The organism is Francisella sp. LA112445 (assembly GCF_012224145.1).
Lineage (GTDB): Bacteria > Pseudomonadota > Gammaproteobacteria > Francisellales > Francisellaceae > Francisella.
This window is the reverse complement of record NZ_CP041030.1, coordinates 1,498,775-1,556,445: the sequence shown is the minus strand read 5'-3', so window position 1 is coordinate 1,556,445 and position 57,671 is coordinate 1,498,775. Positions and strand designations below refer to the sequence as shown.

Below are 57,671 nucleotides of genomic sequence, written 5' to 3'. Positions count from 1 at the left end.
CAACCAGCTTCTTCTAGCTGCTTTGCCTCATTTAGTAGTTTTATAGCAGCAGCTTCAGTTTTACCTTGGACTTTAAATCCACCTAAACCATTTATGAATTGTGGAGTTAAGCCAATATGACCCATTACAGGAACACCAGAATCAACAATATGTCTTATAGTATCTAAATTACCAGTCGCACCCTCTAATTTGACTGCTTGAGCACCAGCTTGTATAAGGGTCGCTACAGATTGCATTGTTGTTTCAAGTGATTGGCGATAGCTTAAGAAAGGTAAATCAGCAATTATTAATTTATCTTTTGCTCCTTGAGCTACTGCTTTTGTCATAAACTGCATGTCAGCTAAAGTGGCATGAGTTGTATTTTCTTTACCGAGTAAGACCATACTGCCACTATCACCAACAAGAATACAATCAACATCAGTATTGTTGATAATATTCGCAAAAGTATAGTCATAGCATGTAAGCATAGATATTTTTTGCTGATTAGCTTTGGCTTTTTTGAAGTCTAAAATTGATTTCATATTTTATCCTTAGTTGTAAATTGATTAACAATAGCGTTAAAAAAGTTATAAAAATCATCGTTTGATAAAGCTTCAAGATCTTTTTGTAAAGTTACATTATCTCCTCTTGAAATTGGTCCAGATATGGCATGATGATCCTGCTTGATGTTTTTAAATGTGTTATCTAAGTAAGGAATTAGATGAGTTTTGTTAATGTTGAAGCGAGACTCCATTTCAGTACAAAACTTTTTCCAGATTAAAGCTGTAACATTATTCGCTAGAACACACATTGCATGATAATAAGGTTTTTCTTCTTTACCTATAGAGAAAGAAGGATTAGGTAGTCCAGGTAAAACTTTACTAAATTTTATATCTTTATTATCTATAATGAATGGGACAGATTTATATACTTCTAGTGTGTATAAGCATTTATCAGGAAAGCTCTGTAGTGGATGAGCACCAATTGCATTCTCAATGTTTAGCGCGCCAGAGAAATGGACGATAATTAAAGAGTCTAACCTGTTAGAAAGGTTATTCTCTATGAAACCCTCTATTTGATCATCTTTAATTAAAACTAAAACATGAGTAGCTTTATCGAGTAGATTATTTAATCTATATATATCTTCTTTACGAGACCATTGTTTAAAATCTAGTTTTAAACATTCGAAATAGTAGCATATATGAGATGCTACATTGCCGTCGCCGACAATTACATACTTAGGTACCTGTTGCATAAATCAAGTCCATTTTTTTAAATTAATTCTTTAACTATTATTGCCTATAAAGTTAGGTCAATATCGATTGCTAATCATAAGTACTGTTACCTATTAGGTATACAGTCTCATTTTCACAACGTGAATTTATACCATATGATTAGTCTGATGACAATATTTTTAATACCAGCAATAAGAGATTTATATTTTATTTTTTATCTAAAATATTTGATTGATTTTGCCTTATGCAAAGTAATTAAATAGTATAAAATATCCCTTATAAAATAACTTATAAACCATTCTTATTTACATGAATGTTAATGATTTTCTTTCTCTAAACTATAGTGATCTTAGTCAAGCAGAGTTAAAAGTAAATATTGATAAGCTAGCAGATTTTCTTAATCATCAAAGCTATCTGTATCATACCTTAGATAAGCCAATAATTTCTGATTCTGACTATGACAAGCTTTTTAAATTGCTTCAAGATTTAGTTGATGAGAATCCTCAGCTCAAACCTGTAAACTCAGTACTTGATCGAGTTGGTGGAGAGGTGCTAGCAGGCTTTGAAACTATTAAGCATAAAAAGAAAATGACTTCTTTAGCTAATGTTTTTAGTCTTGATGAGCTTAAAGATTTCTATGAGAAAATTGAATATGATGTTGAGCTTGAGTGTGAGCCTAAAATGGATGGCCTAGCTATTAGCATTTTCTATAAAAATGGTGAGTTTGACTATGCTGTGACACGTGGTGATGGTATTCAAGGTGAAAAGGTTTCTGAGAATGTTAAGACTATTAGAAATATCCCACTTAAATTAAATACAGCAAATCCGCCTGAAGAGTTAGAGGTTCGTGGTGAGATTATTTTAGATAAGCAAAGTTTTTTAGCTCTTAATGAGTATATGCAGGCTAATGAAAATAAAACTTTTGCAAATCCACGTAATGCAGCAGCTGGAAGTATCCGGATGTTGGATTCAAGAGTTGTAGCAAAGCGACCGTTAAAACTATACAGCTATGGTATAGGCTATTTTTCAAAAGACTTTATCCATCCAGAAACACAGTTTGATTTGATGAATCAGTTAAAGGATTTTGGCTTTACTATCAGTGATAATATGTTTTTAGCAAAAAATTTTGCGGAGCTTGAAGATTACCATAATAAAATGAGTCATCAACGTGCTGATTTGGCATATGATATTGATGGTTTGGTTTTTAAAGTAAATAATATTAAATTGCAAGATGCTATTGGTTATACCGCGAGAGGTCCTAAGTGGGCTATTGCTTATAAATTTCCAGCAGAAGAGGTTGAGTCTGAGATTTTAAATGTCGAGTTTCAAGTTGGTAGGACAGGTGCTATTACTCCTGTAGCTAGGCTTAAACCAGTTGCTGTCGGTGGTGTGATAGTTTCAAATGCTACATTACACAATATCAATGAAATTAGACGTAAAGATATTCGAGTAGGTGATAGGGTGATAGTGCGTAGAGCTGGTGATGTTATTCCCGAGATTGTTAAATCATTAGCGCAATATCGTAAATCAGCTGCTAAAATAGTCGAAATGCCATCATATTGTCCAGTTTGTGACTCATCTATTGAGAATATCAATGATCAAGCTATTTATCGTTGTACTGGGGGGTGGCACTGTCAAGCACAGACTACAGAGCGTTTAAAACACTTTGTATCACGTAAAGCTATGGATATTGATAAGCTAGGTGCAAAGCTGATCGAGCAATTAGTTGCTGCAAATTTGATTAAATATCCTGCGGATATATATAAGCTTAGTTTTGAACAACTAATTAACTTAGAAAGAATGGGAACTAAATCATCACAGAATGTTTTAGATTCTATTACTAAAAGTAAGGCTCCAAGCCTAGCAAGATTTATTTTCTCTATAGGAATTAAAGATATTGGTGAAGTTTCATCAGAAGCACTGGCAAATCATTTTGGTAGTTTAGATAACTTCAAAAAAGCAACTATTGAGGAACTTATTGAAATTAACGATATTGGTGAGATTATGGCTAATAATATCGTTTCCTTTTGGCAAGATTCACTAAATGTAAATATCGTTGATGATCTTCTAAGTGTTCGAATTGATATACAAAATCCTGAGAAAGTCGAGTTAGAAACTAATGATAATTTTGCAGGTAAAACTGTAGTTATTACAGGTACTTTTGAAAATTATAATCGTACCGAACTTACTCAGCTTCTAAAGTCAGTTGGCGCAAAGGTTACTTCAAGCGTTTCTAAAAAGACTGATATGGTTATCTATGGAGATAATGCTGGTAGCAAACTTACAAAAGCACAAGATTTAGGTGTTGATGTTATAAATGAAGAACAATTAAAAGATCTATTATGAATGTTCAAAATCTAAAGAAAGGTGATGTGCTATTTATTTGTGATAGCTCTGAAAAGAATATATCTGGATTATCAAAAGGATATGCTCAATATAGCTATTATCATTGTGCTTTGTATATAGGCGCTGGGAAAATTATTGAAGCTGTTGATACTAAAGGAGTTATCAAAGCTGACATATCTAAATACTCTGATAAGAGGGTTTTAGTTGCTCGGGTTAATAAAGATCAAAACTTTTTAGATCAAGTTGTTTTACAGGCACAGCAGTTTATTAGCTTTAGTTATAATGATCTATTCTTACCTAATATGAAAGGTAAACTTTATTGTTCAGAGTTAATTCATGAAGCCTTTAATTTAGCAAGTAAGCAAAAATACTTTACGCAGCATAAACTTAATTATATTTCTGAAAGTGACTCTAGTGTTTCACAGTATTGGATAGAGTTTTATGCTCAGCATGGTCTTAAAGTTCCTCAAGGATTATCAGGCTCGCATCCAAATAATTTATCTTTAGATGAAAAGTTTTATAAGCGATTCTTTTTAGAAGATATTTTTATAAATGATTATAATTGAATATTTCAAAAGTTAGCTTAATTTAGAATTAAAATAAAGGTTTCCATATTATAATATTTTACAAGACTACTGTGCGTAATATTTAATGTTAGTAGAAGCTTAAATGACAAGATCATGCGATAAGAACTAAATAAATATTTGATGAAATTTAAATGAAATATCTATTGGAATTGGTTTACGTATATTTACAATAATTGTTTACAACCTTAATTCTTTGTCGTAGAATTACGTGAAGTTACATATTATAAAACTACTTAATTTAAAGGATTAAAATGCAAATAAGAAAGGCAACCTCAAAAGACTTTAAGGATATGTTAATTATATGGGAAGAGTGCATATCTAAAACTTGTCAGTTTCTTACAACAAGTGAGATCAATAAAGAGATGGAAGCTTTAGAAGCAAAGTATTTTAAAGATCCTAATGTTAAGTCTTTTGTGCAAGTTATAGATGATGAGATTGTTGGATTCTCATGTATTCGTGATACAGAACTTCTTTTTACTCCGATAGATCCTAGATACTTTGGTAAAGGTATTGGTGAAAATGTAGTTAAGTACCTGTTTGAGAAGTATGAGATAGATACTGCTTATGTATATTCAAATGACATACATTCTTTAGCATTTTATACAGCATTAGGTTTTGTTATTGATGATAAGATAGAAGATATCTTCTTTGATAATGGCTACCAATTAAATAGGTTAAAATTAACTGTGTCACCTAAAGAAGCAGCAGCTAAAATAGCAGCTAAAAAGAAGAAGCCTTTATAATCAAACAATAATAAAATCCATCACCTTTTTGAATATCTGGTAATATTTGATAACCATATTTAGTTTTGTATGCATTTAAAATATCAATATTAGCTATGCTTGCATTACTATTTTTTGCTAAGAAACTCTTTATTTGATCTTGATTTTCTTGCTCTAAAATTGAGCAAGTTACATAGAGAAGTAAGCCATTTTCTTCTAAGTTATTATCCCACAGGTTTTGTAAAATTTGTGCTTGTAACTTTGTAATATCATTTACATCACTCTTATTACGTAATAACTTGATATCTGGATTTCTTCGTATAGTTCCTAAAGCTGTACAAGGAACATCAAGGATTATTTTATTAAACTTACCTTCAAATGTTTTCGTAAGATCTTGTTTAATAACTTTTACGTTATTATTCTGAGATATTCTATTTAGGTTTTCTTTTAGAAGTTCTAGGCGTCTATCTATAATATCTATGGCTGTAATATTTGCTTTGGGAGCCAGCTCCAAAATATGTGAAGTTTTGCCTCCAGGAGCAGCACATGCATCTAGGATTTTATCTTCATTTTGAGGATTAATTACCCAACCTGCATATTGAGCAGATAAATCTTGTACCGTAAAATAACCTTTTTGAAAAAGGCTATTGTTTTCTACAGCAATTGGCTTTTTAAGTTTTATTGAGTTTCTAAGCTCATTTTGTGACTCATAAGGGATATCATTTTTATTAAAATATTCTAAGACTTCAGTAGGGTCTTTTGAGCCATTTAAACGCACAAACATATCTGCTTTTGAGTTACTAGCTTGTATAATATCTAGATAGCTATTAGGATACTGTTGTTTTAGTATATTAATCAGCCATTCAGGCATATCATATTTCTTATGGTTATTATATTCTTCAGTTAGACTATCTATATTTCTAAGGATTTTTCTAAGAACACCATTGACTAATTTTTTTGCCCAAACTATCTTTAGCTTTTGACATGCTGCAACTGTTTCATTAATGCTTGCATAATGAGGTTGATTAATTTCAAAAATCTGCAGAATCCCAAGCATTATTAAAATCTTAGCTTTTTGTTTTGTTTTCTCTGAAATATATGGTTTTAGAATCTTCTCTAAAGAAAAGTAGTTTCTAAAGAATTCATAGCATAAAAGCTTAACAAAAGATTTATCTTGATCAGAGATATCTAAGTTTGAAAGCTTATGTTCGATAGTTAAAAGAGAATATTGCTTATCTAGAATATCTAAGATAACTTTAGCTGCTATAGCTCGAGTATTCATTATTGTTTAATATGTTTTGCTAACAGTTTGATAAGTTTAGGTTGAACTTTTTTATTACCAGCAACTATTAATCCAGAGTTTAGATTGTTTGTACCATGGATATCTGTAACAATAGCACCAGCTTCTTTCATGATTATATAACCAGCAGCTAGATCCCAGATTTTTACATTACCACAAGCCCATAAACCATCAATATAACCAGCAGCTAAGTACGCCATATCCATAGCAATACTACCTGAGTATCTATATCCAGAAATTACTTGTTGTAGTTTTATAATTTCAGCAACATAGCTATCATTAAATATTCCACGTGAGTATTTAAGAGATGCTGAGATAAGAGTATCAGTTAAGTCTTGGCTTTGTGCTACACGAATCTTTTTACCATTTAAAAGGGCACCTTCGCCTTTATAAGCACAGAACATTAGATCTAAGAATGGGTTATAGATAACACCAAGAACAATATCATCATCCTTTTTTACACCTATAGAAATACAGCAGTGCGGTAATCCATGTACAAAATTGCTAGTCCCATCAATTGGATCTATAATCCAAGTAAAACGACTATCTTTGTTACCAAATTCGCCATTTTCTTCAGTTATGAAATAATCACTAAAACCAGATTTTTTAATATTATCAATGATAAAGTTTTCAACTGCAACATCAACGTTAGATACAACAGAGTTATCAGGTTTCTTGGAAATTTTTATGGTACTTGGATCATTTTGTGCTTGAAGGATGATTTTTCCAGCTTTTCTAGCTATAGTTGTTACAACATTAAGAATGGGTTTCATAGTAGAGATTTTGTAATAATAATTATTTTTTTATATGATACATTATTTAAGAACAAAATAGGATAGCTTTAGGTAAATAAGATGTTATATTATGCTAGTTATACCATATGTTATAGCTATACCACCAAAGAATAACCATGCAAATAGTATTAGAGCTAATACTAAAGGTTTGATTCCAGCTTGGATAAATTTAGATACATTTGTTTCTAATCCTAGAGCTGTCATTGCCATAGCTAATAAAAATTGGTCAGCTAGTCTAATACTACTTACAGTTGCTACTGGTAATAAATCTAGAGAGTTAAATCCAGCAACAATGATAAATCCTATAGCAAACCACGGAATTATTTTTTTGATAGATCCTTTTTCTGGTTTAGTACCAATTTTACCAGTGGCTTTAGCAGCAGATTTTGCTAACCATATTCCTATAACAATTAGCATTGGAGCTAGCATCATAACACGTATCATTTTAACAGTTACAGCAACTTCCTCAGCATGAGCACTTACACCGCTACCAGCAGCTACAACTTGGGCAACTTCGTGTATAGAGCCTCCAGCAAAGATACCATATTGAGTATCACTCATATGACCTAAAAGACCGGCTTTCATTAAAATAGGGTATAGAAACATTGCAGTTGTACCAAATAGTACAACGGTACCTACAGCCATAGCGGCTTTATATGGTTCTGATTTTAGTGTGCCTTCAGTTGCTAATACGGCAGCAGCACCACATACAGCACTACCAGCTGCAACTAAGATAGAGCTATCTCTATCTAAACCAAAGACCCTAGTACCTAAAACAATACCTAATATTAATGTAGAAACTAGCATGATTATTGAAACAGATAAGCCAGCTAAACCAACTGATGCTATAAGTTGAAAAGTTAAGTTAAAGCCATAAAAGATAATTGCAAATCTAAGTATCTTTTTGGCACTAAAAACAATACCTTCTTTCCATTTATGTATTATTTTAGCAGCTGGAGTATGTGTCAGAGCCATACCTAAAACAATACCTATAATTAAAGGACTAATCCCAAGATCTTCAATCACAGGGATTTTAGCAATAAAGTATGCTATACCAGCAAGTACCGCTACTAAAAGCACACCAAGGATCATATTTTGTTTAAAGTAGTTTTTCATAATTGTTACTCTATAGTTGTTGAGAATCTTGTGTAACTATACAGTGTTTTTATAAAGGTTGATAACTAAAACAATTGATATATGTTATTAGAAAAATTAATAATAGATATTATTAGATATCTTTTTTCTGCTCTTTAGAAAAAATAACAGCTAATATAACAAGTATAAAAGATAACACATAGAAAGCTACTACAGCATGCATTACACTTGTTAGACCAAAGTATTTATTAATAAAAGCACCTGTAGTTGTTGAAAGAGCAGTACCCGTTGTACCAAAAAGTAGGATAGTAGTTATTAGTGTTGGTGGAGCATTTTCTATTTGGAAAGTTCCATAAGCTAATAATCCTGCATAAATATAACAATTAAATAACCCAAAAACTATCGCAGACTTTAATACGATATCCATATTTGGTATGTAAAGGATACAAGACAAAGCAACTAATCCAACAAGCATAAATGTTGGTAAGATATATTTTAGAGGGACGACTCTTGTTATTAGAGGGCTTATAAATAAGCCAATACATTGTGCCATCCAGAAATATGATAATGGTTTGTTTGCATCAATAGTTCCCCAGCCTAATATTTCTTGGAAATAAGTTTGAGCATAGCTAGTCATAGTTAACTGTGCTAGTAAAAATAAAAATGCTGCAAAAGCTATACAATATAGACTAAAATTCCATGTTGAGAAGCTTAAGCTTGATTTAGTAGTTTCGACTACTTTATGTCTATTTAATATTGTAAAGTCAGCAAAAGCTGAGAGTATTAATATAATAATTGCAGTGACTTGTAAAATTAGATATATCGTATACCATTGGAAGTTTTGTGTTATTAAATATGCTGCAAAAATTGGCGTTAAAGCACCACCAAAGCTAAAGAAGAAGTCTGTAAAGATTACATTCATGGCTCTTACTTTATGGTCATTATAGATTCGCACAATCATATAACTACCAATAGCCATAAATAAACCTCCAGTTATACCTACACTAGTTAAAAGTATCTTTAATGTAAACATTGAGGGTAGTATGCTTGTAACCAATGACGATAAAACACCAATTGCAACAGCTGCTATTAGTAATAGTTTTATTGAAAATTTAGTCATTAAAAAGCCAATTACTAATATAGCAAACCACATAGCTACATTGATAAATGTAAATGCAAAACCTATATTGCTATCATGAAAGTACTTAGATAGAGGTTGCATAACAGATCCAGTTACTAGAACAACGTTAGCCGTATAAAAGTAACAAAGATAGCAAATTAATGTTATTAAGAGTTTATTTTTAAAAGATGTTGTATTTTCTACTGTGTTTTCCATTGCAGTTTTAGACAAGTGATATCAAAACATTATTTTTGCACATGCGCTTGTTTTTAGCAAGAGCCTTGCTTAGTATTCTGTCATGGAAATTCTTTTACATTTTAGATAAGGCTATATTTTATGGATTTTGCAAAAGTAATCTGGGAAAAAAATACTCCTAAGTCAGATATTTTTGATGATTTTTATTTTTCTAGTGATTCTGGGGTACAAGAGAGTACTTATAACTTTATAGAGCATAACTTCTTAGAGCATAAGTTTAAATCTCTAAGTTCTAAGCAAAACTTTTGTATTTGTGAGGCTGGATTTGGTGCTGGACTTAATTTTACTTTAACTTTTAACCTTTGGCAAAAGGTGGCTCCTAAAGATGCTCAGCTAGAATTTGTCTCATTTGAAAAATATCCTATGGACTTAGAAAATATATCAAAAGTATTAAGTAGTTTTAAGCAGTTATGTAACTATCATAGATTTTTAGAGCTATATAAACCTCAAGAGGGCTTAAATATAATTAGTTTTGAGAATATAACTTTGAAGTTAATCATAGATGATGTTAATAATATCGAACAATATACTTTCACTGAAGTAGATTGTTGGTTTCTGGATGGATTTACACCTGCTAGAAATATTACAATGTGGAATGATATTTTATTTAAAAATATGGCTTTGCGCTCTAATCTAAAATCTTCATTTGCAACTTTTACAGCAAGTTCTTTAGTAAGAAAAAAATTGCAGAAATATGGATTTGAAGTTAAAAAAGATACCGGATTTGGTAAGAAAAGAGAAATGATGTATGGATCTTTTAATCCTTGATCGCGTGTTTAACAGCATCAAAACTGCTAAAGCTGTATGCGGCAATATTATTTATATAAAAAGGATCGTTTTTGATAAAGTCTTTGATTTCTTCGAAATCTCCAGTTGCTAAAATTACTCCTCCAGTTTTAGGAATTTTAGGTCCTGATGCTAGAAGGATACCTTTTTTATAACCGATATCTAAAAAGTTTCTATGAGCAGGTCTAATTTTAGCTACTTCACTTTCTTCTACAAGGTACTCTAAGTTGATAATATGGATATGCATTTTTTCTCCTAGGCATAAAAAAAGCCACTAAAGTGGCTTTCAAAGTTTTCTAATAATTAAATATAAATATTAGATTTTTTTGAAAATTACTGAACCATTTGTACCACCAAAACCAAAAGAGTTGTTAAGTACATAGTCAATTTTCATTTTCTTAGCCGCATTAGCAGCATAATCTAAATTACAGCCATCATCTAGGTTGTGTAGATTGATTGTAGGCGGAGCTACTTGGTCTCTTATTGCAAGAACACTAAATATAGACTCTATTGCGCCAGCTGCACCAAGTAAATGTCCAGTCATAGATTTAGTAGAACTCATTACAAGATCTTTTCTGTATTGACCAATCATTTTCTCAACAACTTGGCTCTCTTGAACATCTCCTAGAGGAGTTGATGTACCATGAGCGTTAACATAGTCAATAGCATCAGGATTCTTTTCAAGACCAGCATCTGCAAGAGCATTTTGCACACATCTTTCTTGACCAGCTGCATATGGCATAGTCATATGATAACCATCAGCAGACATACCAAAACCTACAACTTCAGCGTAAATTTTAGCGCCACGTGCTTTAGCTTTTTCATATTCTTCCAGTACAACTACACCAGAACCATCACCTAAGACAAATCCATCTCTGTCTCTGTCCCAAGGGCGAGATGCACCTTGAGGATCATCATTTCTAGTTGATAATGCTCTAGCAGCAGCAAAACCACCCATACCAATAGCATTACTAGCTTTTTCAGAACCACCTGCAAGCATAGCGTCAGCATCGCCACTAGCAATTAATCTAGCTGCCATACCAATATTATGTGTACCAGTAGTACATGCTGTAACGATTGGTACGTTAGGGCCTCTTAAACCATGATTTATAGATATAATCCCTGAAAGCATGTTTATAATAGATGAAGGTATACAAAAAGGAGAAATCTTTGATGGTCCTTTTTTATCTATAGTTGCTTTAGTAGCTTCTAAAGTTTCTATACCGCCGATTCCAGAACTAACACAAACTCCAAATTTATAAGAGTCTTCTTCAGATACTTTATCTATACCAGCATCTTTCAAAGCTTCATTAGCTGCTGCGATACCGTAATAGCAGAACGGATCTACTCTTTTAGCATCTTTTTTACCTACAAGTGCATTTACATCAAAATCTTTGATTCTTGCTGCAAATCTAACTTTAAACTCGCTAATATCTGGTGCTGGAGTATCAAAACTAGTAATAGTTTCTACACCACTTTTTCCAGCTAAAATATTAGCCCAAGTCGTAGGGACATCATTTCCTAAAGGCGTTACCATACCAAGGCCAGTAACAACTACTCTACGATTAGATTTCATAATTTAAATTAACCTGTTTATATACTTTTAGAAAAAGCACGGATTATTTAAACCCGTACAGACTTTGGGATAATTTTAGATTAGTTTACTTTAGAGTCGATATAGTCGTAAACATCTTTAACAGTTCTGATTTTCTCAGCATCTTCGTCTGGGATTTCAGTATCAAATTCTTCTTCTAGAGCCATAACTAATTCAACAGTATCTAGAGAGTCTGCACCTAAGTCATCAATGAAAGAAGCTTCTGGTTTAAGATCTTCTTCTTTAACACCTAGTTGCTCAACAATGATAGAGTTTACTTTAGCATATACTTCGTTTGCGCTCATCTTATTTTTTCCTTCTTATTTTTGTTTTAAAAATTGAAAATTTGTATTCATTTCTAATAATATTATTTTTTATTCATTTTTGCAATAATTTTCCAAAAATTAAGCCATATACATGCCACCATTGACATGAAGTGTTTGTCCAGTGATATATCTAGCATCTTCTGAAGCTAAAAATGCAACAGTAGCTGCTATATCTTTTGGCTCACCCATTTGACCTGATGGTATCTTAGTTGCGATAAATGATTTTTGCTCATCTGTGAGTTTATCAGTCATATCTGTTGCTATAAAACCTGGAGCTACAACATTAACTGTTATATTTCTACTAGCAACCTCATAAGCTAATGATTTTGAAAAGCCTATTACACCAGCTTTAGCAGCACAGTAATTAGTCTGACCTGGGTTACCTGCTGAAGCAACTACAGAACCAATAGAGATAATTCTTCCCCATCTTTTCTTCATCATTCCGCGAATACATTCTTTTGTCATACGGAAGATAGAGCTAAGGTTTGTATTGATAACAGCATTCCACTCTTCTTCAGACATTCTCATCATTAAATTATCACGAGTAATACCTGCATTATTTACTAGTACATCGATTGCTAGCTTTTGTTCTTTAACTTGAGCAAAAAAATCTTTAATGCTGTCTGCATCAGAAATATTTAAAACCATTCCTTTAGCATTGTAGCCTTTATCAGACATCGATTTTTCAAATTTTTCAGCTGATGCTTGAGTTGTAGCTGTTCCTATAACTGTAGCACCTTTGCTTGCTAATGTATTTGCAACTTCAAAACCAATTCCACGACTAGCACCTGTTACTAATACAACTTTTTCATTTAAAGACATTTATATCTCCTATTTAAATGTTTTCTAAACTGTCTACTGTGTTTGTATCTTTGATAGTTAGTGATTTATCTATTCTCTTTATAAGTCCACATAGTACCTTATTAGGTCCACACTCAATAACTTCAGATACTCCAAGACTAACAAGTTCTTCTACTGATTGAGTCCATAACACTGGCTTATATAATTGTTTAATTACAGCTGATTTTATTTCTGAAGGATTACTATGCGATTTTGCATCAAAGTTTTGTACAACAGCTGTAGTAGGCTCTTTAAATTCGACATTATTTAATTCAGTTTCAAACTTATCAGCTGCATTTTTCATTAGTGAGCAGTGAGATGGAACACTAACTGCTAAGATTTGAGCACGTTTAGCACCTTTCTCTTTAGCGATAACATTAGCTTTTTCTACGGCTGATTTTTCACCAGAGATTACTACTTGGCCAGTTGAGTTAAAGTTAGCAGCTTCGACTACTCCAACATCAGAGGCTTCTTGACATGCTTGGATTACATCATCATTTGATAATCCTAATATAGCACTCATGGCACAATCTTTATCAGTAACTGCATTTTGCATTAACTTACCTCTTGTTGATACAAGCTGTAAGGCATCTTTGTATGAGATGCATCCAGCAGCGAGAAGAGCAGTGTACTCACCTAAGCTATGTCCAGCAAAGTACTCTACATTAAGATCAGGTTTTTGTTCTTTTAAAACCTTGAAGATAGCATAGCTTGTAGCTAGAAGAGCTGGTTGTGTAAATTCAGTTTTATTTAAAGTGCTTTCATCATTTTGGATGATATCCCATAGATCATAACCAAGATGCTGTTTTGCCTCGTCAATAGTGTTTTTAAAAGTTTCAAAGTTTTCATAATAGTCCTGAAGCATTCCTAACTTCTGTGAACCTTGACCTGGAAAAACTATAGCTATTTTTGACATAGTAAAATCTCCTTGTTAAATAAAAGTAATTATATGCTAGATTATATTTTTGCGATAAACCCACCCCAGACAAATCCTGCGCCGAACGCTTCAGAAATTATTGTATCTCCGGGTTTAATTTGATTGTTTCTTACAGCATAGTCTAAAGCTAAAGGTATAGATGCTGCAGAAGTGTTACCATGGTCTTGTAATGTTGTAACAACTTTAGACATTGGCATATTTATTTTTTTCGCTGTTGAGTTTAAGATTCTATAATTTGCTTGATGAGGAACTAACCAATCGATATCGCTAGGCTCTATACCTGCTTCTGTTATTAGTTCATCAGCTAATGATGATAATCTTGAAACGGCAAATTTAAAAACCTTATTTCCTTCCATAATTAAGTATGGATCAATATCAATTCTTTGCCCTCTAGAGCTTGGAAGGTTATTCGGTACATTTAGCATTTCAAGACAAGAACCATCTGTAAATAATAATGAAGACAGTATTTTCTTTTCTTGGCTTGCTGAAACAACAACAGCACCTGCACCATCACCAAAAAGTACACATGTCGAGCGATCATTCCAATCAAGAACACGAGTCATTTTCTCTGCACCGATTACTAATATATTTTTAGAGCTTGAGCTTTCTATATATTGTTTTGCAATATCAAGAGCGTAGACAAAACCACTACATGCTGCAGAAACATCAAAACAACGAACTTTAAAATTTGTTATTCCTAAGCTCTGTTGAACCATAGATGCTGTTGAAGGCATGATGAAATCACCAGTACTAGTTGCAACTATGATAGTATCAATATCATTAGCCTCTAAGTTAGCTGCCTCCAGAGCTTTCTTTGCTGCTTGTGTTGCCATATAGCTAGTTGTTTCTTTTTCATTTGCACAATGACGTCTTTCTATTCCGACTCTTTGCTTTATCCATTCATCTGAAGTATCTACAAATTTACTTATATCTTCATTAGTTAAGATTTTTTCAGGTAAATAGCTTCCTGTACCTAGTATTTGTGAAAACATTATATAGTTATACCTACTTTAGTTAGATTAATAACAAAAAATATCCCAAACCAGTTAACATAAATAGCTTAGGACTCAAAAATTATTGTATCATGAATAAAAAGATTAAAGAACTTTTTCTAGAGATTCTTGAATTGTTTTAGGAATATTATATTTAATTTCTTTGATTGCTTCATAAATTGCTGTTTCAAAAGCATTAGCGCTAGCACTACCATGGCTCTTCACAACAATTCCTGTTAAGCCTAATAATGAAGCACCATTGAAACTATCAAGGTTCATTCCAGTTTTCATTTTTTTGAAAAATGGTAGAGCCATCATTAGAGGAATTTTCATCAACCAAGAAGTCTCTCTCATTGATTTTTTGATTAATGACTCGATAAGTCTTAAACTACCTTCCATAGTTTTTAATGATACGTTTCCTACAAAACCATCACAAACAATAACGTCAGTAGAGTCATCAAAGATATATTTACCTTCGATATAGCCTTGGTAATTAATAAAGTCACAACCTTGTAATAGCTTAGCTGCATTTTTAATATTGTCTAAGCCTTTCATTTCCTCTTCACCAATATTGAGCAGTGCAACTCTAGGTTCAGCAACACCTTTTGAACTAGCTGCTAATATTGAACCCATTATTGCAAATTGGAAAAGCTGCTCAGAAGAGCAAACAACGTTAGCTCCAAGATCAAGCATGTAAGTTTTGCTTAGTTGCCTAGTTTCCCTATTATATGCAGGAAGTGCATATACAATAGCAGGGCGATCTACACCATTTACAGTTTTTAATACAAACTTAGATGTAGCCATTAGTGCACCAGTATTACCAGCGCTAACACAAGCATCAACAGTGCCGTCTTTAACAAGGTTGATAGCCACTCTCATTGAAGAATCTTTTTTCTTTCTTACAGCAATTGATGGAGATTCATCCATAGCAACAGTTTCACTAGCATGGTGAATAGCTACTCTCTGTAATACAGGTAGTTTTATTTTTTTTACCTTTGAGTATCTGTCTAAAGCTCTTTTGACTTTGTGGTGATCACCAACAAGTACGATCTGTAGATTAGAGTCTTTCTTTACTGCTTCAAGAGCTGCAGGGATTGTGGTATTCAAACCGTTATCACCACCCATAGCATCTATAGATATCTTATAACTCATGATAAATAAAATTTCCTATATAGATAGTTAGTCGTGCTTATTAAAAATACTCTCTAATAAACGGGTTACTAAAGTAATTTGCGAAATTATTAGTCTTCAGATTTTGTGTTTACAACTTTTTTACCTTTGTAAAAGCCGTTAGGTGATACGTGATGTCTTAAGTGTAATTCACCTGTTGATTTGTCAGTAGACAAAGTAGGAGATGTTAAAGAGTCGTGAGATCTTCTCATATCTCTTCTTGATCTGCTTTTTTTAACCTGTTGTACAGCCATTTTAGTTAACCTCTTATTTTAATTTATTTTATTGAAAAAATATGTCACTTTAAGTTTTTAAGAACCTCAAAAGGATTCTTTTTTTCTTTAACAACATTTTCTTGTTCGCTATAGTATGAATGTTTTTTTACATTTTTACAAGTGTTAGAATCTTTTTTTGGTACTAATGGTAGGTCTAAAAGTATCTCTTCTTTGAGTATGTCACGTAAATCAATTACCGATTTATCGCATATAAAAGGTTCATATAAGCTATCAGAGGCTAGTCTATCATCTTCTACAATTATTATAGTATTTGATACTTTAAACTCATAATCAAAAGGTTCTAGGGTATTTTGACAAATTAGTTTAATAGTTGCACAAATATCATACTTTATACATGCATAATTTTTTTCCTCAAAAAATGAAAAGTTGCACTTAAAATCTTGAGGTATATCTTGAATCAATATAGAAATCTCTTCGGGATGTTCTAATGTAATTTTAAAATTTTCCAACTCCCTTTTTTGCTTAGCATATACAGAGTAATTTATCTGATAATAACTATCTTTCATTTTATCAAGTAGTGATCTTTAATTGTAATATTCTAGCGTGATTTCTTGTTTTATGAAAGTCTCTACTGTATTATCGTAATAATTAATGTTTTTGTGTTTCAACAGTTACAAATAAAAGGTCAAATACTAATGTCTTTATCGATTCCTCAAGAAGTTTCAAACGCTATAAGGTTTTTATCAATTGATGCAACATTGAAGGCTAAGTCAGGTCACCCAGGTATGCCAATGGGTATGGCTGATATTGCTACAGTCTTATGGACAAAGTTCCTTAAGCATAACCCTAAGAATCCAGGCTGGATAAATCGTGATAGATTTATACTTTCAAATGGTCATGGTTCAATGCTTTTGTACTCATTATTGCATTTATCAGGTTATGATGTGTCAATCGATGATATTAAAGATTTCAGACAACTTCATTCAAAAACTCCAGGACATCCTGAGTATGGCTATACTGCAGGTGTTGAAACTACAACTGGTCCACTAGGTCAAGGTGTAGCAAATGCTGTTGGTATGGCTTTAGGAGAAAAACTTTTATCGCAAAGATATAACACACCTGAAACAAAAGTTATAGATCATCATACTTATGTGTTTTTAGGAGATGGTTGTTTAATGGAGGGTGTTTCTCATGAAGCGTGCTCTTTAGCTGGAACATTAGGGTTAAATAAATTAATAGCTTTTTGGGATGATAATAGTATTTCTATTGATGGAGATACTAAAGGATGGTTTACAGACAACACAGTTGAAAGATTCGAGGCTTATGGCTGGAATGTTATTAAGGATGTTGATGGTCATGATTTCACAGCTATAGAGCAAGCTATTATTGATGCAAAAGCTGAAAAAGACAAACCTACTTTAATATGTTGCAAAACTATTATTGGCTTTGGGTCACCTGAAAAAGCAGGTACTGCTTCAGTTCATGGTTCACCTTTAAGCGATCAAGAGAGAGCTTCTGCTGCTAAAGAGTTAGGTTGGAGCTATGGAGCATTTGAAGTTCCTCAAGATGTATATAAATATTGGGATGCAACAGAGAAAGGCCAAGTTTTAGAGCAAAATTGGCAAAAAATATGGAATTCTTATAAAGGTAGTCCTAAGTTTGAAGAATTAAATAGAGTATTAAATAAAGAGTTACCTTCGGAGTTAAATACTGCTGTGAGTGAGTATATTAATGCTCAGTTAGCAAATCCTGTAAAAGTAGCTACACGTAAGGCTTCTCAAATGGCATTAGAAGTTTTATGTAGTAACATGCCAGAAATGTTTGGTGGCTCAGCAGATTTAACAGGATCTAATAATACTAACTGGAGTGGCTCTGTTTGGTTAAATAATACTGATGAAGGTGCTAACTACCTTTCTTATGGAGTCAGAGAGTTTGGTATGGCTGCTATTATGAATGGTCTAAGCTTATATGGTGGACTAAAGCCATATGGTGGAACATTCTTAGTGTTTAGTGATTATTCTAGAAATGCTATCAGAATGTCAGCACTTATGAAGCAACCTGTAGTTCATGTGATGTCGCATGATTCTATTGGTTTAGGGGAAGATGGTCCTACTCATCAGCCAGTTGAGCATGTACCAAGTTTAAGACTAATACCAAACTTGAATGTTTGGAGACCTGCAGATACAATTGAAACAATGATTGCTTGGCAAGAAGCAGTTAAAACAAAAGATACTCCAAGCGTGATGGTTTTAACTCGTCAAGGATTACAACCTGCTGTTGAAAACCAAGAGCAAGTAGCAAATGTTTCAAAAGGTGGTTATTTAGTTAAAGAGCATTCTGATGCGAAAGCAACAATTGTTGCAACAGGTTCAGAGGTTGAATTAGCTGCAAATACAGCTAAGGAATTTGAAAGTAAAGGTATAAAAATAAATGTTGCTTCTATACCATGTGTAGAAGTTTTTGATGCTCAATCTCAAGAGTATAAAAAATCAGTAATTAAAGATGATATTCCAGCTATTTTTGTAGAAATGGCACAGCCTGATATGTGGTACAAATATATGCCAAAAGCTGGCGGTGAAGTAAAAGGAATTTACAGTTTTGGTGAATCAGCACCTGCTGCAGATTTATTTAAACACTTTGGCTTTACTGTAGAGAATATTAGCAACATTGTTGCTAAATATGTGTAATAACTTTCGCAAGATAATATCTTAAGGAGATTAATAATGAGAGTTGCAATTAATGGTTTCGGTAGAATTGGTCGTTTAGCTTTTCGTCAAATGTTTGAGAAAGACGGAGTTGAAATTGTTGCGATTAATGACCTAACAAATCCAAAAATGTTAGCACATTTATTAAAGTATGATTCTGCTCAAGGTAGATTTTCAAAAGCAGCTGTAACATCAGCAAAAGAAGATTCTATAGTTGTAGATGGTAAAGAAATTAAAATATATGCAGAAAAAGATGCAGCTAACTTACCATGGGGTGAGTTAAATGTAGATGTTGTACTCGAGTGTACAGGTTTTTATGTGTCAAAAGCAAAATCACAAGCTCATATAGATGCTGGTGCTAAAAAAGTAGTTATTTCAGCTCCTGCTGGTAATGATCTACCAACAGTAGTATTTGGTGTTAACCATGACATATTAAACGCGGATGAGAAAATCATATCTGCAGCATCTTGTACAACTAACTGTTTAGCTCCTATGGCAAAAGGTTTACATGACCTAGCAACAATTGAAAGTGGTTTCATGACAACTATTCATGCTTATACAGGTGATCAAAACACTTTAGATGCTCCTCACGCGAAAAATGATTTTCGTCGTGCAAGAGCTGCTGCTGTAAATATTGTACCTAACTCAACTGGTGCAGCTAAAGCTATTGGTTTAGTTATTCCAGAATTAGCTGGTAAGTTAGATGGTGCTGCGCAACGTGTTCCTGTGCCTACTGGATCTTTAACTGAGCTTGTTGCTGTAGTATCTAAGAGCGTTACAGCTGAAGAAGTAAATGCTGCAATGAAAGCAGCTGCTAATGACTCTTTTGGTTATACTGAAGAAGAGTTAGTATCTAGTGATATTATCGGAATTTCTGAAGGTTCTTTATTTGATGCAACTCAAACTAAGGTTACTTCACTTGGTGATAAGTCATTGGTTAAAGTTGTATCTTGGTATGACAATGAAATGTCTTATACAAACCAAATGGTTAGAGTAGTAGAATATTTTGGAGCTTTATAAATCTGGAGTAAGTTATGAATTTTCTAACTTTAAGAGATGTTGATTTAAAGGGTAAAAGAGTTCTTGTTCGAGTAGACTTTAATGTACCTGTCAAAGATGGCAAAGTTACAAGTAAAGTTAGAATTGAGGCTGCTATTCCAACAATTCAATATATTTTAGATAAAGGTGGGGCTGTTATTTTAATGTCTCACCTTGGTCGTCCTACTGAAGGTGAATATGATCCTCAGTTTTCACTAGAGCCTGTAGCAGAAGCATTATCTCAAATCATTAATAAACCAGTTAATTTTGCTAAAGATTGGTTAAATGGTGTTGATGTTAAGACCGGTGAAATCGTTATGTGTGATAACGTTCGCTTTAATAAAGGCGAGAAAAAATCTAATGAGCAACTGTCTCAAAAGATAGCTAGTCTTGGCGATGTTTTTGTAATGGATGCTTTTGCTACGGCACATAGAGCACAAGCTTCAACCTATGGTGTTGCTGAGTTTATTCCGGTAGCGTGTGCAGGGTTACTTTTAGCTAAAGAAGTTAGTGCTTTGGAAAAAGTTCTAAAAGCTCCTAAGAAGCCGATGGCTGCGATAGTTGGAGGCTCTAAGGTATCTACTAAGCTAATGGTCTTACATAATTTACTAAAAAAGGTAGAGATCTTAGTAGTTGGTGGAGGTATTGCGAATACTTTTTTAAAAGCTCAAGGGTATGATATTGGTGCTTCTTTATATGAGGAAGATCTTGTTATCGAGGCTAAAGAAATCATAGCAGAAGCTAATTTAAAAGGTATTATTGTTCCAATACCAAGAGATGTAAGAGTTGCCAAAAAGTTTGATGAAAATGCTGAAGCTATAGTTAAAGATGTTCATGATATTGCTCATGATGATATGATCCTAGATATTGGGCCTAAGTCAGAGGAATATATAACAGAATGCCTAAAACAAGCAAATACTATCCTTTGGAATGGTCCTGTAGGAGTTTTTGAATTTGATAACTTTGCAGAGGGTACAAAAGCTTTATCTTTAGCTATAGCAGAGTCAGATGCTTTTTCAGTAGCTGGTGGTGGTGATACAATTGCCGCGATAGAAAAGTTTGATATAAAAGATAAGGTTTCTTATATATCTACAGCTGGTGGAGCATTTTTAGAGCTTTTAGAAGGTAAAAAATTACCTGCAATAGAAATGCTAATAAAAAAAGCAAAAAAGTAATTTAAGGTTTATTTATATGAGAAGAACAAAAATCTTAGCTACTCTTGGTCCAGCAAGTGAGTCTAGAGAAGCTCTGACAGAGATGATTAAAGCAGGGGTTAATGCTGTAAGATGTAATTTCTCGCATGGCTCTGCAGAAGATCATCGTAAAAGAGTCGATCTTATCCGTCAGATTGCAAAAGAGCAAGATACTTATGTTGGTATTTTAGCTGATTTACAAGGTCCTAAAATTAGACTATCAAAGTTTAAGAAAGGTTCTGTAGAAATTAAAAAAGGGCAGAAATTTACTCTTGATGCTGATTTAGGTCTTGAAGAAGGTGATGAAAATGCAGTAAGTATTGACTATAAAGAGCTAATACAGGATGTAAAAAAAGGCGATATACTATTAGTTGATGATGGTAAGATTGTTTTAGAAGTTGATTCAGTAAAAGGAAATAAGGCTATTACTAAGGTTGTTGTAGGTGGTAAAGTTTCTAATAATAAAGGAATCAATAAAAAAGGTGGTGGACTAACGGCACCAGCTCTTACAGATAAAGATAAAGAAGATATTAAAATAGCAGCAATGCTTCAAGTAGATTTCTTAGCAGTATCATTTGTTAGAGATGGTAAGGATATGGAGTATGCACGCCAACTTGTACATGAAGCTGGTTGGAAGCCTGCTATGGTTGCTAAGATCGAAAGAGCTGAAGCTGTTATAGAAGAGAACCTAAAAGGTATTGTTGATGCTTCTGATCTTGTAATGGTGGCACGTGGTGATTTAGCTGTAGAGATAGGCGATGAGAATGTTCCTGCAGCTCAAAAATTAATAATCACTACAGCTCGTCAGAATGAAAAAGGTTCTATCACCGCCACTCAAATGATGGAATCAATGATTGAAAACTCTTCACCAACACGTGCAGAGGCTTCAGATGTTGCAAATGCTGTATTTGATGGAACAGATGCTGTGATGCTTTCAGCTGAAACTGCAGTAGGTAAGTATCCTGTGGAAACTATTGAGGCAATGTCACGTATATGTGATTCAGCAGAGCATAGTAAATATAGCCATATGGTTAAAAAGCCTAAGATTGCTAGCTGTGGTCGTATTGATCAAGCAGTATCAGTAGCAGCTGTTAAAATTGCTAATGATATTAGTGCTAAAGGTTTAATAGTACTTACAGAAGGTGGTAATACTTCTCGCTGGATGTCACGTATAAATAGTGATCTACCTATTTATGCACTATCACGTAATGCTCCAACACTCGGTGCTATGACTTTATTTAGGGGTGTAGTACCTATATATTTTGATTCAACTAGAATGTCTAAGTTATATGTAAATAGATCAGCATCTATGGAGTTAGAAAGCAGAAAGTTAGCTAAAAATGGAGACGTTTTTGTTCTAACTAGTGGCGATAGTATGGGTGTACACGGAAGTACAAACAAAATTAAAGTAATAGTTGCAGGTCAAGTAAGATAAGGAGATAAATATGGCTTTAGTTTCACTAAGACAATTACTAGATCATGCTGCAGAGCATGGTTATGGACTGCCAGCTTTTAATGTGAATAACCTTGAGCAGGTTAGAGCTGTAATGGAAGCTGCAGACAGAGTAAATTCACCTGTTATTTTACAAGGATCTGCAGGTGCTAGAAAATATGCTGGTGCACCATTTATTAGGCATCTAGTTTTAGCAGCAATAGAAGAGTATCCACATATTCCTGTATGTATGCATCAGGATCATGGTACATCTCCATCAGTTTGTCAAAGATCTATTCAGTTAGGTTTCTCATCTGTAATGATGGATGGTTCGTTAAAATCAGATGGTAAAACTCCTTCTGATTATGAGTATAATGTAAATGTTACAAAAACAGTTTCAGATATGGCTCATGCTTGTGGTGTATCTGTTGAAGGTGAACTAGGCTGTCTTGGCTCATTAGAAACAGGGCAAGCAGGTGAAGAAGATGGTGTTGGAGCAGAAGGTACTTTATCTATGGATCAAATGCTTACAGATCCAGAAGAAGCAGCTGATTTTGTTAAAAAGACAAAAGTAGATGCTTTAGCTATTGCAATAGGTACTTCACATGGAGCTTATAAATTTACTAAGCCGCCTACAGGTGATGTTTTATCTATCAAGAGAGTAAAAGAAATTCATGCAAGAATTCCGGATACTCATTTGGTAATGCATGGTTCATCTTCTGTGCCTCAAGATTGGTTAGAAGTGATTAATAACTATGGTGGCGCTATGGGTGAAACTTATGGTGTACCTGTAGAAGAAATCGTTGAAGCTATCAAGTTCGGTGTGCGTAAAGTAAATATTGATACAGATCTACGTATGGCTGCAACAGGTGCAGTTAGAAGATTTATGGCTGAGAACCCTGCGGAGTTTGACCCACGTAAATATAATGCTGTAGCAAAAGTAGCAATGTCTGAGATTTGTCAGGCTAGATATGAAGCATTTGGAAGTGCTGGTATGGCTAGTAAAATTAAGCCTATATCACTTGAAACAATGTTCCAAAGATATGAAGCTGGTGAGTTAGATCCAATTATCAAATAAAATCTCTTTCTAAATTTTTCTTTAAATATTTTTTCCAAATTTATAATAAAATATAGCTTATACTCATAACACTGTTGATTTAATCAAGAGGATTCTACAAAAATCATTGTCATCCTCGTGCGTGACACGAAGATCTCCTAGCTATTTAAGAGATTCCCGCCTTCGCGGGAACGACTGAAAGTCATTAAATCAACAGACTTACTATTTTTATAAAATCAAGTTGAACAAGCTGAGTAGGAGGCTTACTTTACTTGGCTCATAAAAGTTATTTTGATAAGTTTGATGATTTTTTAGCAAATAGCTTTTAATTCTTATTTATAAGTTAATTTATATCTTTATGTCATACATCTTGATAAAGCTTGTAGTTACTCCATTTGTCCAACCAAAACCATCTTGAACAATATACTCACCACCACCTGCATTTGTCTTTGGATTTATGACATCATATTTTTCACGAATCTTACCAGTTTCATTAAACTTCTGATTAACAGTGTTTACAAACCTTTTAGCAATTGTTTCGGCAAGCTTATTAAAGCCATAATTTTTTAAGCCGATAACAGCTTCAAAGTGCAAAGGAGCCCAACCATTTGGAGAGTCCCATTGTTGTGACGTGTGTATAACCGTTGTAATAAGTCCATGCTCAGTTAGAAATTGATTTTCTATCATATTAGCTGCTTGTTTGGCTTGTTCCTTTGTTGCTATGTTTAAAAATAATGGAGTTACCCCTGCTAAGCTTGATATAGTTGTAAGCTTGTCAGTAGTATGATTTAAATCATAAAAGAATCCTTTATCATCATTCCAAAATCTATTTTGGATAAGTTTTTTTCTTTTATCTGCTAATTTAAGATATTTATTAGCTTTAGCATGATCTGATGTTTCTAAAAACCATTCTCCAAGTAACTGCTCAAGTCCATATAAATAGCTATTTAAATCAACTGGTAAAATATCTGTTGTTTGAATAGTATTAAAATCATCCTCTTGAGCAAACCAGCGACTAGAAAAATCCCAGCCAGATTCACAAGCAGCGCGAATATTACGATAGAATTTTGGTTCATCATCGATATTTTGTGCATGTTCAATATCTTCTCTATATGATTCTGGTCTTGGTGTTGCAGAGTCATCCCAATATCTATTTAAACCATTTATATTTCTTTGGGTGTCCATCCAAAATGAATATTCTTTTTCCAAAGTTTTTAAGTATTTTTCAATAGCAGAAATACCTAGCTCTTGATATAAGATATTTACAATTAAATAGAATAATGGGGGTTGAGAGCGAGTTAAATAATATTTTCGATTAGCATTTGGCACAAATCCAACAGTATCTATAAGGTATGCAAAATTATCAGCTATATCCTTGATCATTTGAATTTCACCATCTTCACGAAGGCCTTCACAAGTAAAGTAACAATCCCAATAATAAACCTCTCTAAACCTACCTCCTGGGATTATATAAGGTTTTGGTAGTGGGATAAGAGAGCTTAATGAATTCTGCTGATCAGAAGTTTGATGCAAAAAGCTCCACATTTGTTTGATATATTGTGATAGTGATATTTTTTGATCACTACTAAAAGTTTTCTCTGCTACAGGAGGATAAAAGTTATCTTCAATAAATGCTTTAAGGTCAAAATCTTTTGAGTTTTTTAAGTTCTCATATTCTTTCAATATTTCATCAGGAGATTTTTTAGGTGTCATATCTACAAAATATTTAGAATCATCAAAACAAGGTTTTAGCTGGACTGCTTCAAAAAGTTCGCCAGATAGTTGGATTAGAGATTTATTTGACATGCTATTTATTCCTATGAAGTTTTGCATATGGAGGGATTAATAATACTAAAAGAGCTATAGGTATCAATACGCAGTAAAATGCAGTAACGCCACCAAAATGAGCAAATATTTCACTAATTATTCTTGAGCCAATAGTACCACCTAAAGCAGAAAATATAATTATCAAACCAGCCATGGCACTTTGAAGCTTTTCTGGTTGACTGCTAAGAATACTAGAGCATAACGTTGGGTATATTGGCGCCATAAAAAAACCAATCATAGGGAAAAGCAATGAAATAACTATAGCAATAAGAGTATCTGTTTCTTTAGGGTTAATTAACTTAGATAATTGTAGTGTAAATACTATTAGTATTGCACAGCAAATTAGACCTAAAAGAATAACTTTTTTCCAGTCAATTTTTTTCATAATAAAGCCAAAAGTAATTCGACCAGCTGCAATGCTTAAAGCGAATACACTTGCCATAAAGACACTTGTTGATGCAGATAGGTGAAGAACTCTAGTATTAAATGTTGGCAGCCACGATTGAACACCTTGCTCAATAAAGACATAGAAAAAGACACTAACAATAAATAGCATAACTATTGGTAGCTTTATAAGCTTTAGCATACTTAGAGTATCTACTAAGAAGTTAGAGTCTTGGGATATATGAACAGCTGATTCATCAAGTTTTGTAAATAAAAGTAATAAAAAAGCAATTATGCATAAGCCAACAATTAGCCAGTATGTACCGAGCCAATTACCAAAATGTATAAATATACTAAATATAAAAAAGCATAATACTACACCTATCTGAAAGACACCTTCTAATAAACTCATAAGACTGGCATGTGCTTTTGAATCATTAGTTATTAAACCTACAGTTGAATATACTGAGACTTTGATTAGCGCAAAGGATACTCCGATTAGAATAAATAGTATTTTAGTAATTAAAAAACTATTTAAGGTTGCCATTGCAATACAACCTATAGTGATTATTGCTAGCCCTGTAAGCATTGCTCTTTTATAACCGTATCTTGGAATAAAGGAGCATATAATAAAAGATACGATAGCTATAGTTAGATCTTTACATGCTTCAAGAATACTTGCTTGAACATCTGTGACATGATAGTGAGTAACTGATTGTAGTATAACTATACCAACACTATTTAGTAAAATAGCACTAATAAAGAATATAAGAAAAAGAGAAAGCTTTAGTTGGAAATACCTCATGACTATATAATAAAAATAGTTATTTGTTATTTAAGAATAAACAAACTTATATATCTAAACAAGTTTAAGGATTGAGTTTAAAGCTTTTTTAGGATGTAATTTATCTAAGAGTGTTTTGAATATGGGAAGTTTTATATGAGTGATTATAAGTATTGCATAGGAATTATGTCAGGAACATCATTAGATGGTATTGATGTAGCTTTGTGTAAAATTAAAGGTTGTGGGTTAGATACAGATATCAAGTTAGTTAATTTTGAGACATATCCATATTTGGATGGTTTGTTAAATGATATTAAGCAATCTTTAGATTTATCAAAGAGTAATGCTCAGCTTCTATGCAGTCTTAATTTTAAGCTAGGTCAAGAATATGCTAATGCGGTAAAAAAATTAGTTAAGAAGGTAGGGCTAAATTTAAAAGATATAGCATTTATAGCTAACCATGGTCAGACGATTTATCATCAAGCAGTATGTGAAGGTGGTTTTATAAAGTCTTCATTACAATTAGGTGATGCTGCAACAATTGCTTATGAGTGTCAAACAACTGTGGTATCAAACTTTCGTGCGGGAGATATTGCCGCAGGAGGTGATGGTGCACCATTAGTTCCATATGTAGACTATATTTTATATAGAGATAAAGATAAATCACGAGCTTTACATAATATCGGTGGAATTGCTAATACAACAATTATTCCTAAAAATGCGAATATTGAAGATGTCTATGCCTTTGATACTGGTCCAGGGAATATGATGATAAATAGAGCAGTAGAAGTTTTATTTGCAAAAAGCTATGATGAAGATGGTAATATAGCTAAAGAGGGCAAACTAATAAAAGGTATGTTGCAAGAGCTTCTAGAAAATCCATATTTAAAGCAGAAGCCTCCAAAATCTACAGGTAGAGAGTTATTTGGGATTGAATATACAGATTTTATTATTAATAAATATAAAGAAAACACTTCTGAAGATATAGTACATACGCTAACTATATTTACCGCTGAAAGTATTGCTAGAGCATACAAAGATTTTGTTCTGAATAAACATGATTTAGATCAAATAATCTTTACAGGAGGAGGAGCTTATAATAAGTTTCTAATAAAAACTATAGCGGAATTATTGGAAGTGGATGTATTAACATTTGAAGATGTTGGTGAGAATAGTGATGCGAAAGAGGCTGTAGCATTTGCTGTGTTAGGGAATGAAACTCTTAATAAAAACTATAATAATATACCTGCGGCAACAGGCGCAAATGATAAAGTTATACTTGGGCAAGTAAATTATTTTAAGTAAGAAATATTTATTCAATTATTATCTAAAAAACTTTTTTTAAAAAAAAGTTTATGTCAGAATCAATTTAGAATTAAGAGGCTTAAGGGGAGAGTGTATGTCTGAAGATATAAATGATTTATTGTATGATACGGATGATCTGAAAAAAGAAAAAGTAAATGGAGGCTTTTTCGATTTTATAAAAGCATGGTTTTATAATGATATCGAAAGGCATATGTTTTTTGAGGATGAGATAATTGTAGCTCAAAAACTCAAAATGATAGATGTAATGGCTAATACTTATGCAGTGGAGAGAAAAAAATATTTTGAAAAGTTTTTAAAAGATTCTCATAAGCAGAAAAGTATTCTTACAAGAATAAAAGATAGAGATTTTGCTTTTTATAAGGATCCTAATAGAGTTAAACTTTGGAGTAGTATTACTGATACTGAAGTATATAATTTTTTCATAAAGTCTAGTGTTAATCAGATGTTGGGCGGGGGTAATATAGCTCAGTTAACTTCACTACCAAAGTTTAAGTTTAATGCAAAATTAACAGCATCTGTTAATACTAAAAATGCATCTGCAGCTGCTAGTCTTGCAGCTGCTGGAGAGAAGAGTTTTGCTGGTAGCTCATGTATAAATTTATGGTCTAATCTTCCTGTTTATGCTAGTGGCAGTCGAGAAGTTAAATCATTCATTCCTCTTTACTTGAGAATGAGTGGAAAAGCATCTTCATCTTTATTTAGCTATGATGTTGATATTAGTGCAAGTACAAATAAATTGAACTTTACAGATTCTAAGTCTTTGGAACTATTGGATAACTTTAGAGGGAATATTAATCTTAAAGTAGTTACAGCTAAAGGATCTAGAGAGGCAAAAAGCTTTGTTTATACCCCAAGGTTTAAGGAAGATTATAAGCTTTTAAATGATTTAGGTTTTGTCTTAAATACACCAGAAGGCTCTTATAGATATTTAGTTCCTAAAACTAGAGATGGACTTGATTTAATAAGAGAGTATACGTATCCAGAAATAGAACAAATATATTTTGGTAGGAGTGCTTTATCAGGATACTCAAAAAATAATTATAAGAAACAAAGTTTGGGTGCTGATAAAGATGGTGAAGGTTTAATGGTTCTTGGAACTAGCTCTAAAGACTATGAAAATCCTTTAATCCAGATTAAAACTTCGACTAATACCGCAAGTTTTGATCTTCTTTCAGGAGAAATAAAAGGAAAAATATTAGCTGATGATTTAATAGGTTTTTCAGATGCTAAAGGATCAGTAAATAAGTTTAGGAATCAAGTTGATTCTGTTATCAAAAAAAATGTTAGTGAAAGTTTTAAATCTCCGTTTAAAATACCAAATTTATCTGAATTCAGTGATATGGAAATTAAGGCAAGATTTGGTCTATATTCTAAGCAGTCAGCCTCTAAGTTAAGAACTATGAGGATATGTATACCAATGACTACAAAAATGTTAGATTTAAATCAGACTGAAGGTTCATATAATATAAAGTCAGGCATGGGACATTCTATGTCTAAAAGACATGAGTTAAAAGGAGCAATATCATATAAATCAGGAATTTTAGAAGATTCTGCACAAAGATTATTTACTGGTGATAGTCTGGATTTGAAAAATCAGGGACTTTCAGCGGCTAAAGATTTAACAAAAGATTATGTTGATTTTGGTAATTATGCAAAAGATAAAGCAGGCTCGTTAATGGAAAGTGCAGCAAATGCTGCTCAGGAAGATTTTAACTTTGCTAAGTCAAGAGGAACAAGTGCTTTTAACAGCATGCAAGACACATTGTCTGGTATATATGATAAAGGAAGCACTTTTGATTCAATAATAGATTCTCTGAATGAGGTCTATAAGCTTAAAGGGGGTGGTCTGACAAATGTTGATACAAATGATATCCTTAATGTTTTATCACAAAACTCATCTTTAGCAGGTTTATCGGGTAGTGCTGGGGCTGATCTGAATGAGCTTAAATCTAAATTTAAAGATATTGCTTCTATAGATATAAAAAAGAAAGCTGCAGAATCTGTTCTTTCAACTAGCTATCAACAATATAATCCAAGTTTTGATAAAGCTAAAATATTTAATGATCCTGATTCATTCTATGTTCAAGATACTTTAGTTAATTACTCTCAAACCTTGAAGAAAGAAGAATTTAAAGATCAGATGTCAACAATAAATATAGTTGAATTTGATGATAGTAGTGACTTACCTATATTATTTAATCTTTGTAATATGATGACTAATGAGTCAAAGAGAGATGAAGCAAAGGATTTCCTAAGCACGAAAGAAAATGCAAATAAAACAAAAGAGTTTATAGAAAATTTAGAAAATACTGTTACTGTAATAAGCCCAGAATCAAATATTAGCTATACATCTATTAATGTGCTTTGTGATAAAAGGATAGGTGATGTTATATCAGAAAATGAAAATGCTTCTTCTGTTTCTTTAGGATCAACAGTTAGTTTAGCTGGTTTTAATAGAATGTATTCATTGGATTCAAGAGTTTCAAGAGTCGGTGTATCTCCATTAGATGAGTTATCGAGTTTTTCGGCCAAAAAGAATAAGTATAAAATAACATTTGAGGAATATTTTGTTAAACTAGCAATCCAAAGATATATGGAGTTTATGATGGTAGATGATGAGGCTGACTTCATAAAATCCTTTATATCTCCAATGATGGAATGTCAGAAAAAATTGCTAGATAACTTAGTTTTATTAAATAAGGATGCTAAATGGAAAAGTAGTTCGTCTTTTAAGAGAGCTTTTTCTAGTAGTAGTTTTAGCTTTACTGGATGGTTAAAAGAGAGGTTACCTGGATTTGATTTTGAACTTTCTCAAGAGTATGCATATTTTACAGGCCTAATTATAAACTTCTCAATAGAGGAGGATAATTCATCTTCAGAAACTGTAGTTAAGCTATGTAAGATTATAAAATCTCTAGATAGATTAGTAAGAGGTTTTTATTTGTTACTAAGAAGAATGGCTAAAAGTAGAAACGGAAGAGTTGGATCTCATGATGTCTCAGAAAGCCATCTAAATATGGTTAAACAAATCTTAAGATCGTTATGTGAGCCTTATAAACTCTTTAGGCAAAAAGTAAGTGAAGATTGCGAATTATTGTCTGCTTTAGTAAACATGTTAAATTTTATGGATAGTTTTGTTGAAGTCCAAAGATTATGTGCTTCAATTTGTATTCCAACTAGTGCTTTCTTTACTTTGGTTAATAATAATAAAGATCTATTAAAAGATATTTGTTATACGGTAGAAAAAAGTGGAGTAACAGGTATAGTATTTGAGTCAACCTTTGGTTATTCTTCTGAATTTTTTAAGGAAGGCCATGAAATGAAGCTTGGTATAAAAAGTACTCCTGTAAGAAGTAGTGATGGCAAAGTAAACGAGTTTACAAGCATTGATAGAGCTGCTAATACTGAGGCTGTTTTACAGAGTATTTATAACAACATTATTTCTCTTGATGAACATAATCTAGAAAGACAATTTAGAGGCTTTAGGATATTAAAGCAAGAAAACTCTACAAACACGGATAAAACTGGCTTTAATATTGGTTTAGCATATGACCCTATATCTAATGATGTATCTGTTGATATTACTAAAGATAATGAGAATTTATACTCATATAGTAATCTCAGTAAGGATGAATATGTTAAAAAGATAAAAAATATAGTTGAAGCTAAAGTCGCTTTAAATCTTGGCTTCGAGCATGAAGAAGTTAGGAGTTCTCAAGGCTTTAGTGTACTAGCAACTATTCCTGCAAAAGGATACTCTATTGATGATTTAAATAGGATTTACAGACCAATAATTTGGGTATAGATTATAAAAACTTATTGTTTTATTATATTTATTGATGTATGTTGCTTTTAGGGATCTTAAAAAAAGGAGACAGAATGGCGAAAAATAAAATTCCAAATTCAAGATTAATGATAAATTATGAGACTCAAGTAGATGGTGTTCTCAAAAAGAAAGAATTACCATATAGAGTTTTGGTAGTTGGAGATTTATCAAAGGGAAGATCTGATGATGCTAAAAAAGAATTTACAGATAGGCAAGTCAGAAGAATAAGAAATGGTGTTGATAGAGTGCTGGACGACATGAATATATCTTTTGATTTTGAAGCTCCAAATTTTGTATCTAAGGATCCTAGTAATCTTAGAGTTAATTATAAGATACAAAGTATTAAAGATTTTAGGCCAGATGCAGTGGCAAAAAAAGTTCCGGAAATTAGAGCTTTGCTAGAAATGAAGGAAATACTTGCATCATTCGCTAAAGATATTGAAAATAATAGAAATCTAAAAAAAGTAATTGACATGATTTTCTCTAATGAAAAAGAATTAGAGGCTTTGAAGAAGAAGATTCCTGCATTAGCAAACTATTCTATAAAAGACTCTAGTGATACAGTTGAAGCTGACTCTAGTGAACTTAGTGATTTACAAGAAGCAGATGATAAACAATAGATAAGAGGACTTTTTTATGTCAGAAAATAAAACAAACCTTACAGAAGAGCTTTTAAATAATTTCGGAGGATCAACAGAGGTTGAAGGAGTTCTTAAAAATATAGATTTTAATGTGTCTGATGATGCTTCTAAGGTATTGTCTCTATCAAATGACTATAATGCTAGAAATCTTATGGCTTTGTCTTTAGTATTGGCAAATAATAATGATATAAATAATTATAATCAAAAATACATTCAAAAAGTTATTACTGTTATTGATAGATTAATAGATTTACAAGTAAACTCTATAATTTCAAATGCTGAATTTAGGGCTTTAGAACAAGAATGGTTAAAAGTGCAGGAGGTTTGTCAAGAAGATTATGATAATGTTGAAGTAAGTATTCTTGATGTTAAAAAAGAAGAGTTACAATATGACTTTGAAAGAAACCTCTATGACATATCAAGTAGTGATTTCTTCAAGAAAGTATATGTCTCTGAATTTGATCAATATGGAGGTGAACCATATGGTGGTATATTAGGTCTTTATGATTTTGAAAATACTACTAATGATATTATTTGGTTGACAGGAATGGGAATGGTAGCTAAAAACTCACATGCACCATTTATTGCTTCTATAGATAAATCATTTTTTGGAGTAAGTGATCTTTCTGAGATTACTCAGATAAAAAGTTTTGAGACTCTCTTAGAGCATCCTAGGTATAAAGAATGGAATGATTTCAGAAACCTTGATGTCGCTGCATATATTGGTTTAACAGTTGGTGATTTTATGTTGCGTCAACCATATAATCCTGAAAATAATCCTGTTCAGTATAAGCTTATGGAAGGTTTTAATGAATTTGTTGATTATGAAGATAATAAAAGTTATTTATGGGGGCCATCATCTATTCAGCTAATTAAAAATATGATGAGATCTTATGATAAAACAAGATGGTTTCAATATATTAGAGGTGTAGAGAGTGGAGGATATGTCAGAAATTTAGTTTCATGCGTCTATGATAATAAAGGTGTTTTAGAAGCTAAACCTCCTTTAAATGTCTTATTCGCTGATTATATGGAGCTTTCTTTGGCTAATGTTGGCTTGATACCGTTTGTTGGTGAGAAAGGTACAAATAACGCTTGTTTCTTTAGTATAAATTCAGCAAAAAAAGTTGAAGAATTTGTTGATGATTTTGATTCGGCAAATTCAAGATTGATAGCAAATCTATCATATACTATGTGTATATCAAGAATTTCTCATTATATAAAATGTGTCATTAGGGATAAGATAGGAAGTGTTGTAGGGGCTGAACAAATTCAAAGTATCTTATCTGATTGGATATCGGGGTTTGTAACAACCGTATATCAGCCAACTCCTTTGGAAATGGCAAGATATCCTTTTAGAAATGTTTCTATTGAAGTTAAGAATATTCCTGGTAAGCCAGGATGGTATTCATGTAAAATAAATGTGATACCTCATATCCAGTTTGAAGGAATGGATACATCAATGACTATAGACACTAGGTTGGAACCAGAGTTGTTTGGCTCTATTTAACATTATCTAAGGAGAATATTTATGGGACAGGTAAAAAGAGAAGATGTTTTAGAAAGAAGACCAGTAAGTATTGCGACTAATCCAGCAAGTTGTATGGGAGCACCATCGGGAGCTGATAATGATAGCCGAATATTTTTAGATTCACTAAAGATTGGTGATCAAGCAATTCCAAAAAATATTGTGGGAGTAGATGGAGGACAAAATTCTAGTGATGTTGGCTCTACAGTAAATGCAGCTGCTATTGTTACCCGTATGAGACTTGTTCCTGGTATGAATGTGAGAATTTTTATTGAAGTCTTATGTTTATTAGACTCTGATCAAAGAAGTAATATTACAGGCGCATTATTTAATGCAAAAAAAAGATCAGAGTCAAGGAAAGGATTTAAAATTGTACTTGGGAGCTCTAATAAGAATCAAGAATTTAAGACTGATGGTAAATGGGAGAAAATGCTGGATTTATCTAGTTTAGAGTTATATCCATCAAGTAAGTTTCACTATGAAGTCTATACGGATGAGCAAGCTGGCGATGTTAATGATGGAGGTTTAGCTGAAACGTATATTTCTCTCGAGGGTCTTACTACAGATAAGCAATTGCTTGACTGTGTTCATGATATGAGTACTGAGAAAGGCCAAATTGTACTTAATTATAAAAAAGGTGGATAAATAAAAAATATGTTTCTAGAAAGGCTATACTGGGAAGATGGTATGAGGCTTGATAGTGAAGTTCTTGATAAGGCAAGCTTAGTTCTTATAGAAAAATCAACAGAATTAAACCATCTTCCTTTTAATCTTGATAAAGGAATTATTAGTTTTAATATAGATAATGATAGTCTAGCATCTAATCTTATACTCATAAAAGATTTAAAATTATATATTGAGGGTAAAAAGTTGATTTTTTTTGATAAAACTTATCCTTTATCATTACAGCTTCCTTTCGATGAGTTTTATGATGAGGTTCCTGTTTTTTTGAATGTTAGAGGTAAAGTAATAGAGAAAGATGGTCATAAATATATCTATGATAAATTATCACTTTCATTAGAGTATGATTATAGTGCAAAATATAGTCTGCAAATTGCTTTATTTAAATCTGAGAAAGGGAAGCTTTCAGCTAAGAATTATGATTTCCCTTTGTTAAGTCTAGACCATTACTTGATGGAGGAACTTTTCGTAAAATTAAACAGGCTAATATCTGAATTGAAAGCATTTAATCGACTAGTTTTCTCTACCTCTAGATCTTATGCTTCAATTTTGTTGAGCTTTCGGATAAATAAGTTGGAAAGAAATCTAGGGTTTTCTGAATCAAATAGATTAAATAGTGATCCTTTGCAAATTTTTAATGAATTGCATGATGTTTATAGTTTGATTCAGCTGAATCTTGATAAGATCGATAAAGTTGAGAATATAATATATAATTTTAATACACCTATTGCTAGACTAAATCTCTTAGTAGATAAGTTACTAAGTCTTTGTGAGCATAGAAAGATAAATAATTTTGTTAGATTTGAGTTGCAAGGGCAGAAGTATATTTGTGAAAATTTCCCAGAAGAGTTTTTTGTTGCAAACAGGTATTATGTTTTCGTCAAAAAAAAATCAACAGCACCAGCTACTTTAAAATTTAACAATAAAGATTCTCTAAGGATTACAAGTATAAGTAGAAATAAAAATATTGTGACATTATCACTCTCTGGAGTTAGACTTTTAGATGTTAATCATTCAACAAATTTTGCTGTAAATATTGATAATATTGAGGCTATATATGAAATACAAAAAGGGTCTGAACTAGACTTTATAGTAGCAGATAGAAGCGCTGTTTTTTCTGCATTTAATGGTAGTGAAAACTTTGACTTTTTTATAGCATTTACTTAAAAAAATATGTAGAAATAGAAGCTCTTATTTCCTATTATATACTGCAACTACCTAGATATTGAATATTACTTTTAGGATTTTCTATAGATATCTTAAGTTCTATTTTGATTAATTTATTTTTTATTTTTTTTTCGAAGTCTATTAGTTGAAGTTTTATGTTATCTATTACTGTTTCATTTCTATATAAAAGGATTAAGTTGATTTTTATTAAATATATAAATGAAGGAATGTGTCCTCCTAAAAAAATAAGTCCGATATCATCATGACCTACTGAAGAAGGCTTTCTCTTTATATTTATTTTTTTCTTCTCATAGTTTATAACTGTACAGTAATCTTCGGAGAATATCTTATATAAGTGATTTATTATTTTCTCTAGAGTGTAAGGAGTAGCTGCGTGAACATATGGATTATGCTGAGTTAGTTGATATAATTTTTTAGTTCTTAATGTATATCTATAGAGCATTATTTTTATACCATCTTTTAGAACTGAAATAGCTCTATTATTATTGTTTTTAATATAGTCTTGGTATTTAGTCTCTAGATTTGAAAATAACTGCAATTTAAATACGTTTATTTCTATATATACTATTCCATTGATATTGGAAATATTTAATATAGTAGTGTTTGAAACACTATTCATTAATATTGGTATAAGTTCTATATTTTTTATTTCTAACTGATAACTAGCTAGAATACTTAAAAGATTATTTAAAGAAAGCTTGTGACAGATGTTGTTTAGGTTTTCTATATTTTCAATTTCAGTATTTTTTTCTATAAACATCATAGGCAAAGCTTAAAAATCAAATAGTTTATTTAAATCATCATATGTTTCTTCTTGAGGAGAACTGCTAGGTTCTTGATTTTCTACTAAATTATTACTAGTACTATCTCTGTGGTTTATCTTTATATCTTCTTTATTAGCATCTTGATTACTTATAATTTTATTATCTTCTCGATGTTGTGTTTTTATCTCTGATGATGTTTGATAAAAATGTTCTTTTGCTATGTTAGATCTTGAATTTAGAAAATTATTTTCTGGCATTCTTTCAAGTGTATCTAAAAACTTATTATAGTCTATATTATACATTTTATTGGCTATACTCCATTGAATACTTGATGAATAAAGATCTATATTCTTATGGATATCTCCAATAATTGGAGATATCTTTTGATATAGTGGGAAAAAAATTTCAGGGAAATATTCTTTGGGATCAAAATTAGCTAGTAAATTTTGTACATCATCATAAACGATAGATGTTTCAAATATTCTTTCGCTATCTACCAAAGCTTTTAATACTTCTATTTTTTCTACTAAAGTTGTCCATTTATCAGAATGTTCTATATGACTATTAGAAGATGACTTTTTTTTATTTAGTTTTTTAGTACTAAAATCTTTATTAACGCTTTCTATTTCTTCTTCTGAATCATCTTGTTCTTCTGCTAGAAGTGCAGTTTTAATTTTTTTTAGAGTATTATTTAATTGTTGTTCTAAATCTGTATCACAGTTTAAATCATGTTTTTTACAAAAACCTATTATACCCTGAACTAATTCTATAATTTTTTCTATAGATGATAAAGGTAAATCAAGGTTATTTTTCATTTCTGAAAAATTATTTTCTATTAGAGCTAAAAATTTATTGATACCTTTTTCTGATAATTCTTTTTTTTGATTTACATCTTTAGGACTAAGCTTCTCAAAATGTAAGTTTAAAAAAGAAAAATAGTCATTAATAATTTTAGGTATTTCTTTGAGCTCAGATAAGTTTAAGCATATTTCAGAATTTAATGATAAGAAGAAACTATATATGTCTATACTCTTTGTATTTTCAGTATTATCATTTAGACTTTCTATAAAAGCCTCATATTCAGCATTTTCATACTTAGATTGAATCTGCATGTTAGCTATGGGATTAACTCTATCTAAGACTATTAAATCAATATCCTCTAATATAGAAATAAATTTGTTCATAACAATGTCCTTATGTTTTACCAACTTAAGAAAATCACTAAACTTATGATAAATAAGCCTAGTGGAACACCAAACCTTAATAGTAATTTCAATATACTTCTATATCTTTTTAAAGGAGGGCTTCTATTGATTGATGTATCAATCAAATCTATATAATTATCTTTTGAGAATTTTTCTAGGTACTTATCAATTTCTTTTTTATAAGTAAGAAATTCACTACTATAACGATTTTCGTAGTATTTACCGTAAAAATCATTATGTAAAATAATTGAGATAGTTTGATAACACACTTGTGGGTATATATTATCTGATAAAAGGTTGTCTATTATTTCAAAAACGTATTCACCACCATTTTCTCTATCATAATACTCAAGGTGCAAGAGGCTCCAAGACACATTATTATTTAAATCTTCCATAATAAGCATTAACTTCTCATCAACGTATGCAAGTACTGGAAATACTATGTATTTACATATACTTTCACTATATTTTTCTAAAAGTTCTTCTTGAAGAAAAAAAATCTTTTTCCTTACATTATTACGATAGTAAGCTATTTGTTCATTATCAATATTAGTACTATTAGTAATATCTTGAGTATCTTTTACTATATCTAAAATGATCTCTATTTCTACAAAGTCGGCCATTTTTTTATCCTTATCTAGAGTTTAAAATAATTTTTTTTATAAAGCTAAAAGTATTTTGATTAATAAATTTGCATATAATTTCTAGGAAAAATTCTAAGAAATATTTATGTTTTTTATTATATTTATCACTAGTAGTTACAATTAGCTCATTTGTAAATTCATTTAGCTCTATGTTTTTTAATAAGCTTGATAATAATGATATATCATCGTTATCAACTTTTAAAAGCTTTATAATTGCTAGAAATGTTGTTTTTGAATAAATATTTTTAGAAATTATCATATCTACTATATTAAATAACATAGCATCAGTGTTTCGATTATAATTATTTATCGATTTATTAATAATAGTTGGTGATATGTTACAACTAATGGATGTTATTACATTTGAGTTAATTTCAATAAGATCAGAAATATCTGTAACTTGCGTCCAGGTAGAATATGTATGTATTTTTGTCTCTGATATTTTATTATTAAGTTTAGGAAATACAACGTTATAATTAAGAGATTGTGAATTTCTATTAAAATAGTATTCATTTTGTCCTTTGAAAAAGAAACCATTGAACTGACATGGCTTATTGTTTTCATAAATAGAAATAACCTCAATTGCTTGAGCATCATCTTTTTCATAATGCTTGAGTTTACTATTAGATAAGTTAAGCATAGCAAAAGTTGCATGTGAATAATCATTAAAACTATTAAATATAGGCACTAAATTTACTCTAAATAAAGAAGATAAACTTTCTTCAGCATAATTATCTGTTTTAATTTCAAAGAAAAAATCTAATTTTTCAAGATTACTAGATCTATATTTAAATAAATCTTTTATTTTAATATTAACCCCATATAATAAGCTTGGAGAGTGTAAATTAAGAACTAAATTTTCAGTAGGTTTCAGTTGCAGATTAACAGGTTCTACTTCTATATCTTTTGTAGTATAAGTGTAGTTTGAGAATTTAATCCTAGCTGAATTAGGGCTTTCGATAATTTGTTTGAAAATATACGCTGCAAAAAAAGGATCTTCGTCACATAACTTAGGATTTAACCATATAGTTAAGTAATCATATTCAAAGTTATTCTCAAAGTTTAGAGAGATATTTATGGATGTGTCACTGTTTTTTACAGTTTTAATTTCTTTTATAGGGACTATTATACTTTCTGATTTAGTAGTGTATGTAAGAGTTTTATTAGTTCTTTTATCTTCAATAAAGAAATATTCCTGAGGACGTATATAATAACCATTATGACCTTTATCTTTTATTTCTAATAAACATGACTTCGGTAAGAAATAATAAAGGTTACTATAATATTTAAATAATAAACTATTGCTATATTGGACAATTCTTTTATCAAATTCGTCTTTTATATCATCACCAATTTTTTGGAATATTCTTTTAAGTATTGTTGCATCATTTGAGCCTAATTCATTTTCTTTATTATTCATAAAACTTCCTATGATGTTTTTGCATTTATTTGGCCACTGTTGATGAAGTTTACTACACCGCCTGGGGCGAACATGCACATAGCTTTACTATTCGTTGTTGTAATAGGGGCATTTTCAAAAAATGTTGTAGGATTTGTTGGAATAAAAGGTGAGAGGTTTGGTATACACACCCAAGGAAACATAAAAGGATTCATTGTAGGATTTACTGGATTAGAGCATCCTGCAAAAGGTAAAATATTTGCACCAAGTTTAGAATCTGTTATATTTGAAGCAGGTAAGCTACCTGCCAGTGTTTTCATTCTGATGCTAAAATATGCTCCTGGAGCCAAGCTAAATGAGCATTTGATTTGAGCCCCCATACTTGGAGTAAGAGTTGAGCCACTACTTGATAAATTTAGTTTAGTTGGAGTCAATAATGTTTTTATATTATTTAACTCAGATACTAAATTTGCTATTGAGCTTTGCATATTACTATCATTACTTTGACTTATTTCATCTAAACGCTTTAATGAGTCATCTATAGTACTAAGCATATTTACACCTTCCAATATGTTTCCTGGATATTTTTAATATTATCAATAGTTGGGTTATTTGTAACCTTTTTAATCATTAAAAAATAATTATGTGAAATAGGGGGGAGATTATCTATACCTATCAATATTGGAGTATGATAGTAAGTTTCACTTAAAATTTTAATAGAAAGATTTTTTGCGTTTTCTTCAGCTTTTTTAATTTTGTTGTTAATAATGCTTTTATTGATATCTTTTAAACTTTCTTCAAAATTAACGTCTTTATTATTTTGCTGATTCCTAGTCATAATTTCTTTGTAGCTTAAAAAGTTTTTTCTATACATAAAACCCGAAAGCTGATAAACATCAGAAGAATCATCGAAGTTACTGTCTTTGATAAGTTGTTCTTCTTTCTCTTTTAATATTAAATAATTTTCTCTTATTAAAGAACCTATTTTAATAATACTAGTTATATTTGTATTTAAAGTTTGAGAGTTTATTGATATTTTTTTTGAGACTTCATTTTTTATTGTATTAAAATATTTTTCAAACTTTATAAAGGGTTCAAGTAACTTTAGATCATTCTTTATAAGCAGAATATTTATAGATGTAGCTACATTTAATAATGTCCAAAAATAATTATTTGCTACTTCTGTTAATAGTTTTGAAGGAGAGTTTTCTAAAATTATTTCGGTATTCTCTCTATTATCATAGTTTATGAAAAAATTATTATATATCTCAGGCTTTTTATTTAGTTTGTCATAAAGAGCATTTTCATCAAATATTAGATTAGGAAGATTTATTAAATCTTCGATTGAATCTTGTAAGGTCTTTGGTTTTTTTAAAATATCTGAGTCTTGATCTTTTGGAAAAAAAATTTGATTTATAGAAAAGTCTGAGAAGTACTGGGATATAGCAAAGAGTTGGAAATCAATAAAGTTTATTAGAGGTGGTATGCTTTCAACACTATAATTTTCTTTTATAATACTGCTTAAGGTGCATATTTTAGGATTTCTATTTAACTTATTATCGATAGTATTTAATTTTTTTATATCCTGAGTATGAGAAAAATAAGCTTTTATAAGTAATATATCACTTTGAGATAGAGAATTTTCTTTATAAAATCCATTTTTAATTAAATATGCTAATCTTAATATATTTAATATAGGGTTTTCATTCAAAGAAATTAGTTTATTAGAGTCTTGAGTTTCCTTAAGGAAAGTTTTGAGTTTTCTAAAGAAGTCTTCATAATTTTTAGTTAGTGAGCTATTTTCTGGGTTTTCAATAGTTTTTATATATAAAGCTATTAAATTATCTGTAGTTGTAAAAGATATGTTATTTTTAGCTAATTTAGAAAATAAGTCTAGCGCTAAATCATTAATGTCTTTTGTTTCTATATCTAATATTTTTTCTAGAAAATCTTTTTTGATGGTTTCTTTATAATCTTTTAATAATCTTTTTAGAGAAAGTAGTGAGCTAACTATTCCTTTATATTCTTTTAAGTTATTTATTTTTGCTATATTTTCATAGATTAAGTAACTTAAGGAAGTAGTTCTAGAAGAAAGATGATAACTGGTTGAGTATTTTACTTCCTCTAAAACAAAAGTAAGATTATAAATATCTATTTTTCTAAAGTTTTTTGTATAGATAAGTTTATTTATAATAGTTTCACAGCTATCTATCTTGTTTAATATAAAGTCTTTTTCCTCATTATAATAAAGATGTATATTTGTGAGTAAGGTTTTAAAATTATTATATGATTCAGACATATTACCCTACCATTGTGGCTGCGGAGCCTTTTATACTAGCTGTAGCATTTCCTTTTATATTAACGTTAGTTCCTTCTGCGTTTAAGCTAACATCGGCTTTTATACTATTATTTAAGCTTTTCATTCCAATATTTTGAGAAGCTTCTATATTTATGCTATCAGAGCCTTTAATATTAATAGTATTAGATTCAATCGATATACTAGAATCATCCATTATAATAGTTGAACCTCCTATTTTTATGACAATCTTATCATCATTAAGCATAATGCTAGACTTCTTTGTACCTAATATTATTTCTTTTTCAGAGATTGAAATCTTTGAATCTTTAACATTTTGAGTGATTTCTTTGTCTGCTGTTGACTCGATTGACTCAGTCGCTTGAGTCGTTATTTTACCAGAAGATTCTAGCTTTGTTGAACAACCTTTAGAATCATCTTTAATATCTACAAATAAGCCTTTGTCCTCTAAATTAAAAATATGGTCTGCTTTTGACATAATTAGTCCTTTTAGTCTTTTTCTATACTTTTATCATTTATAGTAAACTTATTTGCACTATCAGAGCTTATTAAATATTTCCAGTTTTCCACTTTTGTATTTGGTAAGATAAAGTATACAGCGTAATTTTTATTTTCTTGATTTAATTCAAGCTTATTCTCTCCTGTCTTGAGATTAATTATTTTAATATTATCATCATATATTCTTTGAGTAACTGATTGGTATGTATCTGAGTAGAAAGTGCTTTTATTAGGTTGAGACTCTAGAACTACTTTTGTTTTGGGAACATTATTTTCTACATATAGGCCATCACTTGCGCAGCCAGTTATACCTAAAGCTACAACAGTCGCTAATAAAAGTTTTGATAAATTATTATTGTACATTACTATCTCCTCATTCTGTCCATCCTAAGGTATCGACAAAATTTGATTCTATTTTGAAACTAACTGGATATTCTTTGCCTTTATGCTGAACTGTCCAAGTACATATATTTTCTTGGTTACACTTAGCATCTTTTATTGCTTTCAAAATCGACCATTCACCTTGATAACTAATTTGATCAGTACTACCATCATTAAATTCTATAGTTATTGTAGTAGATGGTTTTGAAATCCAACTATATAGAAGCTTTGTACTATCTAAATAGTCTATATTTAAAGAATTTACAAAATTTTGCTTATCTAAAATAAGGCTGAAAAAAGTATAGTTATTATCTTTATTTTGTATTGGGGTTACTTTAAATTCAATAGTTTTAGGATTTCTTTTATTATCCCATAATAATTTATTTAGATTATAAATTTTATTGAACTTGTTAACATAGTCTTTCTGCTCTTTTGTTGTTAAATCATTACTATCCCATCTATTTTTTGTTTTATCATATGTAAGTAATGGTTTTAAATATTTAATGAATCCTGAATATATATAGCCATTATTATCAAGATCTTTTGTTATTAACTCATCCGATACAACTTTATTACTATTTTTATTAAAAGGAAATTGTGAGTTTATTTGCTCATATTCTAAGTTAACAGTATTATCAAGATTAGTTATAGCATCTTGTATAGCTATAGTTTTTATAGCTTCAATAGCAAAATCAAGGTGTTTTTTAAGGAGGATATATAAGCTATTATTTTGTGGACTGTTTATTTGTGAAAGGTCAGAATAAACTTCATTTAAAGGTTTAAATCCTTGTTTTATTTCGTTATAAGTTTTGATATATCCTTTTTCTCTTATTAAATTATTAAGCCTTTTAAAAATACTCTTATAATTAGCGTATTTTTTTGACTCAAGATAATCGTTATTTTCTTTGAAATAATTATCTATAGATATCCATTGTGAAATATCGTGATTTTCTTTTTCATCTTTTTTATTTAAGCTTGTTATTTTCTTATAAAATTGTTGAACTTTAGTGATTTTTTTAGATTTATCTTTTGTTTTATCATTTTTTATAAGATCAGTGTTTGAACTGTAGAATTCAATTAAGTTATTAAAGGAAGCATCATTCGAAGACATAGCTAGTAAAAATAGATTAAGAGAGTCTTTACTTGATATATTTTTACTAAATTGATAATTATCAACATTGTTCATTACATTAATCATTTGATTGTAGGCGTTAATATATTTAGCATTGTAATTATTTATGGAACTATTATAAATAGCTATTAGAAAGTCAGGTTCTATATCATAATTAGTTTTTAAATTAGTAATCAGCTTATTAAATTTTTCATTTATAGGATCTATATTATCTTTAATATATTCTTTTGAGTATATAGGAGATATTGTAATTTTTTCACTGTAGAAACTAGGAGTAAATACCATGTAAAGCCTTTCATTTACAGGATTTGTTAGTGGAAGTTCTTTCTTATTGTAGGTTGCATTAATAACGCTATTAAGGGTGTAATTTATTAGTGAAAGAGTTATTGCATGAGATTGTTTACTGTTTTCATCAGAAACCTCTTTGGAGTTTTCTTCTAAAGATTTTATTATGTAATCAATATGATTTAACATATCACTAAAACTATTAAACTTTTTATCACTTTCTTCTTGATTAAATATTAGAGATACGTTTTTTGTTATTGAATCAATATATGATGAGTTACAGAGCTTCTTCGAAGAAGTATCAAACTGATCTTCATACATTAAGAAAATATTATTCACTTGAACTGGTATGGTATAATTGTTTACTAAATTAGGTATTGCATTATCAATAGTACATTTATATAAATATCTAATATAAATATCATTTATGATTTTTGCTCTATGAGTATCTGAAATTCCTAAGTACTCGGTATTAAAACCTCTGGTACTTATATAACCTTCAGACTCTTCCCCTACTTCTATAAGGTGGTTATTATAAAGATTATTAGCTCTCTTAATAACTTGCTTTATAATCTCTGTTTTTGTATCATTACTTGCATATCTTAAAACTATCTTTAACTGTTGCTCAGATAGATCTGTTAAACTACTTATTATCTTAAGCATATCATCAACATCAGAACCTGTATGATTATTACTCAGATACTCAAAAAATATTAGAAAAGCAGTAATTATCGATAAGTTTTTTGTATCATTATATTTTGTTTGAATTACTTCTTTTAGTAGAGTATTAGCATATTGTTCATATATATAATGATATTTTATTTCTCTAGGATAAATGCTATCCAACAATAATATGCTATCTACCTTGTTCTCTAAGATTTTAGTAATTTCTTGAGGCTTTTCATTAGGTAAGTTTTTTAAGCTTTTAATAGAAATCTGTTGTTTTAAATCAATTTGTTGAAATATATTTACAACAAAAATTAAGCTAAATAGTAGTGATATGGAGTTTATAATAATTCCTTCCGGAGAGCTGCTAAAAAATATTGTTTCTGCTTTCGCTGTTATATTATCTGGTTTATTTATACTAAAGTTAAAGAATATTTCTTTATCAATACTTTTTAAATCTGGATAGATGTTTTTTAAGCATTTTCTAATTTGGTTGAGTGTTTTGACACTAAAGTGCTTATTATATATGTTATCTTTTGAGTTAAGTATTCTTGATAGAATTGTTTCATCTACTTTTTGATTAATATCGTCATCTTTTGTAAGTCTAAATATATTTTTTTTTCCAATTGAATTATTAAAACTATTAATTTGTTCTACTAGTGAACTATTATAAAAGGATACTACTATTGTTTTAAGCCTAAGTTTTGTCAATTTTTTATAGCTTTCATTAACGCTTTTAGCTTCGTAAAAATAAGGGTTTGATATATCAAAACAATAGTTAAGCTTATAAAAATGAAGATTAAGTTTCTTTTTAAGTTTTTTAAGATTTTCAGTGTCATTATTTTTAAATAAAAGAGAAGCATTACTCTTATCTATAGCTATTAATGGGAAATCTCCATTATCAATAACCGCACACTCTGGTTTTAGCTTGATTATATAGTCTTTAGCAGCGGGATAGTCGCCATAGAAAATGTGTATTTGGCTTAACTTATTTTTTATCTTATTTCTTTTTACTAGAGGTTTTGCTTTTTTAATTAATTCAGATATGGATTTTTTATTACTCTTAGATTTATTGCGCCATTTTCTTATAAAAAAGGTACTTATAAGGATGACAAGAATAATCGTTATTATAATAATAGAAATTATTGCTATCTGATAATTTTTTATAAAACTCATATTAACTTCCTTTTGACTTATATCTTAGAAAAATTCCTTTTTTATTATTTATCAAAAAAGAGCTTTCATTAGCTTCATTTAGTTGAGTTAAAGAAAATGTTTCATCGTCATTTGTTTGACTATATGCCATTTCACAGTTTTCTTTAGCTCCCATAAGCTGTCGTTGCAGTTGCTGTTTTTGTCCCTTTTCTGTTGATATGGCTGAATTTGAGATAATTTCCAATATCTCTGCCCTAATTGTTGATAGAATCTTAATTATGATAATATCATCATTTCTCAAGGGTATGAATTGATTATTACTAGAATTTATATTTATTTTTGATGGTATGTATATAACAGGCTTTTCTGATGATTTGGGATTTAGTATTTCTTTTATTATTTCAACAGAATAAAGAACATCAGTCTTACTATTTAGTATTAAAGGAGTCCCTTTTTCTCCAGGTTCTTGAAATTCTGAGAAGGAACTTTCCTCAGGCTTATAGTTTTTGAAAAACTTATATGCTTTTTTAGAATCTTTGTTAACATTTTCTCCAATAGTTACTTTTCCTATAATATTAAAACTCTCAAAACTTTTAAATCTAGGATATTCTGAATACAATTCATCATAATCTTTAATGGAATAAGTTATTTCATTTCTATGTGTTAGGCTTTGGAATTTACAACAAGATATTTTTTCATACACATCTGATTCTGAATGACTTTTGTAGTGGAAGTTTGATAAAAGATCATATAGTTTCTTAGTAGAATATTTGCTCCTTTTAAATGAAAATATTCTTTTATTTATAAAGAAATTTTTTAAAGCATCTGATCCTAAAATGTAGTTCTTTTGATTTTCTAGCTTTTCTAGACAGATTTCGCTATTGATAAATGGTAGAGTGTTTGTTGAAGAAATCTTAACCTTGAGTCCTGAGTTTTCAGTTTCTTCAGTTAAGCTTTTCTGAGCATGGTAGAATATTGGCTTTATATCATCTTTATATATTGAAGAAAAAGGTTTTATGGATGAATCTGGAGAGTTTTTTTCTTTTTTCTTTGCGGTATTTAAAGTAATATCTGGTATGATGTAATTTTCTTTTATTCGAAAACCGGGTTTTTTTGAGTTTAGGGTTTGTCCTTTTAAGCAACTTAAATCATAAGATGATAGTTTATTTGTTACATCATCAGTATTTGAGATATTTGTCTTTAACGAATCATCAATGTTATCTGTAATGTAATAAGTTACTTTCCCATTTTTTTTATCGCAGAAATACTTTAAAAAACATTTATTCTCATATAATTGTTCAATAAAGAAGTCGTAAAAGTTTCTTCCAATTGTAGATACGAAAACTTGAGCAATACGATTTTTTAGCTTATCACTTTTGTTAGAGTTTAGCGTGATTAGATTATCAAAAAAGAAATTATCTTTAAAAATATCATCGAGGCTCTTGTTTATATCTATATATGTTGGCTGATGAAGTTTCCATAGAGATTTTAATGGATCGTGGAACTTTAATTTAAACCTTTTTACACCGGATAAAATATTTTCATCATCTTGTGAGTACATACTATACTCATATTCTTCTTTTATATTGATATGATCAATAACATTACCAATAACCATAAAACGTGTTGATCTTTTATGATAATCTTTTTTTGATTCTTTTTTAAAGAAGTTAAAAGAATCATTTATTTGTATATCAATTAATAAAGGCTGTAGGGGAGTTAACAAAAAATCAAAATCTTTATGGTTTTTAGGGTAAGCTAACTGAAAAGTTAGAGTTCCATCTATACCATAGATATACTCTTTAATATTTAAAGATTGTATATGAAGGTTATTCAAAGCTAATGATTTTTGTTTGAAGATTTCCTTATGCTTTGAAGAATGAAAGTTTATATCCTCTGCATTGAAGTCTTGTGAAATAGGCTTTATATTTATAATAATATCCTGCTCTTGGAGTAGATTATTGTAAGCGATATCTTTAGAAAGTTTATTTTTTACCTTATTAAGTTGATGTATTAAATTTGATTTTTGTAATTCACTAGATTTTTCTATACAACTATCTATGATATTTATAAGAGTGTTTACTCTACTTATGTATGTCTCAGATAAATCTAGAATGAGCTTATTTGAGCAAGCTTTTTTTATAGTGTTTATAGCAAAAAAAAGTTTTTCAGAATCTTTATAACCTGATGAAAAATATTTGATATAAGTATCAATTTTTCTTTTTAAATTAGCAATATTATAAAATTTTTTATATTTTTTGTAATCTAGATCAGATAACACTCCATTTTTGTATAAAGTTTTAGTAGTTATAAGTTGAGTTTTTATTAGTTTAAAGTCGTTATATTCTGAGTTAATAAGATATTCATTAATTTCCTGAGTAACGTCTGTTAGAGACTGAATGTTTTTTGTGTTTTTTAAATCTGAAGCTAATCTATATATATAGCTATGTATGTTTGATTCTGAAATATTTTTTAGGAGTTTCATTTTCACTATATAATATTTGATATGATTTTATCATTATAAAATATTTTGTTTAGGAGATAAAACTAAATATGCAGATATACATTTTCTAATGTATGGCTAGTATTCTTAATAAGAAAATTTTATATTTATAAAAGCTAAAAGTTAGTTGATTTAGTCTTTCTGTCTATAATGCTTTTTTGATATAATTAGCTAATTTGAATTTTTAGTTTTGAGATTTATGAAAATAGTAGAAGTTAAGCATCCTATGGTTCAGCATAAACTAGGTTTAATGAGAGCTACTGGAATAAGTACACAAGAGTTTAGAAGATTAACTAAAGAGATCACAAGTCTTTTAACTTATGAAGTAACATCATGCTTTGAGCTAGAAAAAATACAGATACCAGGTTGGCAAGGCAATAATATTGAAGTAGAGCAAATAAAAGGTAAAAAGTTAACGGTAGTTCCTATTTTACGAGCAGGTCTTGGTATGATGGATGGTGTTTTTGAACATATCCCAGCAGCTAAGGTAAGCATGGTAGGTATGTATAGAGATGAGGAGACAGCGCAACCAATACCATATTTCTCTAAGCTTTGTGATAAGCTTGATGAGAGATTGGCTCTTATTGTCGATCCTATGTTAGCAACAGGCGGTTCGATGATAGAAACGGTTACTTTATTAAAAAAAGCTGGTTCAAAAAATATTAAGATTATTGTTTTGGTAGCTGCTCCTGAGGGAATACAAGCACTAGAACAAGCTCATCCTGATGTAGAGCTATATACTGCATCGATAGATAGTCATCTTAATGAAAAGAAATATATTATCCCAGGTCTTGGAGATGCTGGAGATAAAATATTTGGAACTAAGTAGCATTATATTAACTATAAGATAAGTCGTTACTCTCTTATTTTATATTTTATACCTTCCATACTTTAGATCTTCCAAAATCTTTAGATAAAAGAGTTAATCTAAAATTTAGAATATATAGCTAAAAGTATTTTAGAAATAATACGTTATTTCTTTAGGTCTGCTCACGGAATATAGTTAAATCTGATAACTGTAAATTTATTTTAAAGAAATATGGAAGAATAAATTATTAGAAAGTTTGAGACTTAGTTATAAGCTATATTTTTGACACCATCAACCCATGTCCAACCTTGGTAAGAATCAGAGTTCATAATCCATGTCATTAGACCACCATATTGCTCGTAATTTCCAAGTCCACCATTTGTAATATCAGTAGTGATATCAACAGGATTATATAACCCAGAGCCTGAACAAGAAGCATCAGCTAAGCATAGTCCTTGTTTATATTGAGCATCTGTAACTGATGGACCTCTATAATTAGGTACACCTAAAACAATCTTAGTATTTGAAGGTATTGTTAGGTTTTGGTCTGTTAATCCAGGCATGGATTTTTGTGCTTCTTGGCCTAGTAGTTTAAATGTCATGCTTAAGAAACCTACATCTTGGCCTTTTTTACCATCAAAGATCGCACCACCATATTGGTTATAAGTTTGTATAAATACTGCATCAAAATGAACTCTATCCATAAAATCTTGAGTATAGAATGGTTCAGCAAATCTAGCATAACCACTTGCCCATTGGCCAGAACCATACCAGCCACTTATCTGAGGTGCTGCAGTTAGGAACATATCTTTACCAGTTATTTTCTTATACTCAGCTCTTGTAGCTTCAATATAGCGTAAGAAATTATCATCATCTTTAGCTGATCCTACTGGATGCTCAACATCGATATCTAGACCATCAAAATTATGCTCAGCAATGAATTTACCCATAGTCTTACCAGCAGATACAGCTTTATCACCACTCATGTCAGGCATAAAGAAGTTAACTCCTCCGCCTATAGCAACTAGAGCAATACCATTATTTTGATGAATAGTTTTCATTTGATTTGGTAAATCTGCTAATAATGATTTGTCCCATTGAAGTTTCATGCCATCAACCTCAAAGTCACTATCAAAGAATACAGTCCCATCATCATTTTGACCAATAAATGAATATACTAGTACATTATAACCATGGTGAAGAGCTTCAGATATCATGTGATTAGTTGTATTAGGTTGGGTTTGCCATGGAGCATCATATCCTCTAACATAACCAACAACAACTCTATTTGGCCAGTCTGAGTTAGAAGAAGTGTTTTCTGTAACGTTAACAGTTAATTGTTGGTTATCTTGATTTGCTGAGAAAGAAGATGGCGATACAGAAAGCGTGTATCCAGCCATAGCAGCAATAGTAGCGCTCCAGATAGATCCATCTTTAGGTATTTCAACAGAGACAGGAGTGTTGCTGTTTAGTACAATTTCTTTAGAATCACCTTTATCATTAGATAAAGTTAGAGTCGTATCTTTACCTTCAGGTAATCCACTTACAGAGATAGATACATTTTCTGTAGGTATCGCTTTTTTATCAAAGCTAACATTTATATTTGATGTATTGAAATTATAGACAACTACAGAATAGGTTTTAACAGGAGTGTAGTTATATCCATTTGTAGTAAAGCTACCAACAGTTAACGTATAAGCAACTCCATTTTCAGATGATGGGATATGATCTAAAGTAAGGGCTTTATTTATTTCAATATTGCCACTACTTATAACATTCCCTTCGGAATTAGTAAGTGTATATGTTGTAGAGACATTTGTAGTAACGTCACTTGAATCAGCACTAATTTTGATAGAGCCTTCTTCAGCAGGTTTTGGTGCTGTATACTCCACAGAGACAGTTTGAGAAGCATCTTTAACGAGAGTAAAAGATGCTGGACTTGCAGACCCTGTAGCTCCATCAATAGCAGGTACACTTACAGTAAGCTCAGCACTATCGCCTACAGTTACATCTAGATTAGTAGTAGATCCCCATTTAGCATCTTTAGTTTCTGCTACTTTTACACCATTTTTAAGAATTTGTACATCAGCTAATTTACCGTCAGCAATAAAATTAGGCTTAGCAGGAAGAACAACAGATACAGTAGCTTTACCTTGTTCTGCAATAGGTCCTTCATTTTTCCAAACTCCCCATTGACCTGATTTAGCTGGATTTTCACCACGTGTCCACCATTTAGCAGTATATAGATTGCCATCATATATTGCTTGAGAAGGAGCATTACTGTCACTAGGGTTATAAACAGTATTAGGATCCCATTGTTTAACAGAACTATCTGGTGTTGGAGCAGGTGTAGGATCTGGGCTTGGTGTTGGCTCTGGATCTGGAGTAGGTGTTGGGGTAGGCTCAGGTTGTGGATTTGGATCACTACCAACTACATCCCAAGCATCACTACCGTATGTTCCACTAGGTTTATAAGCAGCTATTTGACACCATCCTGAAGCAGGCCAACCTTTACATTTGTATGTTTTACCATTGTCAGTTACAGTAGATCCTGCAACATATGATGATAGATCGTTAGTAGACCAAGCCTCTGTTGCATTAGCAATAGAGAATGATCCTATACCTATCAAGGTACAGATCATAGTGGGTGTTAGTTTTAATTTATTTCTCATGGGTTATCTCCTTATAAATTTACTAAGAATGAAAAGTGTTTTGTTTTACATCTTAATTATATGAATGCAAAAAAATAATTAGCAATCAAAAGTCTTTAAAACAGTGCTTTATTATGGCTTCACTAAGTGAAACTTTTGTTATTTATCGAGAAAGGTTTATTTTGTCTTTAGTGCTCTTAATAATATCTTAAAGTTATGAGTGTCAACATATGCGAATTTAATAGGACTTATTAGATTTTGATAAATAAAAAATGAGACTTGCTGCAAAATAGATATTGGCAAATATGGTTCTAACCAATAACAGAATTTAAAACTATAAGAATACTCGATTAATTATTAAGCATTTTAAATGCTATAATTTTGAGCATGTTGATTTTTGATGATTATTAATGCATAAAAGAATTTTCTTACTATCTTTACCTTTAATATTTTCTAATTTGGTTTTACCAATGGTAGGAATAGTAAATACTGCTATTATCGGTCATCTTAATAATAGTAGTTATTTAGCGGCTATAGGTTTAGGTGTTTCTATATTAAACGTTATATGCTTATTATTTGCTTTTTTTAGAATGAGTTTAACAGGTTTAGTAGCTCAAAATATTAATGATATTGAGAAAATGTTCTGTATAGTTTTAAGAGCAATAATAGTTGCAAGTATTATTGCAGTAATTGTTTTCATACTAAAGCCTTTTATCTTAAATTTAGTTCTAAGCATAATTCATACTGATAGTGAGGTGAAAAGCTTATTTATTAAGTTTTATAATATTGCGATATATGTATTTTGGTTTGCGTTACTAAACTTTATTTTCTTAGGTTTTTTCATAGGTATAGGTAAGACAAAAGTAGTTTTATATAGTTCTTTGATTTTAATGATCTTAGCAACTAGCTCTAGCGTGATTTGGATTATATTTATGCAGTATAATGTTGTGGGAGTTGCAATCTCTTTGGTGTCGGCATATTGCGTTACAACTATGTTTTTACTTACAAGAACTTATGGATTCTTTGTGAGTAATAGCTTAAACATAAAAAATGTTCTTAAAGAATTTGATTATTTCACAATTAGTGAATACATACCTTTTTTAAAACTTAATACTAATATTTTTATACGTTCATTGTGTTTATTATTATCGATGAATTCTTTTTATATATTTTCAGCGCAATATGGTAAAGATGTTTTAGCAGCAAATACAATATTGATTGAAGTTAGTTTGTTTATGGCAATGTTCCTGGATGCTTTAGCTAACACCACAGAATCACTAGTTGCCCAAGCTTATGTAGATAATAACCAAAACATTTTTAAAGAGGTAGTCAGTAAGACATTATTACAGAGTTTAGTAGTAACATTTATTCTAGTATTTATTTACGCTCTTTTTAAAGATCACATAATTACTATATTTACATCTTTAGTTGATGTGAAGTACCAGGTTAATAAATATATCTTATTTTCGATATTAATCCCAATAGCTGCAAGTTTTAGCTTTTGGATCGATGGTGTTTTTGTAGGTTTATTAAAAACTGTAGCTATGAGAAATGCTATGATTTTAGCAGCTTTAGTTTATATTATAGCTGTAATTTTATTAGGATCGTTCGAAAATTATGGTTTATGGCTGGCTTTGATATTATTCTATATAGCAAGGACAGCATTCTTAATTCCACCATTAAAGTCTTATTTGAAAAAAGGAGTTTATTAAATGCCTCATATCATATTAGAAATACCTCAAGAATTTAATATTGGACTAGCAAAACAAGCTATAGATATATCTCAAGAATATTTAACAAAAGAATTACCTACAAAACTAGAATCATTTAAAAGTAGGGTTTATCGCTATGAATATTGTAGTGTAGCGGGTTCTAATGAAAAGGAACTTATCCACATTAAAATAAAGGTTTTGGCAGGACGCAAGCAAGAACATTTAAACACTCTATCAGCTAATCTGAAAAGTAAAATTTTAGATATGTTAGGTGAATGTATCAACATGGATAAATACACAGTTACTCTTGAGATAGTAGAGCTTCCAGCAGCTTATGCTCGTTAATGGTTTGATTATTGATAACATTGTACTAATATATATAAAAATTTTTTAAAAAATCATTAAATGAAAGAATACAAGAGACTTCTGTTTTCGACATTAGGCGCTGCCTTTGAATATTATGATACGGCGATATACTTTGTCTTTGCTATGACTATCGAAAATAAATTTTTTGATAAAGGTAGTTCTATCAGTGGTATGCTGTTAGTTTTTCTTGTGTACATCGTTGGCTATATTATTAGACCTTTGGGTGCTTGGGCATTTGGCTATATTGCAGATATAAAAGGAAGGGCATTTATACTTCGTTTGAATATGGGATTATTATTTTTCTCAACAATAATATTAGCATTTTTACCAACGATTGAAAGTATCGGCGTATTTGCAACTATATTGTTTGTTTTTTTACGTTGTATACAAGCATTAGCTATTGGCGCAGAAATACCTGTTTCTGTAGTTTATATAGTAGAGAATTATCCCAAAAGACAAGGTTTCGTAACTAGTATGGTATTTTGCTGTCTGAGTCTTGGAATTATGATGACATCATTAGTCTTATTCTTATTAAATCATCTTACTAGTCAAAATTTTGTACATGAGTATGGTTGGAGAATAGGTTATTTCTTAGGAGCATGTTTTACTCTTGCTTTGTTCTTTTTTAGAAAAAATATTATTGATTTGCCTCAGGTTAAAGAGGCTATAGCTAATGAGCAAGGTAGAGCTTCCTCAAGAGGAGTATTTATTATTAAGACGATAGTTGGTATATCTCTGGTTGCTGCTATTGCAATGCTATTTACACAGCTGTATTTATTTTTACCGACATTCCAAAAGATGTATATCGTTTCTAAATTTGACTTATCAGATTTACTTCTAACTGGGTCTATAATAATGGCAATAAGCTGTTTAGTAGGTGGTTTTATTAGTGACTATGTATCTAAAGCTAAGATGTTAGCGTTTTTGATTATCGTATCAATGGTTGTAAGTCCTATTTTCTATAAAAATATAATTGATGGTAAAGATATTTTTGCGAGCTTTATTATCTTATCAATAGTTATGGGATTCTTTGCATCAACATATAATGTCATAATAACTAATTTCTTTAAACTTGAATATAGATGTAGGGGGTATGGAATATCTTATAATTTAGGCTATTTAATATTCTCAGCAGGAGCTCCAGCACTTACAATATCGCTAATTTCTTCTACTAATAGTTTATTGATTCCGATATATCTAATAATTGCAGCGGGAGTAGTTTCTCTATTAGGGATCGTTGGAGCTAGTTATTTTATGAAAAAGGTTTAAATATCATTGAAGAAGGGTCAGATTTAAATTGATTATAAAGCTCAATTATATATCTATCAGTCATTGATGATATATAGTCGCAGATAATTCTAGCTTTACCTTGGGCGTTGTGAGTGTTGTAAAATATTGCCCCAATATCATCAGGTAGAAGGCTCTCATTTGTATCAGAGCTAATCAAAATATCAAAGATCTCAGAAATAATTTCTCTACCACGATACCTTAGAACATTAAGTTTTGGAGATTTTATTATCTTAAATAAAATATATTTTTTTAGAACCTCAACTTGCTTTCTAATTTGGTCATTTAGATAAACTTTAGAGATAATAGGAGCTTTTTGATCTATATCAATCTCAATATTTTTAATACAACTGTTGACTAATCTTGATGTTAGTTTTGTACGTAGAAGACTATTATTAGCTATATTCTTTGAGATTTTGTAGATATCTCTACAGTCAGAATCAAAATCTATATAGTCTGAGAAGATATCCATTAAGATGAATTTTATCTCATCTCTAGTTATTTCAAGATCCTTAGGCATAGCATTTAAAATCTTTTCAAGAAGTCCATCATCAATACTAGCCATAGATAGCGGATCAATAAACCCTCCTTTAAGAGCATCTTCAACATCATAAGTTGAATAAGCAATATCATCAGCTACATCCATGATATAACACTCAATAGTTTTGAAGTTACCTTCTGCAGGTGTTAAATTATATGGTTCTAATAGTTTTTGTTTAATATCATCAATAAGTCTAGCTTCCTCATTATAGTAGCCTTTAGTTAGTTGGCCAAGATTGCTAATAGGAGGTATTAGATTATCGTATTTTATAGTTGCTGCAAGAGTTCTATAAGTTAGGTTAAGACCAAAGCTTTGTTTTTGATCAACATCTTTTTTTGCAGTATGAGAAATTAGGCGAAGTGTTTGAGCATTACTTTCAAAGCCACCAAAGTTACGCATTTTTTTATTTAAGGCAACCTCTCCATTATGTCCAAAAGGAGGGTGACCAATATCATGACAAAGAGCTGCTGTTTCAATAAGATCGTAATCAAGGTTAAGATCATGTTCAGCATTTAGCTTAACAGCTATAGATTTAGCTATTTGTGCTACTTCTAAAGAATGAGTAAGTCGATTTCTAAAAAAGTCATTTTCAAAACTTGGAAATATTTGAGTCTTTGCTTGAAGTCTTCTAAATGAGGAAGAGTGTACAACACGCGCATAATCTCTTCGAAAAGGCGAGAAGTTTTCTTTTTTAGAAATATCGTTATTTTGTCTTAGATAATCATTTTCATGATAAAGGTTTATAGGCATATAAGATTCAATAATATATAGCTTTTATATTTACATATTAGATTAAATACGAGTATTTTCAAGTCTATATATTTAGCTATTTAAATTAAAGTGGTAATTAAATTATCTGTTTTAAGAAAAACTTTATTGAATTACTTTTTATCTTTTTGACCAAGTTCTATAAAAGTCTTTAATATATCTGGTTTTTCCAATAGGCTTGGTAGTAAACTCATAATCATTTCATTTTGACTATTTTGATTAGGAGCGTTTAATAAAACTTTAAAATTTTCATCCTGTTTATCGATCAGTTTTGAAATTTGTTCTTTAACATCTTTACGAGTTTCATCAGATATTGTTTCTACTTTTGCTACTTTTGTTTTTATTTCATCAAGTAATTTATTTGCCTCATCTTTAGTGCTTTTTGCTTGCTCTAGTTGAGCTTTTGAAAGAAAACCTTGCCAAAATGCAACTCCAACAGCAACTAAAGAAATAAATAAGCTAACAATATTCAAAGTATTCATTAATTAACCTTTATGGATAAGAGATATAGATACAATATATATCTTTAAAGAAGATTAAGCAAATTCAGGAAATAAGAAATTACTTTTGAACATCAAATCTGCCAAGCATCATAACTTTATGCCAAGCTTTAGCAAAATCATTGACAAATTTTTGCTCATTACCATTTTCAGCATAAACTTGAG

50 protein-coding genes (2 of these 50 running past the window's edge) are annotated in these 57,671 nt (G+C 30.6%); 19 read left to right on the top strand and 31 right to left on the bottom strand.

Annotated features, from left to right (window positions below):
* Positions 1 to 521: the 5' portion of a 3-methyl-2-oxobutanoate hydroxymethyltransferase gene (gene panB, locus FIP56_RS07570; protein WP_192578323.1), read on the bottom strand. It extends 277 nt beyond the left edge of the window; only the first 521 of its 798 coding nucleotides appear in the window; its start codon is at positions 519 to 521; its stop codon lies beyond the left edge, outside the window.
* Positions 518 to 1,234 (bottom strand): DUF2520 domain-containing protein, encoded by a 717-nt coding sequence (locus FIP56_RS07565; protein ID WP_192578322.1) that lies wholly within the window; start codon positions 1,232 to 1,234, stop codon positions 518 to 520. Before FIP56_RS07565 ends, panB begins: the two co-directional genes overlap by 4 nt.
* A gap of 289 nt (positions 1,235 to 1,523) precedes the next feature.
* On the opposite strand from FIP56_RS07565, the gene ligA reads away from it, so the two are divergent.
* The 3 genes from ligA (at position 1,524) to FIP56_RS07550 (ending at position 4,890) form a co-directional block, all read left to right on the top strand.
* A complete protein-coding gene (gene ligA / locus FIP56_RS07560) occupies positions 1,524 to 3,560 on the top strand; it encodes an NAD-dependent DNA ligase LigA (protein WP_192578321.1) in 2,037 nt (678 codons plus the stop codon).
* A complete protein-coding gene (locus FIP56_RS07555; RefSeq protein ID WP_192578320.1) occupies positions 3,557 to 4,126 on the top strand; it encodes a YiiX/YebB-like N1pC/P60 family cysteine hydrolase in 570 nt (189 codons plus the stop codon). The genes ligA and FIP56_RS07555 overlap by 4 nt, the downstream gene beginning before the upstream one ends.
* A 272-nt stretch (positions 4,127 to 4,398) precedes the next feature.
* Complete coding sequence (locus FIP56_RS07550; RefSeq protein WP_192578319.1) at positions 4,399 to 4,890, top strand: GNAT family N-acetyltransferase; 492 nt, start codon at positions 4,399 to 4,401, stop codon at positions 4,888 to 4,890.
* On the opposite strand, the gene rsmB is transcribed toward FIP56_RS07550, so the two are convergent.
* The 4 genes from rsmB to tsgA form a co-directional block, all read right to left on the bottom strand.
* Positions 4,868 to 6,151 carry a 16S rRNA (cytosine(967)-C(5))-methyltransferase RsmB gene (gene rsmB / locus FIP56_RS07545; RefSeq protein ID WP_192578318.1) on the bottom strand — a complete coding sequence of 428 codons (1,284 nt, stop codon included), beginning with the start codon at positions 6,149 to 6,151 and terminating at the stop codon, positions 4,868 to 4,870. The genes FIP56_RS07550 and rsmB overlap by 23 nt on opposite strands.
* On the bottom strand, positions 6,151 to 6,942 hold the full coding sequence (locus FIP56_RS07540; RefSeq protein WP_192578317.1) for an inositol monophosphatase family protein: 792 nt from the start codon (positions 6,940 to 6,942) through the stop codon (positions 6,151 to 6,153). The genes rsmB and FIP56_RS07540 overlap by 1 nt, the downstream gene beginning before the upstream one ends.
* Before the next feature lie 84 nt (positions 6,943 to 7,026).
* Positions 7,027 to 8,079, bottom strand: a complete 1,053-nt coding sequence (locus FIP56_RS07535; protein ID WP_192578316.1) for a YeiH family protein — start codon at positions 8,077 to 8,079, stop codon at positions 7,027 to 7,029.
* A 112-nt stretch (positions 8,080 to 8,191) separates the two neighbouring features.
* Complete coding sequence (tsgA, locus tag FIP56_RS07530; RefSeq protein WP_192578315.1) at positions 8,192 to 9,394, bottom strand: MFS transporter TsgA; 1,203 nt, start codon at positions 9,392 to 9,394, stop codon at positions 8,192 to 8,194.
* A 120-nt stretch (positions 9,395 to 9,514) separates the two neighbouring features.
* Between tsgA and mnmD the strand changes: the two genes are divergently transcribed.
* Entirely contained in the window at positions 9,515 to 10,201 is a 687-nt protein-coding gene (gene mnmD / locus FIP56_RS07525; protein WP_192578314.1) for a tRNA (5-methylaminomethyl-2-thiouridine)(34)-methyltransferase MnmD, read from the top strand.
* On the opposite strand, the gene FIP56_RS07520 is transcribed toward mnmD, so the two are convergent.
* From FIP56_RS07520 to FIP56_RS07480, 9 genes are all read right to left on the bottom strand, one after another.
* Positions 10,191 to 10,466, bottom strand: a complete 276-nt coding sequence (locus FIP56_RS07520; protein ID WP_192578313.1) for a YciI family protein — start codon at positions 10,464 to 10,466, stop codon at positions 10,191 to 10,193. The two genes, mnmD and FIP56_RS07520, sit on opposite strands and share 11 nt — an antisense overlap.
* A gap of 69 nt (positions 10,467 to 10,535) precedes the next feature.
* Complete coding sequence (fabF, locus tag FIP56_RS07515; protein WP_192578312.1) at positions 10,536 to 11,795, bottom strand: beta-ketoacyl-ACP synthase II; 1,260 nt, start codon at positions 11,793 to 11,795, stop codon at positions 10,536 to 10,538.
* An 80-nt stretch (positions 11,796 to 11,875) separates the two neighbouring features.
* The gene (gene acpP, locus FIP56_RS07510; protein WP_004287370.1) at positions 11,876 to 12,118 is read right to left on the bottom strand and encodes an acyl carrier protein; all 243 of its coding nucleotides are present in this window, start codon (positions 12,116 to 12,118) and stop codon (positions 11,876 to 11,878) included.
* A 99-nt stretch (positions 12,119 to 12,217) separates the two neighbouring features.
* Positions 12,218 to 12,961, bottom strand: coding sequence for a 3-oxoacyl-ACP reductase FabG (fabG, locus tag FIP56_RS07505; RefSeq protein ID WP_192578311.1), 744 nt, complete (start codon positions 12,959 to 12,961; stop codon positions 12,218 to 12,220).
* Positions 12,962 to 12,974: 13 nt separating this feature from the next.
* A complete protein-coding gene (gene fabD / locus FIP56_RS07500; RefSeq protein WP_192578310.1) occupies positions 12,975 to 13,895 on the bottom strand; it encodes an ACP S-malonyltransferase in 921 nt (306 codons plus the stop codon).
* Between the two features lie 41 nt (positions 13,896 to 13,936).
* Positions 13,937 to 14,908 (bottom strand): beta-ketoacyl-ACP synthase III, encoded by a 972-nt coding sequence (locus tag FIP56_RS07495; RefSeq protein ID WP_192578309.1) that lies wholly within the window; start codon positions 14,906 to 14,908, stop codon positions 13,937 to 13,939.
* 105 nt (positions 14,909 to 15,013) lie between these two features.
* On the bottom strand, positions 15,014 to 16,060 hold the full coding sequence (gene plsX, locus FIP56_RS07490) for a phosphate acyltransferase PlsX (RefSeq protein ID WP_192578308.1): 1,047 nt from the start codon (positions 16,058 to 16,060) through the stop codon (positions 15,014 to 15,016).
* A gap of 89 nt (positions 16,061 to 16,149) precedes the next feature.
* Positions 16,150 to 16,332, bottom strand: a complete 183-nt coding sequence (rpmF, locus tag FIP56_RS07485; RefSeq protein WP_192578307.1) for a 50S ribosomal protein L32 — start codon at positions 16,330 to 16,332, stop codon at positions 16,150 to 16,152.
* 44 nt (positions 16,333 to 16,376) lie between these two features.
* A complete protein-coding gene (locus tag FIP56_RS07480; RefSeq protein WP_192578306.1) occupies positions 16,377 to 16,880 on the bottom strand; it encodes a YceD family protein in 504 nt (167 codons plus the stop codon).
* A gap of 129 nt (positions 16,881 to 17,009) precedes the next feature.
* On the opposite strand from FIP56_RS07480, the gene tkt reads away from it, so the two are divergent.
* Genes tkt through fba form a run of 5 tightly spaced genes read left to right on the top strand, consistent with a single transcriptional unit; the run spans position 17,010 to position 23,760 of the window.
* Entirely contained in the window at positions 17,010 to 19,001 is a 1,992-nt protein-coding gene (gene tkt / locus FIP56_RS07475; RefSeq protein ID WP_192578305.1) for a transketolase, read from the top strand.
* Between the two features lie 36 nt (positions 19,002 to 19,037).
* Positions 19,038 to 20,039, top strand: coding sequence for a type I glyceraldehyde-3-phosphate dehydrogenase (gap, locus tag FIP56_RS07470; RefSeq protein ID WP_192578304.1), 1,002 nt, complete (start codon positions 19,038 to 19,040; stop codon positions 20,037 to 20,039).
* Positions 20,040 to 20,053: 14 nt separating this feature from the next.
* Complete coding sequence (locus tag FIP56_RS07465; protein ID WP_192578303.1) at positions 20,054 to 21,232, top strand: phosphoglycerate kinase; 1,179 nt, start codon at positions 20,054 to 20,056, stop codon at positions 21,230 to 21,232.
* Between the two features lie 16 nt (positions 21,233 to 21,248).
* Positions 21,249 to 22,685, top strand: a complete 1,437-nt coding sequence (gene pyk, locus FIP56_RS07460; RefSeq protein ID WP_192578302.1) for a pyruvate kinase — start codon at positions 21,249 to 21,251, stop codon at positions 22,683 to 22,685.
* 10 nt (positions 22,686 to 22,695) lie between these two features.
* Positions 22,696 to 23,760 carry a class II fructose-bisphosphate aldolase gene (gene fba / locus FIP56_RS07455; RefSeq protein WP_192578301.1) on the top strand — a complete coding sequence of 355 codons (1,065 nt, stop codon included), beginning with the start codon at positions 22,696 to 22,698 and terminating at the stop codon, positions 23,758 to 23,760.
* Positions 23,761 to 24,087: 327 nt separating this feature from the next.
* On the opposite strand, the gene FIP56_RS07450 is transcribed toward fba, so the two are convergent.
* The gene (locus FIP56_RS07450; RefSeq protein WP_192578300.1) at positions 24,088 to 25,545 is read right to left on the bottom strand and encodes a trehalase family glycosidase; all 1,458 of its coding nucleotides are present in this window, start codon (positions 25,543 to 25,545) and stop codon (positions 24,088 to 24,090) included.
* 1 nt (position 25,546) lies between these two features.
* On the bottom strand, positions 25,547 to 26,755 hold the full coding sequence (locus FIP56_RS07445; protein WP_192578299.1) for an MFS transporter: 1,209 nt from the start codon (positions 26,753 to 26,755) through the stop codon (positions 25,547 to 25,549).
* A gap of 135 nt (positions 26,756 to 26,890) precedes the next feature.
* Between FIP56_RS07445 and anmK the strand changes: the two genes are divergently transcribed.
* The 6 genes from anmK (at position 26,891) to tssK (ending at position 35,903) form a co-directional block, all read left to right on the top strand.
* Positions 26,891 to 28,039, top strand: coding sequence for an anhydro-N-acetylmuramic acid kinase AnmK (gene anmK / locus FIP56_RS07440; RefSeq protein ID WP_192578298.1), 1,149 nt, complete (start codon positions 26,891 to 26,893; stop codon positions 28,037 to 28,039).
* Between the two features lie 94 nt (positions 28,040 to 28,133).
* Complete coding sequence (locus FIP56_RS07435) at positions 28,134 to 31,865, top strand: Pathogenicity determinant protein D (RefSeq protein ID WP_192578297.1); 3,732 nt, start codon at positions 28,134 to 28,136, stop codon at positions 31,863 to 31,865.
* Positions 31,866 to 31,939: 74 nt separating this feature from the next.
* Positions 31,940 to 32,506, top strand: a complete 567-nt coding sequence (gene tssB / locus FIP56_RS07430; protein ID WP_192578296.1) for a type VI secretion system contractile sheath small subunit — start codon at positions 31,940 to 31,942, stop codon at positions 32,504 to 32,506.
* A gap of 16 nt (positions 32,507 to 32,522) precedes the next feature.
* Entirely contained in the window at positions 32,523 to 34,037 is a 1,515-nt protein-coding gene (tssC, locus tag FIP56_RS07425; protein ID WP_192578295.1) for a type VI secretion system contractile sheath large subunit, read from the top strand.
* Between the two features lie 21 nt (positions 34,038 to 34,058).
* Positions 34,059 to 34,700, top strand: a complete 642-nt coding sequence (gene iglC / locus FIP56_RS07420) for a type VI secretion system tube protein IglC (protein ID WP_192578294.1) — start codon at positions 34,059 to 34,061, stop codon at positions 34,698 to 34,700.
* 9 nt (positions 34,701 to 34,709) lie between these two features.
* A complete protein-coding gene (gene tssK / locus FIP56_RS07415; protein ID WP_192578293.1) occupies positions 34,710 to 35,903 on the top strand; it encodes a type VI secretion system baseplate subunit TssK in 1,194 nt (397 codons plus the stop codon).
* A 34-nt stretch (positions 35,904 to 35,937) separates the two neighbouring features.
* On the opposite strand, the gene iglJ is transcribed toward tssK, so the two are convergent.
* Genes iglJ through FIP56_RS07365 form a run of 10 tightly spaced genes read right to left on the bottom strand, consistent with a single transcriptional unit; the run spans position 35,938 to position 48,855 of the window.
* A complete protein-coding gene (gene iglJ / locus FIP56_RS07410; RefSeq protein ID WP_245323063.1) occupies positions 35,938 to 36,687 on the bottom strand; it encodes a type VI secretion system baseplate protein IglJ in 750 nt (249 codons plus the stop codon).
* 9 nt (positions 36,688 to 36,696) lie between these two features.
* Complete coding sequence (locus FIP56_RS07405; RefSeq protein ID WP_192578292.1) at positions 36,697 to 37,872, bottom strand: type VI secretion system protein IglI family protein; 1,176 nt, start codon at positions 37,870 to 37,872, stop codon at positions 36,697 to 36,699.
* A gap of 17 nt (positions 37,873 to 37,889) precedes the next feature.
* The gene (locus tag FIP56_RS07400) at positions 37,890 to 38,516 is read right to left on the bottom strand and encodes a DotU family type IV/VI secretion system protein (protein WP_192578291.1); all 627 of its coding nucleotides are present in this window, start codon (positions 38,514 to 38,516) and stop codon (positions 37,890 to 37,892) included.
* A gap of 10 nt (positions 38,517 to 38,526) precedes the next feature.
* Positions 38,527 to 39,957, bottom strand: coding sequence for a type VI secretion system baseplate subunit TssF/IglH (gene iglH, locus FIP56_RS07395; protein WP_192578290.1), 1,431 nt, complete (start codon positions 39,955 to 39,957; stop codon positions 38,527 to 38,529).
* Between the two features lie 8 nt (positions 39,958 to 39,965).
* Positions 39,966 to 40,490: a type VI secretion system PAAR-like protein IglG gene (gene iglG / locus FIP56_RS07390; RefSeq protein ID WP_072712856.1), complete on the bottom strand. Its 525-nt coding sequence runs from the start codon at positions 40,488 to 40,490 to the stop codon at positions 39,966 to 39,968.
* A 2-nt stretch (positions 40,491 to 40,492) separates the two neighbouring features.
* On the bottom strand, positions 40,493 to 42,235 hold the full coding sequence (locus tag FIP56_RS07385) for a hypothetical protein (protein WP_192578289.1): 1,743 nt from the start codon (positions 42,233 to 42,235) through the stop codon (positions 40,493 to 40,495).
* A 1-nt stretch (position 42,236) separates the two neighbouring features.
* Complete coding sequence (gene tssI, locus FIP56_RS07380; RefSeq protein ID WP_192578288.1) at positions 42,237 to 42,731, bottom strand: type VI secretion system tip protein TssI/VgrG; 495 nt, start codon at positions 42,729 to 42,731, stop codon at positions 42,237 to 42,239.
* Positions 42,732 to 42,742: 11 nt separating this feature from the next.
* Positions 42,743 to 43,114, bottom strand: a complete 372-nt coding sequence (iglE, locus tag FIP56_RS07375) for a type VI secretion system lipoprotein IglE (protein WP_192578287.1) — start codon at positions 43,112 to 43,114, stop codon at positions 42,743 to 42,745.
* Between the two features lie 10 nt (positions 43,115 to 43,124).
* Positions 43,125 to 46,391 carry a hypothetical protein gene (locus FIP56_RS07370; protein WP_192578286.1) on the bottom strand — a complete coding sequence of 1,089 codons (3,267 nt, stop codon included), beginning with the start codon at positions 46,389 to 46,391 and terminating at the stop codon, positions 43,125 to 43,127.
* Between the two features lies 1 nt (position 46,392).
* The gene (locus FIP56_RS07365) at positions 46,393 to 48,855 is read right to left on the bottom strand and encodes a pathogenicity determinant protein PdpA1 (RefSeq protein ID WP_192578285.1); all 2,463 of its coding nucleotides are present in this window, start codon (positions 48,853 to 48,855) and stop codon (positions 46,393 to 46,395) included.
* A 217-nt stretch (positions 48,856 to 49,072) separates the two neighbouring features.
* On the opposite strand from FIP56_RS07365, the gene upp reads away from it, so the two are divergent.
* Positions 49,073 to 49,702 carry a uracil phosphoribosyltransferase gene (gene upp / locus FIP56_RS07360; protein WP_192578284.1) on the top strand — a complete coding sequence of 210 codons (630 nt, stop codon included), beginning with the start codon at positions 49,073 to 49,075 and terminating at the stop codon, positions 49,700 to 49,702.
* Between the two features lie 242 nt (positions 49,703 to 49,944).
* Here upp and FIP56_RS07355 read toward each other — a convergent pair whose 3' ends face one another.
* Complete coding sequence (locus FIP56_RS07355) at positions 49,945 to 52,353, bottom strand: glycosyl hydrolase family 18 protein (RefSeq protein WP_192578283.1); 2,409 nt, start codon at positions 52,351 to 52,353, stop codon at positions 49,945 to 49,947.
* 389 nt (positions 52,354 to 52,742) lie between these two features.
* Here FIP56_RS07355 and FIP56_RS07350 point away from each other — a divergent pair, with 389 nt between their 5' ends.
* The 3 genes from FIP56_RS07350 to FIP56_RS07340 are packed head-to-tail and all read left to right on the top strand — an operon-like array spanning position 52,743 to position 55,679.
* Complete coding sequence (locus FIP56_RS07350) at positions 52,743 to 54,044, top strand: MATE family efflux transporter (protein WP_192578282.1); 1,302 nt, start codon at positions 52,743 to 52,745, stop codon at positions 54,042 to 54,044.
* Positions 54,045 to 54,389, top strand: coding sequence for a hypothetical protein (locus FIP56_RS07345; protein ID WP_192578281.1), 345 nt, complete (start codon positions 54,045 to 54,047; stop codon positions 54,387 to 54,389).
* A gap of 60 nt (positions 54,390 to 54,449) precedes the next feature.
* Positions 54,450 to 55,679: an MFS transporter gene (locus FIP56_RS07340; RefSeq protein ID WP_192578280.1), complete on the top strand. Its 1,230-nt coding sequence runs from the start codon at positions 54,450 to 54,452 to the stop codon at positions 55,677 to 55,679.
* Here the strand turns inward: FIP56_RS07340 and dgt are convergent.
* From dgt to katG, 3 genes are all read right to left on the bottom strand, one after another.
* Complete coding sequence (gene dgt / locus FIP56_RS07335) at positions 55,663 to 56,988, bottom strand: dGTP triphosphohydrolase (RefSeq protein WP_192578279.1); 1,326 nt, start codon at positions 56,986 to 56,988, stop codon at positions 55,663 to 55,665. The two genes, FIP56_RS07340 and dgt, sit on opposite strands and share 17 nt — an antisense overlap.
* Before the next feature lie 131 nt (positions 56,989 to 57,119).
* Positions 57,120 to 57,488 (bottom strand): hypothetical protein, encoded by a 369-nt coding sequence (locus FIP56_RS07330; protein WP_192578278.1) that lies wholly within the window; start codon positions 57,486 to 57,488, stop codon positions 57,120 to 57,122.
* Between the two features lie 79 nt (positions 57,489 to 57,567).
* Positions 57,568 to 57,671, bottom strand: partial view of a catalase/peroxidase HPI gene (gene katG / locus FIP56_RS07325; RefSeq protein ID WP_192578277.1) — the end only. It continues 2,107 nt past the right edge of the window; only the last 104 of its 2,211 coding nucleotides appear in the window; the start codon falls outside the window, past its right edge — the gene reads right to left on this strand; its stop codon occupies positions 57,568 to 57,570.

What these genes read in the sequence shown, in the direction of transcription:
- FIP56_RS07565 (WP_192578322.1), bottom strand. Translation starts at nt 1,234, where the DNA reads ATGCAACAGGTACCTAAGTATGTAATTGTCGGCGACGGCAATGTAGCA.
- ligA (WP_192578321.1), top strand. Translation starts at nt 1,524, where the DNA reads ATGAATGTTAATGATTTTCTTTCTCTAAACTATAGTGATCTTAGTCAA.
- FIP56_RS07555 (WP_192578320.1), top strand. Translation starts at nt 3,557, where the DNA reads ATGAATGTTCAAAATCTAAAGAAAGGTGATGTGCTATTTATTTGTGAT.
- FIP56_RS07550 (WP_192578319.1), top strand. Translation starts at nt 4,399, where the DNA reads ATGCAAATAAGAAAGGCAACCTCAAAAGACTTTAAGGATATGTTAATT.
- rsmB (WP_192578318.1), bottom strand. Translation starts at nt 6,151, where the DNA reads ATGAATACTCGAGCTATAGCAGCTAAAGTTATCTTAGATATTCTAGAT.
- FIP56_RS07540 (WP_192578317.1), bottom strand. Translation starts at nt 6,942, where the DNA reads ATGAAACCCATTCTTAATGTTGTAACAACTATAGCTAGAAAAGCTGGA.
- FIP56_RS07535 (WP_192578316.1), bottom strand. Translation starts at nt 8,079, where the DNA reads ATGAAAAACTACTTTAAACAAAATATGATCCTTGGTGTGCTTTTAGTA.
- tsgA (WP_192578315.1), bottom strand. Translation starts at nt 9,394, where the DNA reads ATGGAAAACACAGTAGAAAATACAACATCTTTTAAAAATAAACTCTTA.
- mnmD (WP_192578314.1), top strand. Translation starts at nt 9,515, where the DNA reads ATGGATTTTGCAAAAGTAATCTGGGAAAAAAATACTCCTAAGTCAGAT.
- FIP56_RS07520 (WP_192578313.1), bottom strand. Translation starts at nt 10,466, where the DNA reads ATGCATATCCATATTATCAACTTAGAGTACCTTGTAGAAGAAAGTGAA.
- fabF (WP_192578312.1), bottom strand. Translation starts at nt 11,795, where the DNA reads ATGAAATCTAATCGTAGAGTAGTTGTTACTGGCCTTGGTATGGTAACG.
- acpP (WP_004287370.1), bottom strand. Translation starts at nt 12,118, where the DNA reads ATGAGCGCAAACGAAGTATATGCTAAAGTAAACTCTATCATTGTTGAG.
- fabG (WP_192578311.1), bottom strand. Translation starts at nt 12,961, where the DNA reads ATGTCTTTAAATGAAAAAGTTGTATTAGTAACAGGTGCTAGTCGTGGA.
- fabD (WP_192578310.1), bottom strand. Translation starts at nt 13,895, where the DNA reads ATGTCAAAAATAGCTATAGTTTTTCCAGGTCAAGGTTCACAGAAGTTA.
- FIP56_RS07495 (WP_192578309.1), bottom strand. Translation starts at nt 14,908, where the DNA reads ATGTTTTCACAAATACTAGGTACAGGAAGCTATTTACCTGAAAAAATC.
- plsX (WP_192578308.1), bottom strand. Translation starts at nt 16,060, where the DNA reads ATGAGTTATAAGATATCTATAGATGCTATGGGTGGTGATAACGGTTTG.
- rpmF (WP_192578307.1), bottom strand. Translation starts at nt 16,332, where the DNA reads ATGGCTGTACAACAGGTTAAAAAAAGCAGATCAAGAAGAGATATGAGA.
- FIP56_RS07480 (WP_192578306.1), bottom strand. Translation starts at nt 16,880, where the DNA reads ATGAAAGATAGTTATTATCAGATAAATTACTCTGTATATGCTAAGCAA.
- tkt (WP_192578305.1), top strand. Translation starts at nt 17,010, where the DNA reads ATGTCTTTATCGATTCCTCAAGAAGTTTCAAACGCTATAAGGTTTTTA.
- gap (WP_192578304.1), top strand. Translation starts at nt 19,038, where the DNA reads ATGAGAGTTGCAATTAATGGTTTCGGTAGAATTGGTCGTTTAGCTTTT.
- FIP56_RS07465 (WP_192578303.1), top strand. Translation starts at nt 20,054, where the DNA reads ATGAATTTTCTAACTTTAAGAGATGTTGATTTAAAGGGTAAAAGAGTT.
- pyk (WP_192578302.1), top strand. Translation starts at nt 21,249, where the DNA reads ATGAGAAGAACAAAAATCTTAGCTACTCTTGGTCCAGCAAGTGAGTCT.
- fba (WP_192578301.1), top strand. Translation starts at nt 22,696, where the DNA reads ATGGCTTTAGTTTCACTAAGACAATTACTAGATCATGCTGCAGAGCAT.
- FIP56_RS07450 (WP_192578300.1), bottom strand. Translation starts at nt 25,545, where the DNA reads ATGTCAAATAAATCTCTAATCCAACTATCTGGCGAACTTTTTGAAGCA.
- FIP56_RS07445 (WP_192578299.1), bottom strand. Translation starts at nt 26,755, where the DNA reads ATGAGGTATTTCCAACTAAAGCTTTCTCTTTTTCTTATATTCTTTATT.
- anmK (WP_192578298.1), top strand. Translation starts at nt 26,891, where the DNA reads ATGAGTGATTATAAGTATTGCATAGGAATTATGTCAGGAACATCATTA.
- FIP56_RS07435 (WP_192578297.1), top strand. Translation starts at nt 28,134, where the DNA reads ATGTCTGAAGATATAAATGATTTATTGTATGATACGGATGATCTGAAA.
- tssB (WP_192578296.1), top strand. Translation starts at nt 31,940, where the DNA reads ATGGCGAAAAATAAAATTCCAAATTCAAGATTAATGATAAATTATGAG.
- tssC (WP_192578295.1), top strand. Translation starts at nt 32,523, where the DNA reads ATGTCAGAAAATAAAACAAACCTTACAGAAGAGCTTTTAAATAATTTC.
- iglC (WP_192578294.1), top strand. Translation starts at nt 34,059, where the DNA reads ATGGGACAGGTAAAAAGAGAAGATGTTTTAGAAAGAAGACCAGTAAGT.
- tssK (WP_192578293.1), top strand. Translation starts at nt 34,710, where the DNA reads ATGTTTCTAGAAAGGCTATACTGGGAAGATGGTATGAGGCTTGATAGT.
- iglJ (WP_245323063.1), bottom strand. Translation starts at nt 36,687, where the DNA reads ATGATGTTTATAGAAAAAAATACTGAAATTGAAAATATAGAAAACCTA.
- FIP56_RS07405 (WP_192578292.1), bottom strand. Translation starts at nt 37,872, where the DNA reads ATGAACAAATTTATTTCTATATTAGAGGATATTGATTTAATAGTCTTA.
- FIP56_RS07400 (WP_192578291.1), bottom strand. Translation starts at nt 38,516, where the DNA reads ATGGCCGACTTTGTAGAAATAGAGATCATTTTAGATATAGTAAAAGAT.
- iglH (WP_192578290.1), bottom strand. Translation starts at nt 39,957, where the DNA reads ATGAATAATAAAGAAAATGAATTAGGCTCAAATGATGCAACAATACTT.
- iglG (WP_072712856.1), bottom strand. Translation starts at nt 40,490, where the DNA reads ATGCTTAGTACTATAGATGACTCATTAAAGCGTTTAGATGAAATAAGT.
- FIP56_RS07385 (WP_192578289.1), bottom strand. Translation starts at nt 42,235, where the DNA reads ATGTCTGAATCATATAATAATTTTAAAACCTTACTCACAAATATACAT.
- tssI (WP_192578288.1), bottom strand. Translation starts at nt 42,731, where the DNA reads ATGTCAAAAGCAGACCATATTTTTAATTTAGAGGACAAAGGCTTATTT.
- iglE (WP_192578287.1), bottom strand. Translation starts at nt 43,114, where the DNA reads ATGTACAATAATAATTTATCAAAACTTTTATTAGCGACTGTTGTAGCT.
- FIP56_RS07370 (WP_192578286.1), bottom strand. Translation starts at nt 46,391, where the DNA reads ATGAGTTTTATAAAAAATTATCAGATAGCAATAATTTCTATTATTATA.
- FIP56_RS07365 (WP_192578285.1), bottom strand. Translation starts at nt 48,855, where the DNA reads ATGAAACTCCTAAAAAATATTTCAGAATCAAACATACATAGCTATATA.
- upp (WP_192578284.1), top strand. Translation starts at nt 49,073, where the DNA reads ATGAAAATAGTAGAAGTTAAGCATCCTATGGTTCAGCATAAACTAGGT.
- FIP56_RS07355 (WP_192578283.1), bottom strand. Translation starts at nt 52,353, where the DNA reads ATGAGAAATAAATTAAAACTAACACCCACTATGATCTGTACCTTGATA.
- FIP56_RS07350 (WP_192578282.1), top strand. Translation starts at nt 52,743, where the DNA reads ATGCATAAAAGAATTTTCTTACTATCTTTACCTTTAATATTTTCTAAT.
- FIP56_RS07345 (WP_192578281.1), top strand. Translation starts at nt 54,045, where the DNA reads ATGCCTCATATCATATTAGAAATACCTCAAGAATTTAATATTGGACTA.
- FIP56_RS07340 (WP_192578280.1), top strand. Translation starts at nt 54,450, where the DNA reads ATGAAAGAATACAAGAGACTTCTGTTTTCGACATTAGGCGCTGCCTTT.
- dgt (WP_192578279.1), bottom strand. Translation starts at nt 56,988, where the DNA reads ATGCCTATAAACCTTTATCATGAAAATGATTATCTAAGACAAAATAAC.
- FIP56_RS07330 (WP_192578278.1), bottom strand. Translation starts at nt 57,488, where the DNA reads ATGAATACTTTGAATATTGTTAGCTTATTTATTTCTTTAGTTGCTGTT.